Source organism: Kitasatospora sp. NPDC057965, assembly GCF_042887135.1.
Lineage (GTDB): Bacteria > Actinomycetota > Actinomycetes > Streptomycetales > Streptomycetaceae > Kitasatospora.
In genome coordinates this window covers 1-57,671 of sequence record NZ_JBHVPZ010000021.1, presented here as the reverse complement: position 1 = coordinate 57,671, position 57,671 = coordinate 1, and the positions used below count along the sequence as shown (strand labels likewise).

Annotated in this window: 48 protein-coding genes, 1 rRNA gene, 1 pseudogene and 2 riboswitches; of the genes and pseudogenes, 19 read left to right on the top strand and 31 right to left on the bottom strand. The window is 74.0% G+C overall.

Annotated elements, in window-relative coordinates:
- Positions 1-176: 176 nt before the first annotated feature.
- From ACFVVU_RS25980 to ACFVVU_RS25970, 3 genes are all read right to left on the bottom strand, one after another.
- Entirely contained in the window at positions 177-860 is a 684-nt protein-coding gene (locus tag ACFVVU_RS25980) for a response regulator (RefSeq protein WP_387792483.1), read from the bottom strand.
- A 64-nt stretch (positions 861-924) separates the two neighbouring features.
- Positions 925-1,278 carry a hypothetical protein gene (locus ACFVVU_RS25975; RefSeq protein ID WP_380681237.1) on the bottom strand — a complete coding sequence of 118 codons (354 nt, stop codon included), beginning with the start codon at positions 1,276-1,278 and terminating at the stop codon, positions 925-927.
- Between the two features lie 338 nt (positions 1,279-1,616).
- Entirely contained in the window at positions 1,617-2,894 is a 1,278-nt protein-coding gene (locus tag ACFVVU_RS25970) for a sensor histidine kinase (RefSeq protein ID WP_387792481.1), read from the bottom strand.
- A 63-nt stretch (positions 2,895-2,957) separates the two neighbouring features.
- On the opposite strand from ACFVVU_RS25970, the gene ACFVVU_RS25965 reads away from it, so the two are divergent.
- Both ACFVVU_RS25965 and ACFVVU_RS25960 read left to right on the top strand, forming a co-directional pair.
- Complete coding sequence (locus tag ACFVVU_RS25965; protein ID WP_387792479.1) at positions 2,958-3,344, top strand: barstar family protein; 387 nt, start codon at positions 2,958-2,960, stop codon at positions 3,342-3,344.
- Between the two features lie 182 nt (positions 3,345-3,526).
- A complete protein-coding gene (locus ACFVVU_RS25960) occupies positions 3,527-4,294 on the top strand; it encodes a (2Fe-2S)-binding protein (RefSeq protein ID WP_387792477.1) in 768 nt (255 codons plus the stop codon).
- Between the two features lie 15 nt (positions 4,295-4,309).
- On the opposite strand, the gene ACFVVU_RS25955 is transcribed toward ACFVVU_RS25960, so the two are convergent.
- From ACFVVU_RS25955 to ACFVVU_RS25930, 6 genes are all read right to left on the bottom strand, one after another.
- Positions 4,310-5,290: an SMP-30/gluconolactonase/LRE family protein gene (locus tag ACFVVU_RS25955; protein WP_387792475.1), complete on the bottom strand. Its 981-nt coding sequence runs from the start codon at positions 5,288-5,290 to the stop codon at positions 4,310-4,312.
- A gap of 285 nt (positions 5,291-5,575) precedes the next feature.
- Complete coding sequence (locus tag ACFVVU_RS25950) at positions 5,576-6,706, bottom strand: hypothetical protein (protein ID WP_387792473.1); 1,131 nt, start codon at positions 6,704-6,706, stop codon at positions 5,576-5,578.
- Positions 6,707-6,877: 171 nt separating this feature from the next.
- On the bottom strand, positions 6,878-8,476 hold the full coding sequence (locus tag ACFVVU_RS25945) for an alpha-amylase family glycosyl hydrolase (RefSeq protein WP_387792472.1): 1,599 nt from the start codon (positions 8,474-8,476) through the stop codon (positions 6,878-6,880).
- 230 nt (positions 8,477-8,706) lie between these two features.
- On the bottom strand, positions 8,707-9,330 hold the full coding sequence (locus ACFVVU_RS25940; RefSeq protein ID WP_387792470.1) for a bifunctional 4-hydroxy-2-oxoglutarate aldolase/2-dehydro-3-deoxy-phosphogluconate aldolase: 624 nt from the start codon (positions 9,328-9,330) through the stop codon (positions 8,707-8,709).
- 178 nt (positions 9,331-9,508) lie between these two features.
- Positions 9,509-11,194, bottom strand: coding sequence for an amidohydrolase family protein (locus ACFVVU_RS25935; RefSeq protein WP_387792469.1), 1,686 nt, complete (start codon positions 11,192-11,194; stop codon positions 9,509-9,511).
- The gene (locus ACFVVU_RS25930; RefSeq protein WP_387792468.1) at positions 11,194-12,501 is read right to left on the bottom strand and encodes an amino acid deaminase; all 1,308 of its coding nucleotides are present in this window, start codon (positions 12,499-12,501) and stop codon (positions 11,194-11,196) included. The genes ACFVVU_RS25935 and ACFVVU_RS25930 overlap by 1 nt, the downstream gene beginning before the upstream one ends.
- A 180-nt stretch (positions 12,502-12,681) precedes the next feature.
- Between ACFVVU_RS25930 and ACFVVU_RS25925 the strand changes: the two genes are divergently transcribed.
- From ACFVVU_RS25925 to ACFVVU_RS25910, 4 genes are all read left to right on the top strand, one after another.
- The gene (locus ACFVVU_RS25925; protein WP_387792466.1) at positions 12,682-13,899 is read left to right on the top strand and encodes a sugar kinase; all 1,218 of its coding nucleotides are present in this window, start codon (positions 12,682-12,684) and stop codon (positions 13,897-13,899) included.
- Positions 13,896-14,648 (top strand): IclR family transcriptional regulator, encoded by a 753-nt coding sequence (locus tag ACFVVU_RS25920; RefSeq protein ID WP_380682310.1) that lies wholly within the window; start codon positions 13,896-13,898, stop codon positions 14,646-14,648. The genes ACFVVU_RS25925 and ACFVVU_RS25920 overlap by 4 nt, the downstream gene beginning before the upstream one ends.
- A gap of 96 nt (positions 14,649-14,744) precedes the next feature.
- Positions 14,745-15,152 (top strand): RidA family protein, encoded by a 408-nt coding sequence (locus tag ACFVVU_RS25915; RefSeq protein WP_380682309.1) that lies wholly within the window; start codon positions 14,745-14,747, stop codon positions 15,150-15,152.
- 148 nt (positions 15,153-15,300) lie between these two features.
- Complete coding sequence (locus ACFVVU_RS25910; RefSeq protein WP_387792463.1) at positions 15,301-16,071, top strand: DUF2470 domain-containing protein; 771 nt, start codon at positions 15,301-15,303, stop codon at positions 16,069-16,071.
- 37 nt (positions 16,072-16,108) lie between these two features.
- On the opposite strand, the gene ACFVVU_RS25905 is transcribed toward ACFVVU_RS25910, so the two are convergent.
- Both ACFVVU_RS25905 and ACFVVU_RS25900 read right to left on the bottom strand, forming a co-directional pair.
- A complete protein-coding gene (locus ACFVVU_RS25905) occupies positions 16,109-17,671 on the bottom strand; it encodes an APC family permease (protein WP_387792461.1) in 1,563 nt (520 codons plus the stop codon).
- 420 nt (positions 17,672-18,091) lie between these two features.
- Positions 18,092-19,075 carry a peptidoglycan DD-metalloendopeptidase family protein gene (locus ACFVVU_RS25900; RefSeq protein ID WP_387792459.1) on the bottom strand — a complete coding sequence of 328 codons (984 nt, stop codon included), beginning with the start codon at positions 19,073-19,075 and terminating at the stop codon, positions 18,092-18,094.
- A 3-nt stretch (positions 19,076-19,078) separates the two neighbouring features.
- A riboswitch (cyclic di-AMP (ydaO/yuaA leader) is annotated at positions 19,079-19,245 on the bottom strand.
- Between the two features lie 228 nt (positions 19,246-19,473).
- On the opposite strand from ACFVVU_RS25900, the gene ACFVVU_RS25895 reads away from it, so the two are divergent.
- Positions 19,474-21,102, top strand: coding sequence for an MFS transporter (locus ACFVVU_RS25895; protein ID WP_380682305.1), 1,629 nt, complete (start codon positions 19,474-19,476; stop codon positions 21,100-21,102).
- 19 nt (positions 21,103-21,121) lie between these two features.
- On the opposite strand, the gene purB is transcribed toward ACFVVU_RS25895, so the two are convergent.
- Positions 21,122-22,552 carry an adenylosuccinate lyase gene (gene purB / locus ACFVVU_RS25890; protein WP_380682304.1) on the bottom strand — a complete coding sequence of 477 codons (1,431 nt, stop codon included), beginning with the start codon at positions 22,550-22,552 and terminating at the stop codon, positions 21,122-21,124.
- 118 nt (positions 22,553-22,670) lie between these two features.
- Between purB and ACFVVU_RS25885 the strand changes: the two genes are divergently transcribed.
- Positions 22,671-24,896, top strand: coding sequence for a HelD family protein (locus tag ACFVVU_RS25885; protein ID WP_387792457.1), 2,226 nt, complete (start codon positions 22,671-22,673; stop codon positions 24,894-24,896).
- Here the strand turns inward: ACFVVU_RS25885 and ACFVVU_RS25880 are convergent.
- The 3 genes from ACFVVU_RS25880 to ACFVVU_RS25870 form a co-directional block, all read right to left on the bottom strand.
- Positions 24,880-25,323, bottom strand: coding sequence for a MarR family transcriptional regulator (locus ACFVVU_RS25880; RefSeq protein WP_355368972.1), 444 nt, complete (start codon positions 25,321-25,323; stop codon positions 24,880-24,882). The genes ACFVVU_RS25885 and ACFVVU_RS25880 overlap by 17 nt on opposite strands.
- A 94-nt stretch (positions 25,324-25,417) precedes the next feature.
- Positions 25,418-25,894, bottom strand: coding sequence for a DUF3037 domain-containing protein (locus ACFVVU_RS25875; protein ID WP_355368974.1), 477 nt, complete (start codon positions 25,892-25,894; stop codon positions 25,418-25,420).
- A complete protein-coding gene (locus ACFVVU_RS25870) occupies positions 25,891-26,646 on the bottom strand; it encodes a HipA family kinase (protein ID WP_387792455.1) in 756 nt (251 codons plus the stop codon). The genes ACFVVU_RS25875 and ACFVVU_RS25870 overlap by 4 nt, the downstream gene beginning before the upstream one ends.
- A gap of 190 nt (positions 26,647-26,836) precedes the next feature.
- Between ACFVVU_RS25870 and ACFVVU_RS25865 the strand changes: the two genes are divergently transcribed.
- On the top strand, positions 26,837-28,195 hold the full coding sequence (locus ACFVVU_RS25865; RefSeq protein WP_380682300.1) for an NAD(P)/FAD-dependent oxidoreductase: 1,359 nt from the start codon (positions 26,837-26,839) through the stop codon (positions 28,193-28,195).
- A 67-nt stretch (positions 28,196-28,262) separates the two neighbouring features.
- Here the strand turns inward: ACFVVU_RS25865 and ACFVVU_RS25860 are convergent, their stop codons facing one another.
- The gene (locus ACFVVU_RS25860; protein ID WP_387792453.1) at positions 28,263-29,627 is read right to left on the bottom strand and encodes an aminotransferase class I/II-fold pyridoxal phosphate-dependent enzyme; all 1,365 of its coding nucleotides are present in this window, start codon (positions 29,625-29,627) and stop codon (positions 28,263-28,265) included.
- 34 nt (positions 29,628-29,661) lie between these two features.
- Between ACFVVU_RS25860 and ACFVVU_RS25855 the strand changes: the two genes are divergently transcribed.
- From ACFVVU_RS25855 to ACFVVU_RS25830, 6 genes are all read left to right on the top strand, one after another.
- A complete protein-coding gene (locus tag ACFVVU_RS25855; RefSeq protein ID WP_387792452.1) occupies positions 29,662-30,345 on the top strand; it encodes a pyridoxamine 5'-phosphate oxidase family protein in 684 nt (227 codons plus the stop codon).
- A gap of 12 nt (positions 30,346-30,357) precedes the next feature.
- Positions 30,358-31,020 (top strand): FMN-binding negative transcriptional regulator, encoded by a 663-nt coding sequence (locus ACFVVU_RS25850; RefSeq protein WP_380687786.1) that lies wholly within the window; start codon positions 30,358-30,360, stop codon positions 31,018-31,020.
- A gap of 119 nt (positions 31,021-31,139) precedes the next feature.
- Entirely contained in the window at positions 31,140-32,552 is a 1,413-nt protein-coding gene (locus ACFVVU_RS25845) for a sugar porter family MFS transporter (protein ID WP_380687788.1), read from the top strand.
- A 156-nt stretch (positions 32,553-32,708) separates the two neighbouring features.
- Positions 32,709-33,410 (top strand): dienelactone hydrolase family protein, encoded by a 702-nt coding sequence (locus ACFVVU_RS25840; protein WP_387792451.1) that lies wholly within the window; start codon positions 32,709-32,711, stop codon positions 33,408-33,410.
- 72 nt (positions 33,411-33,482) lie between these two features.
- Complete coding sequence (locus ACFVVU_RS25835) at positions 33,483-34,772, top strand: MFS transporter (RefSeq protein ID WP_380687792.1); 1,290 nt, start codon at positions 33,483-33,485, stop codon at positions 34,770-34,772.
- A 111-nt stretch (positions 34,773-34,883) separates the two neighbouring features.
- Entirely contained in the window at positions 34,884-35,414 is a 531-nt protein-coding gene (locus ACFVVU_RS25830) for an HAD domain-containing protein (protein WP_387792450.1), read from the top strand.
- Here the strand turns inward: ACFVVU_RS25830 and ACFVVU_RS25825 are convergent.
- Positions 35,392-36,181, bottom strand: a pseudogene (locus ACFVVU_RS25825) (CPBP family intramembrane glutamic endopeptidase). The gene ACFVVU_RS25830 and the pseudogene ACFVVU_RS25825 overlap by 23 nt on opposite strands.
- 121 nt (positions 36,182-36,302) lie before the next feature.
- A complete protein-coding gene (locus ACFVVU_RS25820; RefSeq protein WP_380688837.1) occupies positions 36,303-37,808 on the bottom strand; it encodes a glutamate--cysteine ligase in 1,506 nt (501 codons plus the stop codon).
- A gap of 363 nt (positions 37,809-38,171) precedes the next feature.
- On the opposite strand from ACFVVU_RS25820, the gene ACFVVU_RS25815 reads away from it, so the two are divergent.
- Positions 38,172-38,792, top strand: coding sequence for a hypothetical protein (locus ACFVVU_RS25815; protein WP_380688839.1), 621 nt, complete (start codon positions 38,172-38,174; stop codon positions 38,790-38,792).
- 390 nt (positions 38,793-39,182) lie between these two features.
- On the top strand, positions 39,183-39,374 hold the full coding sequence (locus ACFVVU_RS25810) for a DUF5999 family protein (protein WP_266273201.1): 192 nt from the start codon (positions 39,183-39,185) through the stop codon (positions 39,372-39,374).
- Positions 39,375-39,498: 124 nt separating this feature from the next.
- Here the strand turns inward: ACFVVU_RS25810 and gcvP are convergent, their stop codons facing one another.
- The gene (gene gcvP, locus ACFVVU_RS25805; RefSeq protein WP_380687760.1) at positions 39,499-42,399 is read right to left on the bottom strand and encodes an aminomethyl-transferring glycine dehydrogenase; all 2,901 of its coding nucleotides are present in this window, start codon (positions 42,397-42,399) and stop codon (positions 39,499-39,501) included.
- 240 nt (positions 42,400-42,639) lie between these two features.
- Positions 42,640-42,743, bottom strand: a riboswitch (glycine riboswitch).
- Between the two features lie 215 nt (positions 42,744-42,958).
- Between gcvP and ACFVVU_RS25800 the strand changes: the two genes are divergently transcribed.
- Together ACFVVU_RS25800 and ACFVVU_RS25795 are read left to right on the top strand one after the other, a co-directional pair.
- Positions 42,959-44,110: a DUF2382 domain-containing protein gene (locus ACFVVU_RS25800; protein ID WP_387792448.1), complete on the top strand. Its 1,152-nt coding sequence runs from the start codon at positions 42,959-42,961 to the stop codon at positions 44,108-44,110.
- A gap of 156 nt (positions 44,111-44,266) precedes the next feature.
- Entirely contained in the window at positions 44,267-45,757 is a 1,491-nt protein-coding gene (locus tag ACFVVU_RS25795) for an MFS transporter (RefSeq protein ID WP_387792446.1), read from the top strand.
- Between the two features lie 147 nt (positions 45,758-45,904).
- Here the strand turns inward: ACFVVU_RS25795 and ACFVVU_RS25790 are convergent, their stop codons facing one another.
- From ACFVVU_RS25790 to rrf, 12 genes are all read right to left on the bottom strand, one after another.
- The gene (locus ACFVVU_RS25790) at positions 45,905-47,302 is read right to left on the bottom strand and encodes a DNA polymerase IV (RefSeq protein WP_387792445.1); all 1,398 of its coding nucleotides are present in this window, start codon (positions 47,300-47,302) and stop codon (positions 45,905-45,907) included.
- 52 nt (positions 47,303-47,354) lie between these two features.
- Entirely contained in the window at positions 47,355-48,059 is a 705-nt protein-coding gene (locus ACFVVU_RS25785) for a vancomycin high temperature exclusion protein (RefSeq protein ID WP_380690053.1), read from the bottom strand.
- 134 nt (positions 48,060-48,193) lie between these two features.
- A complete protein-coding gene (locus tag ACFVVU_RS25780; protein ID WP_380685773.1) occupies positions 48,194-48,856 on the bottom strand; it encodes a MerR family transcriptional regulator in 663 nt (220 codons plus the stop codon).
- A 260-nt stretch (positions 48,857-49,116) separates the two neighbouring features.
- Positions 49,117-49,593 (bottom strand): bifunctional nuclease family protein, encoded by a 477-nt coding sequence (locus ACFVVU_RS25775; RefSeq protein ID WP_030062493.1) that lies wholly within the window; start codon positions 49,591-49,593, stop codon positions 49,117-49,119.
- An 86-nt stretch (positions 49,594-49,679) separates the two neighbouring features.
- Positions 49,680-50,375: a MerR family transcriptional regulator gene (locus ACFVVU_RS25770; protein ID WP_380685775.1), complete on the bottom strand. Its 696-nt coding sequence runs from the start codon at positions 50,373-50,375 to the stop codon at positions 49,680-49,682.
- A 179-nt stretch (positions 50,376-50,554) separates the two neighbouring features.
- Positions 50,555-51,427: an FHA domain-containing protein gene (locus tag ACFVVU_RS25765; protein WP_355369013.1), complete on the bottom strand. Its 873-nt coding sequence runs from the start codon at positions 51,425-51,427 to the stop codon at positions 50,555-50,557.
- Between the two features lie 115 nt (positions 51,428-51,542).
- A complete protein-coding gene (locus ACFVVU_RS25760; RefSeq protein ID WP_387792443.1) occupies positions 51,543-52,583 on the bottom strand; it encodes a DUF881 domain-containing protein in 1,041 nt (346 codons plus the stop codon).
- 55 nt (positions 52,584-52,638) lie between these two features.
- Positions 52,639-52,971: a small basic family protein gene (locus ACFVVU_RS25755; protein WP_344340336.1), complete on the bottom strand. Its 333-nt coding sequence runs from the start codon at positions 52,969-52,971 to the stop codon at positions 52,639-52,641.
- On the bottom strand, positions 52,968-54,101 hold the full coding sequence (locus ACFVVU_RS25750) for a DUF881 domain-containing protein (RefSeq protein ID WP_387792442.1): 1,134 nt from the start codon (positions 54,099-54,101) through the stop codon (positions 52,968-52,970). The genes ACFVVU_RS25755 and ACFVVU_RS25750 overlap by 4 nt, the downstream gene beginning before the upstream one ends.
- A 141-nt stretch (positions 54,102-54,242) precedes the next feature.
- On the bottom strand, positions 54,243-56,738 hold the full coding sequence (locus ACFVVU_RS25745) for a sugar phosphate nucleotidyltransferase (RefSeq protein WP_380685784.1): 2,496 nt from the start codon (positions 56,736-56,738) through the stop codon (positions 54,243-54,245).
- 124 nt (positions 56,739-56,862) lie between these two features.
- Entirely contained in the window at positions 56,863-57,483 is a 621-nt protein-coding gene (locus ACFVVU_RS25740) for a CDP-alcohol phosphatidyltransferase family protein (RefSeq protein WP_380685786.1), read from the bottom strand.
- A 97-nt stretch (positions 57,484-57,580) separates the two neighbouring features.
- Positions 57,581-57,671 (bottom strand): 5S ribosomal RNA (rrf, locus tag ACFVVU_RS25735); the annotation flags it as partial.

Here is a 57,671-nt window from a genome sequence, read left to right as displayed (position 1 = left end):
TTCGACCGCAGGAGGCAGTGGCGACAGATCGAGACGGATCAGGGTCTGCCGCTGGTACCTCGGTCGACGATCGAACCATATGGCCGGAGGACATCACGTCCGGAGGACAGCCTCCACCTCGCAGGTTCCGCGCGTCCCGCCGCCGACCACTGACCGCCGACCGGCCGTCGGCCGCTTCACTGCGCGGGCGGCACCGCGTAGCCCATCTCCCAGGCGTGCACGGCGATGCCGACCCGGTTCTGCACCCCGAGCTTACGCTGGATGCTGGCCACATGCGTCTTCACCGTCCCCGGGGAGATGAACAGCTCGGCGGCGATGTCCGCGTTGGTCCGCCCGGCCGCGACCTGGCCGGCGATCTCCACCTCGCGTTCGGTCAGCGGCGCCGCCGGGGCGGATCGCCGGTCCACCCGCCGGGGCGCGGACATGTGCCGCAGCAGCCGCACGGTGACCGACGGGCTGATCAGGCTCTCGCCGCCCGCCGCCGCGCGGACCGCCTCGGCCAGCAGCGCCGGACCGGAGCGCTTCAGCAGGAACCCGGAGGCCCCGTGCCGCAGCGCCGGGTAGACGTACTCGTCGAGGTCGAAGGTGGTCAGCACCACCACCCGCACCGGTGTTGCCGCCCCCGGAGCGGCCAACCGCCTGGTCAACTCCAGCCCGTCCATCCGGGGCATCCGGATGTCCACCAGCGCGACGTCCGGGCGCAGTTCCGCCGCGAGTTCGAGCGCGGCGACCCCGTCGGCCGCCTCGCCGACCACCGTGATGTCGGGCTGGGCGTCCAGGATCCGCCGTACGCTCCGGCGCACGGCCTCCTGGTCGTCGGCGATCAGCGTGCGGATGGGTTCCGGGTTCGGACTCGTCACGCACGGCAGTCTCGCACGGCGGTGACACACCGCGGTGACGCGTACCACCCCGGGAGGCCGGGACTCAGGCGGACCCGGCCCCCTTGAGGTCGGTCTTCCTGCCGTCGCGCAGCACGGCCGTGTTCAACGGCACCTCGACGCGAAACCTTGCGTCGCAGTTGGCGAAACCCGAACAACTCGCCTCCAGGGTCAGCGTGTTCTCCTCCAGCGTCCAGCTGGTCCGCTCCTTGCCGATCCCGTCCGCCTTGAACCAGCGGGTCACCTTGACGCCCTGACGGTCCGCCGCCACCAGGTCGGTCGGGACGTGGTGCAGCGAGACGACGTTCAGAGTGCTGCCGCTGAACGTGAAGACCGTCGACTCGGGATCGGCGTCCCCCGCCTTGGCGCAGCCGGCGACGGCGGTCAGCAGGACGGTCACCGCCAAGGCCGCACCGGCGGCGGGTATCCGGCCCGCACCCGGCCCCGGCCGCCGACCGGGCCCGAGGCGCCGACGACGGCCCGGGACGGAAGGCGGCGCGGCGACGGGCACGCCGAGCCGGTTCGGATCGGCGGGCACAACAGGTACTGCGGGTACTGCGGGTACTGCGCGAACGGCGGGCACAACAGGCACCGCGGGCAGCACGACGATCATGGCGGCTTCTCCTTCGACGGGCGCGTCGGTCACGGCTACGAGCATCCCCTCCCGCCGCGCCGCCGCCATCTGCCGATCGGCAGATCTTCGGCCGCCGACTTGCCCCGCCACCCCTGCCGATCGGCCTACCTGACGGGCAGTTCGCAGCCGGTCCGCCACCCCGCCGGCCGCAGCGGCCCCGCCTCCAGCGTGCCGCCGTGCGCGGCGAGCCGTTCGGCGAGCCCCACCAGCCCGGTACCGCCGCTGCCCGGACGCCGCCGGAGCAGGCCCCTGATCCCGGAGCAGCCCCCGCCGTCGTCGCTCACCGACACCACGACCGCGGCCGCCGCGCCCCCTCCGGCCCCCGGATTCCCGCCGCCCGGCCGCACCTCCACCCGCACCACCGCCTCCCCGGCCCCGGGTGCGTGCCGCCGCACATTGGTCAGCGCCTCCAGCACCGCCGCGTACGCGGTGGCCTCGGCCTCTCCGGCGAGCAGGCCCACGGCCTCCGGCGCCGCCTCCAGCCGGGCCCGGGTCGGCCCGGTCGTGCCGAAACGTTCCACCAGCTCCGGCAGGTCCGCCAGCCCGTACACCCGGGTCGCCCCCGCCCCACCCGCCGCGGCGTGTACGCCGCCCCCGTCCTCGCGCGGCTCCCGCAGCGCGCCCACCATCGCGTCCATCGAGTCCAGTGCCCGCAGCCCGGCCTCCTCCAGGCGGCGCAGCAGGGCGGCCGTCTCCTCCGGTTCCTGGCCCGGCAGTTGCCCGGCCTGCGCCTCCAGCACGATGCCGGTGATCTCGTGCGCCACGAAGTCGTGCAGTCCGCGCGCCACCTCCAGCCGCTGCTCGCGCCGGGCCCGGGAGACCGCCCGCTCACGCCGCGCGTCCAGCACCCGCAGGTAGAGGCAGACCCCGACCACCACGGTCAGCGGAAGCAGCGAGAGCAGCGCGGCAGCCAGCGAACCGGACCAGGCCGCGCCCGGCGTCCGCAGGGTCCAGCGCAGCGGAACGGCCACCGCCGCCACGACCGTCAGCGCGCCGACCGCACCCGCCCACCGGCCGCGGGATCGCCGGGCCACCCGCCCGGCCAGCACCACCAGCGCCGTCCACTCGAACGGCAGCCAGAACGCGGACAGCCGGTACGGGCCCGAGTAGGCGAGGTCGAGCAGCAGCGAGAGTGCCGCCACACCGCCCGCCGCCCCCGCGAGCGTCACCCGCCGCCACGGCCAGGGCAGCACGGCCGTCAGAACCACCAGGGCGGCCAGGGACGCCAGGAGCAGCGCGGCCGCGCGCTGCCCCGGGTGCGCCAGGACGACGGGCAGCAGGACGGCGCACGCCGCCACCACCCCCACCGGCCTGCGTGACCGCGCACCGACAGCGGACGACACACCGGGTGTGGACGGCACCGGGCCGGAATCGACAGGCATGGCCCCGAGCCTACGGTCCGGCCGGCCACCGCCCTCCGGGCCCGGCCCGTATCCTCCGGAGCCATGACGAAGGTGTACGTGCTGGACGGCACGCGGATCGGTACGACGGACGACTTCTGGCGCGTGATCGGCGAGGCCGTCAACGGTCCCGGAGGCTACTTCGGCCGGAACCTCGACGCCCTCGCCGACTGCCTCGGCGGCGGGTTCGGCACGCCGGACGACGACGCCTTCGTGGTGGAGTGGCGCGACCACCGGGCCTCCCGGGAGCACCTGGGCCACGCCGAGACGGCCCGTCAGCTGGAGCTCCGGCTGACGCGCTGCCACCCCGCCAACCGCCCGGCCGTCGCCGCCGAGCTCGCCGAGGCGCGGGCGGGACGCGGGCCGACGGTGTTCGACCGGCTGGTCACGGTCTTCGAGGAGCGTGCCCCGGGCGTCCTGCGGCTCCTGTGACGCCCCCGAAGCCACCCGCGCGGTACCGTTCGTGCGGACGGGCACCGGAGCCCGCAACCCGGCCGAGAGCACGGAACACCGAGCACGGAACACCGAGCACGGAACACCGAGCACGGAACACCGAGCGCCGACCACCGAGCACCGAACACCGAGCACGGAGACCGAACCGGAGGACCACCCCGATGAGCGAAGTGCCGCCCGACTACGGCCGGCTCGCCGCCGTCGGCCCGTACTTCGCCCTGGACGCCGCCACCGGACCCGCCCAGGCCCCGCCACCGGGCTTCCGGCCGCTGCGGGAGTTCTACGCCCCGGGCCCGGACGGGCCGTTGGCGCGGCGGGTCCGGGAGGTGGCCCGGCGGCTGGGCACCGCCGAGCCACGGGTCGCGGCCTCCGTCCTGCACCTCGGCCTGGCCGCCCGGTTCTGCTCGGTGGGCCTCGGCGCGGCCGTCCTGCTCGGCGAGGTACCCGACCTGGGACCGGAGCGGGCATGGGTCCGGGTCCCCGAGCAGGGGCCGATCGACCTGTGGCTGCCGTACCGGCCCACGGCGGAACCGACCGCCCCGGCCGACCGGGCCCCGCTCGCCGACCGCTTCCGGCGGACCGTCGTCGAGGGGCAGTTGGCGGACCTGGCGGCGGCCGTCCGGTCGGTGGTCCCGCTCTCCGAGGGGCTGCTGCGCGGCAACACGGCCTCCGCCCTGGCCGGCGCGCTGCGCGTGCTGGACGCCCAGGCCCCGCACGTCCCCCCGGCCCGCGCGCTCGTCGCCGAGCTGCTGGCCCGTCCGCCGCTGGCCGGAACCGGCACGCTCACCGGGACGCCCGCCGGCGCCGCGTTCCGGCGCACCAGCTGCTGCCTGTACTACCGGGTCGGCCCGCGGGCGGGCGTCTGCGGCGACTGCTGCTTCACCCGTCCCCCGGGCCCCCGCCGCACCGGGCCCGCCGGTCTGTCCTGACCGGGCCCACCCGGGTCAGCGCTCCAGCGTCGCCGCCAGCAGGTTCGGGTCGGCCATCGTGAAGTAGGCGGCGCTCGGCACGTACACCGTGTCCCCGCCGATGCCGACCGCGGTGGGGTTGGAGAGGCCGTCCGCCGCGTCGAGGACGGTGTGCCGGGAGCCGTCCGGGCCGAGGCGCACGACCTCACTGGCGGGGTTGAGCGCCGCGAGCAGGTCGTCACCGGGGCCGACGAAGGCGAAGTCGTCGAGCCCGGCGAGGCCGTCAGCGCGGACCTCCGCCGGACCGGCCGTGCCGTCCGGGCGGACCGGGATGCGCAGCAGGGAGCCGGTGTCGGTGTTGCCGACCCACACGGCGCCGCGGTGCACCTTGAGGCCGTTGGCGCCGAAGGCGCTGACCGGCTTGAGAAGGGCGTCGTCCGACCAGACCGCCGGGGCGCCGCCGTCCAGCGGGACGGTCCAGACCAGGCCGAGCGCCGAGTCGGAGGAGTACAGCACGCCCGCGGGCGCGTCCAGCGCGAGGCCGTTGGGCAGGCTGTTCGCGGGGAGTGCGGCGATCCGCTCGGGCGCGCCGCCGGGGCAGAGCCGCCAGATGCCGGTGAGGTCCGCGGTGCCGGTGGCGTAGCCGAAGTACAGCGTGCCGTCGTGGGCGCGGACCAGTCCGGAGACGGCGGCGTGGCCGAGCACGGGGGTCGCCGGGTGCGCGGGCTCGGGCAGGGTGGCCAGGACGGTGAGGCGGCCGTCCGGGTCGACGCGGCCGACCTGGCGGGCGAAGGAGAAGGTGAGGTCCACCGAGCCGTCGGGTTCCACCGCGATGTTCTCGGGCTGGAGGTGTTCGGAGATGTCGAAGTGGGCGACGATCCGGGGGTCGGAGAGTGGCGGCGCCACGGCCACGGCCGGTGTGGCGGCGAGCAGCGCCAGCGCCAGGACGGCGGCCGGGGCACCGGACAGCAGGGCGGCCGGGGCCGGGCCGGCGAAGCGGCGGAACGGTCGGGGCACGGCGGGACTCCTCAGCGGGACGGCGGACGGCGGCCCTCGTCAGCACAGCACGGACGCCCGGCGGCCCCGACGCCGCCGGGCTGTGCCGTCGCGAGGATCGCCCGGTCGGCCGCGCCTCGACGCCCGGTGCCCTGACGGGCGGCGACGGCGGGGCCCGCGACCGGCTTGTCCAGAGCCGGTCGCGGGCCCCTGATCCCCACCGGGCGCCGATGCCCTTGGCGCCCGGTGAAGCAGTGCCGCGTCCCACGCTCCCACGGTCCCACGACCGCGGGTGCGCCCGAACGGTCAGACCGCGACCGCCGACTCCTCCATCTCGTCCTCGGCCGCGGCGGCCTCGGCCTCGGCTCCGGCTCCGGCACCGGCACCGGCACCGGCACCGGCACCGGCACCGAGGACGCCGGAGCCCCCCGGCTCGCCCGCCGCCCGGCCGCGCTTCTCGTACAGCGCCGCACCGGTCACCAGCACACCCGCCGCCACCAGCCAGAGCACCAGCACCAGCACGTTCCCGCCGAACCCGGCGCCGCCGTCGAAGTACAGCAGGCTGCGCGCGCCCTCCAGGAAGCCGGCGCCCGTCCAGAAGGAGTGCAGCCCGCCGAAGAACCCGTTCTGCAGGTCCGGCCGGTAGACACCGCCCGAGCTGGTGAAGTTCAGCATCACGAACAGCACCATCATGGCCAGCGTGGTCCACCGCTTGAGGAAGCCGTGCAGCCCGATGCCGATGCCGATCACGCCGGCCGAGTACAGCCAGCCGAGCGCCCAGACCCCGGCCAGGTCGTGGTCCACGACGTGGAAGACCGGCCCGGCGGTGACGATCCCGACGAGGCTCACCGCGAGCGAGACGCCGAGGCCGACCAGGACCCGGATCCGCATGCTCAGCGCCGCGCCGGCCGCGCCGATCACGGCGACGCTGCCGTAGGAGCCGATGCTCAGCGCGACCAGCAGGAAGAAGAGGCCCTGGCCGGTCGGGTCGCCCTGGCTCGGGGTGGTGAGGTCGGTGACGGTGAGAGGCGTGCCCTGCTCCCCGGCGACGCGCTGGAACACCTTCTCGGCCGCCATCGCCGAGGTGTCCGAGTTGGCCTTGGCGACCAGCAGCTCGGGGTGGCCTGCGTCCGGCACGAACGCGCCGACCAGGTCGCGGCCGAGCAGTCGCTGCTCGGCGGTCGCGCGGTCCGGGAGCGTGGAGACGTCCAGCGCGTCGCCCGCCGCCGCCTGCACGGCTCCGGCCAGCTCGCGGGCCTGCGGCGCGGTGCCGACGACGGCGACCTTCAGGTGGTGCGGCTCCGGCTGGTGGAAGGCGCTCTGATAGGCGAGCGCCATCCCGAGACACATCAGCAGCGGGGTGAGCAGGTGGAGTGCCAGGTGCTTGAGCGAGTGCCCCAGAGCGGGCGCTGCGGCGGTGGTCCGGGGTGTGCTCATGGGGGTTCGGTCCATCCTCCGACGATCCGGCAACGGCAATGATGAATGGTAAATGCAACTATCTAGATGCAGTCTACAACCACCACGGGGGCGGACCGAAGTCCGCCCCCGGTGATCGAGGCCTCACCCCCGCCGAGCGCCCCCTACGGCGCCACCCCGTTCCCCACGGCGCTACCCCAGCTCGAACACGCCGTACGAGAACCCGTCCGCCTGCAACTCGCCCCCCGCGCCGACGCGCACGCCCTGGACGTCCAGCGGCCGAGCCCGGCCGTGCCCGCCGAACGCCACGTCCGCCGGCACCACCGCCGGCTCCCGGCGCGGGTTGACCGCCACCAGGTACCGCCCGGCGCGGGTGTAGACCAGCGGGTACCCGGCGTGCCGCACCTCCACCGCGCCCCTCGCCCCCAGCCCCGGGTGCGCCCGGCGCAGCGCGATCAGCCGCCGCACGGTGTGCAGCAGCGAGGTCGGATCGGCCCGCTGGGTGGCGACGTCCGGCCGGTGCGGATCCGGGTCGACCGGCAGGTAGAGCCGCTCGACGGGCGCGCTGGAGAAGCCCGCGTTCGGGCCGGGCGCCCATTGCATGGGGGTGCGCGAGCCGGCCCGGTTGTACGTCGGAGTGAGCTCGCTGCCCTCGGTGTCCGGCAGGTCCGGCACGAACCGCATGCCGATCTCGTCGCCGTAGTAGACCGCCGGCAGGGTCGGCCAGGTGAGCAGCAGGGCGAAGGCCGGGGCCAGTTGGTCGGCGGAACGCGGACCGGTCGCCAGCCGGGAGAAGTCGTGGTTGGCGGTGGGGAGGGCGATGTGCCCGGTGCCCTCGGTGAGTTCGGCCGCCGAGCGCCAGGCGTCCAGGAAGACCTGCGGCGTGCCGCGCCCGTCGGCCTCGAAGTAGCACGGGCCCTGCTTCCAGTACTCCTTCACCGTCCCCGCGTTGTTGTTCCACAGCGAGCGCAGCGGCAGGCCGTCGTCGGTGCCGCCGAACTGGAGCAGGAAGTCGGCGTGGAAGCCGGCGGTGACGGCGGCGGCCGGGTCGCCCCACTCGGCGAACAGGGCGGCCTGCGGGTGGTCGCGGTCGAGCCAGTCGCGCAGTTCGGTCCAGAGCTTGCCGGTCTCGACGAAGCCGGGGTCGTCCTTGACCAGCGAGGACGCCATGTCGACCCGGAAGCCCGACACCCCGAGGCCGAGCCAGTGGGCCATGATCGCGCGCAGCGCGGCGCGGTTGGCGCGCGGGCCCTCGGCGTCCACCGACTGGCGCCAGGGCTCGTCCGGATTGCCGCGCGCGTAACCGAAGTTGAGCGCCGGCTGGCAGTCGAAGAAGTTCGGCCGGTACCAGCCGGTCCGCTCACCCGGGGAGGCGACGAAGCCGTCCACCGGCCGCTCCGACCAGATGTAGCGGTGGTCGGACGGGTCCTGCGCCGACGCGCGGAACCAGGGGTGCTGATCGGAGGTGTGGCCGGCGACGAGGTCCAGCAGCACCCGGATGCCCCTGCGGCGCGCCGCCTCGACGAGGGTGGCGAGGTCCTCGGTGGTGCCGTAGCGCGGGGCGGGGGTGAGGTAGTCGGCGACGTCGTACCCCGCGTCGCGGAACGGCGAGGCGAAGCACGGGTTCAGCCAGACCGTGTCCACGCCCAGCCAGGCGAGGTGGTCGAGGTGTTCGGTGATGCCCGCGAAGTCGCCGGTGCCGTCGCCGTCGGAGTCGGCGAAGGTCTGGGGGTATATCTGGTAGAGCACGGCGTCGGTCAGCCAGTCGGGGCCGGGGCGGGTCGAGGTCATGGGTGGATCCTCCTGCCGGGTGCCGGGGGGCTACCGATTCTCGTCGAATCCCGGCCGCCCCAACAGTCCGGCCCGGCCACTCCTGGACCGTCGCACGGTTCCCGGAAGCAGCGCCCGGCCCGACCGTGCGCCCTTCCGAGCCCCTTCCACTCCCCCGCGCCCCCGCCGCCCCCGTTCCCGCCCGGTGGCCCGGCCCGCCACAAACCGGGTCCGACCACCGGGTGGGTCCGTCATCGGGACGCACAGGCCTGCGTGAACGCCCGCGCCCGCCGGGTGATCTCGGCCCAGTCCCCGGCCGCGACCACCTCCGGCGCCACCACGTCCGTCCCGGCGCAGACCGCCAGCGCGCCGTGCGCCAGGAACTCCGCCGCGTTGCCCGTGTTGACGCCGCCGGAGGCGACCAGCGGGACGTCCGGGTACGGCCCGCGCAGGTCCTTGAAGTAGCCGGGGCCGAAGGCCCGGGCCGGGAAGATCTTCACGGCGGCGGCGCCGAGGTCGACCGCCTGGGCCACCTCGGTCGCGGTGAGCGCGCCGAGCACCACGGGGACCCCGGCCGCGTGCGCGGCGTGCGCCACGTCGGCGCGCAGACCGGGGGTGACCAGGAACGTCGCGCCGGCGGCGAGGCCGCTCCTGGCCTGCTCGGCGGTGAGCACCGTGCCGACGCCGACCCGGTGACCGGCCTGCGCCGCCTTCTCCAGATGGATCGTCACATCCGGTGTGGTGAAGGTGAATTCGGTCCAGGTGATGCCGCCATCCGCCAGTGCGGCGCAGAGCGCGGCGGCGTCCGGTATCCGGGGAGCGCGGACGACCGCGATCACCGGTTCGGCGGCGAGCGCGGTCCGCGTCCGCGCCACGACGGCCGCGTCGGGAGCCGTCCGGTGGCCCGGCCCCGGGCCGGCGGGGCTCGGGCTCACCGGACTCGCAGGGCTGACAGGGCTGACAGGGCTGGCAGGGCTCGGGTTCGCGGGATTCACAGGGCTTCCATCCATTCACTCGGATTCACGGACCACTCGACGTCATGACGGCCGGGCCTCATACGGCCTCCGCCCCCCGACCGGTCCGGCGCAGCGCCCGGCCGGGGCGCGCACCGGTGGTGCGGCCCTGCTCCACGACGGCGGTGCCGTTGACGTAGACGTGCTCGATGCCGACGGCGGGCCGCCGGGGCTGCTCGAAGGTGGCGGCGTCCTGGACCCGGTCGGGATCGAACAGGACCAGGTCGGCGTGGTACCCGGCGGCGATCCGCCCGCGCCGGTGCAGGCGCAGCCGGGCGGCCGGGCGGCCGGTCATCCGGGCGACCGCCTCCTCCAGCGTCAGGACGCCCAACTCCCGGACGTAGCGGGACAGGTAGCGCGGGAAGGTGCCCCAGGCACGCGGGTGCGGCCGGGCGCCGACGAGCAGCCCGTCGCTGCCGACGGTGTGCGCGCGGTGGCGCATGATCGCCCGGACGTTCTCCTCGTGGCCGACGTGCTGGAGGATGGTGGTGGCCAACCGGTCGCGGAGCAGCAGGTCGAGGAAGACCTCGGTGCCGCTGCGTCCCTGCTCGTCGGCGAGTTGGGCGACGGTCCGGCCGACGGCGTCGGCGAGTTCGGGGGTGCCGACGCCGGAGAGCTGGATGGTGGCCCAGTCGGTGACCACGCCGTGGCAACCGTCGCTGCCCTTCTCCTCCACCTCGTACCGGATCCGCTCGCGCGCGGCCGGGTCGACGAGCCGGGCCAGGGTGGCCTGCGGGCCGCCCTCGGTGGCCCAACCGGGCAGCAGGGCCGCCAGGGTGGTGGAACCGGGCAGGTAGGGGTAGCTGTCCAGGGTGAGGTCCACGCCGTCGCCGAGCGCGCGGTCGACCAGGTCCAGCAGTTCCCCGGCCCGGCCCTCGTTGACGCCGAAGTTCATCGTGGCGTGGGTGAGGTGCAGCGGGCAGCCGGACCGTCGGGCGATCTCGACCATCTCCGCGTACCCCTCCAACGCACCCGCGCCGTAAGAGCGTTGGTGCGGGGCGTGGAAACCGTCGTAGCCGGCGACGACCCGGCAGAGCTCGACCAGTTCCTCGGTCCCGGCGTACATGCCGGGCGTGTAGGTCAGGCCGCTGGACATGCCGACCGCGCCCTCGGCGAGGCCCTGCGCCAACAGCTCGCGCATCCGGTCGAGTTCGGCCTCGCTCGGGGCGCGGTTCTCCCAGCCCATGGCGAGCATCCGCAGCGAGCCGTGCGGCACCAGGTAGCAGGCGTTGACGGCGGGGCCGGTCCGGTCCAGCCGGTCCAGGTAGCCGCCGACGGTCCGCCAGTCCCAGTCGAAGCCGTCCGGGTCGCCGTTCCAGCCGGCGATCTGGCGGCGCAGCGCGGGCAGCGTGCGGTCGTCGACCGGTGCGTAGGACAGGCCGTCCTGGCCGAGGACCTCGCAGGTCACGCCCTGGGTGACCTTGGCCGGGTGCTCGGGTTCGCGCAGCAGGGCGAGGTCGGAGTGGGCGTGCATGTCGATGAAACCGGGGGCCAGTACCAGCCCGTCCGCGTCGACCACCCGGACCGCGCCGCCCGCCGCTGTTCCGGCGCCGGCGCCGGCGCCTGCCTCGGTGACCTCGACGATCGTCCCGTCGGCGATCCGCACGTCCGCCCGGTACCGCCCGGCGCCCGTGCCGTCGACGACCGTGGCACCCCGGAAGACCGTCGCGCCGGGAGCCCCCGCCCCGAGAGCCGTCACCCGGGCGTCAGCCGGTTCGCCGCCCATCAGAAGAACGTCCTGACCAGGCCGGTGACCTTCGGCTCGGCCGCCGAGGCGTCGTCCAGCACCGGAATCAGCGCCCACTTGTCGAAGGCGGTGCACGGGTGCGAGATCCCCAGCCGCAGCACGGCGCCGACCGGGGCGAGGTCGCCCGCGTCGCGCAGGAAGGCGTGCTGGTCGTTGAGCGCGGTGATCCGCGCCGCCGTGCCGGTCAGCTCGGCGCCGCCGCGCACCCGCTGCGGCTCCGGCAGGCCCTCGTCGAACGGCAGGTCGCGCTTGCCCGCGTCCAGCAGCGCCAGCTGCGGCTCCGGCCTGGACACCACCCGGGCCCAGCCGTGCAGGGCCGAGCGCAGCGCCCCGCCGTCGCGGCCGGCGCCGCGGGCGAGCGGCGAGATGCCCCGGTAGAAGCCGTCGTCGTGGGCCACGTACGCGCCCGAGCGCAGCACCACGAAGGCCTCCGGCAGCGCACCCAGCTCCTCGGCCACCAGGTCGAAGTAGGCGCTGCCGCCGGCCGTCACGATCGGCGCGGCGCCGTCCGCGTACCGGCCGGCGAGCCGCCCGTGCAGTTCGGCCAGCGACCGCAGGTAGCCGCGGACGGCGGCGAGGCCGCCCTCGCTCGCGTCGTGCGCCAGCGCGCCCTCGTAGCCGCCGATGCCGGCCAGCCGCAGGGTCGGCGCGTTGCGGACGGCCTCGGCGATCTCCACCGCCGCGTCGACGGTGCGCGCGCCGGTGCGCCCGCCCGGGCCGCCGAGTTCGACCAGCACCTCGACGGGGCGCCCGGTGTCGGCCGCGCGCAGCGCCCCGTCCATCAGCCGGACGCTGTCGACCGAGTCCACCCAGGAGGCGAAGGCGAAGTCCGGGTCGGCGGCCAGCTCACCGGCCAGCCAGCGCAGGCCCGCCGGGTCGAGCAGCGAGTTGGCGAGAAGCACCCGCCGCACACCGAAGGCGCGGGCGACCCGCAGCTGCGGCAGGTTGGCGAGGGTGATGCCGTGGCTGCCGGCGGCCAGCTGGTCCTGCCAGAGCGCGGGCGCCATGGTGGTCTTGCCGTGCGGGGCGAGTGCCACACCGGCGTCGGCGCACCAGCGGGCCATGGTGCGCAGATTGTGGTCGAGCGCGCCCGCGTCGAGGGTGAGCAGCGGGGTACCGAGGTCGGCGAGGGTGGGGCCGGTGGCCAGGTACTGGCGGACGGTCAGGCCCGCGGCGGCCGGTGGCAGCGCTTTGAACCGCCAGTCGAGCACTTCCTCGGCCAGCGCCGCCACCGCTCGGGTGTCGAGGCCGGGGCCGGTACCGCTGCTTGCGAAGGTCTGGTCCACCGTCTTCCTCCATCTGCCATGTTGCAACATGCGCAATGAGGGTTGCACATGCTGGCAGCACGGTTCTAGCATCGGCGCCGGACGAAGGTCAACGACAGCCGCCCGCCACCGGCGGGTCAGGCAGGCTCGCCACAGCACCCCCCACCCGGCCGGGCCGCAGCACTCCGAGGAGCCCAGCAGATGCCACGCCAGGACGCCGCCGTGAGCCCGGGCACCCCACAGCCCGACCGTCCGACGGTCGCCCAGTCCGCCCCGTCCGCCCCCGGCTCCGCCGCGCCCACCCCGCCGGCCGTCTGCGTGGGCGAGTCGATGGCCGTCCTCCTCCCGGACCGGCCCGGCCCCCTGGAGTCGGTGGAGACCTTCAGCCTCTCGGTCGGCGGCGCCGAGTCCAACGTGGCCGGCGCCCTGACCGCCCTGGGGGTGCCGAGCGCCTGGATCAGCCGGGTCGGCGACGACGGTTTCGGCCGCCGTCTGCTCGGCGAGCTGACCGCCCGCGGCGTGGACGTCTCCGCGGTCGCCGTCGACCCGCACCGCCCGACCGGCCTGTACCTCAAGGAGGTCGGCGGCAGCACCGGCCAGCGCCACGATCTCGGTCCTGGCCGCAGCCGGCTGCACTACCACCGGCGCGGCTCGGCCGCCGCCGCCCTCTCCCCCGCCCTGCTGGCCGACCCGGCCGCCACCCGGCTGCTGGACGGCGCCCGGCTGCTGCACCTGTCCGGCATCACCGCCGCCCTCTCCGACGACTGCCTCGCCCTGATCCGCGCTCTGCTCGCCGACCGCCGCCCCGGCCGGCTGGTCAGCTTCGACCTCAACTGGCGCCCCGCGCTCTGGCGCGAGCGCGACCCCTCGGTGCTGCCGCCCCTGCTGGACGCCGCCGACCTGCTGCTGCTGGGCGCCGACGAGGCCGAGACCGCCTTCGGCACCGGCGACCCGCAGGAGCTGCGCCGGCGCTTCCCCTCCCCCGCCACCGTGGTGGTCAAGGACGCCGCCCGGCTGGTCACCGCGATCGGGCGCGACGGCAGCGCGGTCGGCGAACCGGCGCTGGCGGTCGAGGTGGTCGAGGCGACCGGCGCCGGGGACGCCTTCGCCGCCGGCTACCTGGCCGGCACCGTCCGCGGCCTCGACCAGCGCCGCCGGCTGCGGCTGGGCCACCTGAGCGCCGCCTGCGCGCTGACCGCCCACGGCGACCAGGCCGAACTGCCGCCCGCCGCGGTGGTCGCCGCCCTGCTCGACGCCGCACCCGAGGACTGGGCGGCCACCCGGGTGTCGGCGGATGGCATCGTGTCTCCTGTCCTGTCCGCACCGACCACCCCCGCGCGCACCACGGAGACCACCGCCCCCGGGGGCGGTGCCGCCGACCCTCGACCGGCCGCCGCCCCGGCCCTTGGAGCACCATGAGCCAGACCGTCACCCGCGCCCTGCGCATCCTCGCCGAGCTCGGCGAGGGCGAGCGCTCCCTGGACCAGCTGGCCGAGGTGCTCGGCGTGCACAAGACGACCGTGCTGCGACTGCTCCAGTCCCTCGAAGAGGAACGATTCGTCTACCGGGACGCCGGCTACCGCTACCACCTGGGCGCCGGCCTCTTCGCCCTCTCCGGCCTCGCCCTGGAGCAGCGCGGGGTGCGCCGGATCGCCGCCCCGCACCTGGCGGAGCTGAACGCCGCCACCGGCCAGACCGTGCACCTGGCGGCATACGAAGGCGGCGAGGTGGTCTACATCGACAAGTACGACTCCCGCCACCCGGTGCGGATGTACTCGCGGATCGGCCTGCGCGCCGCCCTGCACAGCGCCGCGGTCTCCAAGGTCCTGCTCGCCGACCTGCCCGCGCCGGAGCGGCGCCGGGTGGTGGCCGGGATCGACTTCGTCCCGCACACCCCCCGCACCCTGGCCACCCCCGAAGCGCTGCTCGCGGAGCTGGAGAAGGTCGCCGCCCAGGGCTGGGCGCAGGACCATGCCGAGCACGAGGCGTTCATCAACTGCGTGGCCGCGCCGATCCGCGACGCCAGCGGCCGGGTGGTGGCCGCCGCCTCGATCTCCGTGCCGGACGTCGTCCTCCCGTACGAGCAGGTGCTGGAACTGCTGCCGCAGCTGCTCAGCACCACCCGGGCGATCTCCGCCGACTGCGGCCAGGCCCCGAACCACCCCTGAACCCGCCGACCCGCCGCACCCGCCGACCCGCTGACCCGCCGCACCCGCGACTCCCCCCGAACCCCCGCCCGCACCCCACCGAGGAAGCGAACCCGCATGAGCGACAAGACCGAGATCCGCACCGACGGCGCCCCCGCCCCGGCCTGGATGTTCTCCCAGGGCGTCCGCAAGGGCCCGATCCTCCAGGTCTCCGGCCAGGGCCCGCAGGACCCGGCCACCGGCGAGTACCTGTACCACGGCGACGTGAAGGCGCAGACGCGCCGCACGCTGGAGAACGTCAAGGCCATCGTCGAGGCGGGCGGCGCCACCATCGAGGACGTGGTGATGTTCCGGGTGTACCTCACCAAGCGCGCCGACTTCCCGCTGATGAACGAGGTCTACGCCGCGTTCATCGAGGAGAACGTCAAGCCGGGCGGCGTGAAGCCGTGCCGCACCACGATCTTCGTCGAGCTGCCGCAGGAGCCGATGCTGGTGGAGATCGACGCCCAGGCGGTCGTCGGCTGACCCCGCCGTCACCGCCGAAGGGCCCGGACCTCGCGTCCGGGCCCTTCGCGTTTCCCGCCCGCCCGGTGCCTTGCCCTGCCATCTCCCACGTCATTAGGTTAGGCTCACCTAACCAAAAGCCAGGCAGTCAGCCGGAGGTCCCGAACCCATGAGCCCGCACCCCCTCGACGCCGCGACCACCCCGGCCGACGGGACCACCCCGTCCGACGGGACCGCCGAAGCGACCGCCACCGAGCCGAGCGCCGCCGACCGGATCGGCAGCCTGCTCACCGCCGCCTCCTCGGTCGCCCTCCGGGCCGACGGCGAGCACCACGAACTCACCACCCCCGTCTCGGTGCACGGCTCCCGGCTGCGGCTGCGCGCCCCGCTCGACGCCCCGCTCACCGTCGCCGCCGCCCGCGACCAGGACGGCCTCGCCGTCGTGCTCGACCTCACCGACATCGCCCCGGTGGCCGTCCGCGACCGGGTCCGCGGCCGTCTCACGCTGGCCGGCCGGCTCCACCTCGCCCACCTCGCCGACGACGGCCTCAGCGTCCACCTCCGCCTGGACGTCGCCCACGCGGTGCTCTCCACCCCGTACGGCACCTCCGCGATCACCGGCGCCGACCTCGCGGCCGCCACCCCCGACCCGCTCGCCCGCTTCGAGGCCGGCCTGCTCACCCACCTGGCCGACGGCCACCGGGACGCCCTCGACCTGCTCACCCGGCTGGTCGACCCGGCACTGCTCGCCGCGGGGCCCGCCGTCCGCCCGCTCGCCCTCGACCGGTACGGCCTGGTGCTGCGCCTGGACCACCCGCACGGTCACCGCGACGTCCGCCTGGCCTTCCCCGAACCCGCCCGCGACGCCGACGAGTTCGGCCACCGGGTGCACCAACTGGTGACCGCCGCCGAACAGGCGCTCCCCACCCGCCGCCACTGAGGCACCGACGTCCGAGCCGGCTTCCACTGACGAATCGTCACATCACCACCGGCGCCGCTTCGTCGGAGCGCTCCGCCGCGTCCGCCAGGACGATCCGCCCCATCCGGGCGTACCGGTCGGGACGGCGGGCGCGCATCCACAGCGCCAGCCCGATCCCGCCCAGGAAGGTGCCGATCACCAGGAACGGGATCAGCCGGAACAGCAGCGTGCCGGCGGCCGCACCGGCGGCGGCGTCCCGGTTGACCACCAGCAGGACCACCACCCCCGCCATCGCCACCCCGCCGACCAGCGGCGCCACCAGCGTCCGGAACCAGTGCCCGGTCCCCGGATGACGGCCCAGCACGTGGAAGTAGCCGACCACCGCGAACGAGCAGAGCGTCTGCACGATCAGGATCGCCATCGTCCCGAGCAGCGCCAGCAGGGTGTACAGATGCGCGTACGGGTCCATCCCGGCCACCAGGAACCCGGCCACCAACGCCGCCGCGATCACCGACTGGACCAGCGAGGCGACGTGCGGCGAGCCGTGCCGGGGGTGGGTGCGCCCGAGCGCCCGGTGGATGAACCCCTCGCGCCCGATCGCGTACAGGTACCGGGCCGCGCACTGGTGGAAGGCCATCGCGCAGGCGAAGGAGCCGCTCACCACCAGCCACCGGAAGACCGTGACCGCCCAGCCGCCGAGGTGCGCGCCGAGCGGGTCGAAGAACAGGCTGTTGCCGTCCTTGCCGGGGACCAGGCCGCCCGCGACGTCCACCGCGTGCCGCACGCCGTTGCCGGAGACGATCGTCCAGGACACCAGGACGTAGAGGAGACCGACCCCGACCACCGAGATCAGCGTCGCCCTGGGCACCACCCGCCCGGGGTCACGGGACTCCTCCCCGTACATCGCGGTGGACTCGAAGCCGACCCACGAGCAGAACGCGAAGAACAGGCCCAGCCCGGCACCCCCGGTCCCCGTGCCGTGCACACCGCGGAAGGCGTTCAGCGGATCGAGCGCCTCCCCGACGATCCCGTCCGGTCCGCCGCCGGTGAACAGCACCGCCAGCGCGACGGCGCCCAGCACGGCGATCTCCAGCACCAGCGCCACCCCGAGCACCCGGGCGGTCAGGTGCAGGTCGAACCAGGCCATCACCGCGATCACCAGCAGCCCCAGCGCCGCGTACCAGCCCCAGGGCAGTTCCACCCCCAGTTGCGCGGCGACCAGCCCGCGCAGCGCGTACGCGAAGAAGCCGATCACCGCCGCCTCGAAGACGATGTACGCGAGCACCGCCAGCAGCCCCGAGGCCATCCCGACGACCCGGCCGAGTCCGTGCGAGATGTAGCCGTAGAACGCCCCGGCGGCGGTGATGTGACGGGCCATCGCCACGTAGCCGACCGAGAAGACGGTGAGCACCAGGGTCGCGAGGACGTACGCGGCGGGCGCGCCGGCGCCGTTGCCCTGGCCGACGACGATCGGGAGGTTGCCGGTCATCGCGGTGATCGGCGCGGCCGTGGCGACCGCCATGAACACCACGCCCGTCAGGCCGACCGAGTCGGCCTTCAGCCGCTCCACCCCCGGGTCCCCGACCGCGTTCCCGACCGCGTTCCCGCGCTGGATGGCCATCCGGCCCCCTTCACCCGCCGTGCCCGTGCCGCCCGCCGGACCGGTCGGGCGATGCCAACCCGACAGCATCGGGGCGCGGCGCACCAGCCCGCAACACAGGGTGACCCGGCGTCACCAGCACCGGGTTGACGCCCTGTTCGACCACCGCCCGCCCCGTTCGACCGAACCCGGGCCGAACCCGGGCCGAACCCGGGCCGGACGCCGAACCACGACCGACGAGGCCCGCCGGTCCACAACGGCGGCCGGCCCGGCCCGCGAGAGAGGTCTCGCGAGCCGGGCCGGCCGGACGGGCGTGTCCCGCGCCCGTCGGTCCGCTTGAGGTGCGGCGATCACCCGGTCGAGCGGTCACCCGACATGACCATTCCGGGAGAGTCGTTTCGCCCCGCACCCAGCGGTGGCGGGTGTGATCCGACCCGGGGGTCAGATCGAGACGCCGTGCGCCCGCAGGTAGGCGATCGGGTCGATGTCCGAGCCGTACTCCGAGCCGGTGCGGATCTCGAAGTGCAGGTGCGGGCCGGTCACGTTGCCGGTGGCACCGGAGAGGCCGATCTGCTGGCCGACGGTGACGGTCTGGCCGATCTTGACGCCGATCGAGGACAGGTGCGCGTACTGGGCGTACTTGCCGTCGGCGAGCTTGATCTCGACCTCGTTGCCGTAGGCGCCGCCGTTGCCGGCCTTCACCACGGTGCCGTTGGCGACGGCGCGCAGCGGGGTGCCGGTGGAGGCGACGAAGTCGGCGCCGGTGTGGTGACCGGAGGACCACATCGAGCCGGCCACGCCGTAGGCGGTGCCGAGCTTCGGGTTGGCCACCGGGGAGGTGTAGCCGGAAGTGGCGGCGACGACCGGGGTCGCGACCACCGGGGCGGTGAGCGGCTGGACGGCGGGCTTGCCGACCGGGACGGCCGGGGTGGTGGCCGGGGCGGCCGGCTTGGTGGCCGGAGCAGCCGGCTTGGTGGCCGGGGCGGCGTGCTTCGCGGCCGGAGCGGCCGACTTGGCGGCCGGGGCGGTGTGCTTCACGGCCGGCTTGGTGGCCGGAGCCACCTTGGTGCCGAGCGCGAGCTTCTGGCCCGGGAAGATGAGGTTCGGGTTGGCGCCGACGACCGAGCGGTTGTGCTCGTACAGCGCCTGCCAGCCACCGTCGACGTGCTTCGCGGCGGCGATCTTCGACAGGGTGTCCCCGCCGACGACCTTGTAGCTCTCCTCGACCGGGGCGGCCGGGGTGCTCTCAGCAGCCGGGGCGGCAGCCTGGGCGGCCGGAGCGGCGGGCTTCGCGGCCGGGACCTCGTGGGCCTGGGCGGTGACGGTGGTCACCAGCGGGAGGGCGAAGGCGGCACCGGTGACGGCGGTGGCGATGCCGATGCGAGCGGCGCGGGGCAGGGCGATACGACGAGCCTGTGCGGGCATGCGAAAGGTCCTCTCCGACGCCTGCGAGGTGAGCTGTCGGGTTCGGGCTGGAGTTGCCCGGCCGCCGATAAAGGCGGCTTCACCCCAAGCCGGACCGCGGGAAATACCGGTCCGGCGACTTACCTGTGGGTCCCCCGCTCCTGCCGTACAGAGTTCGTTGCGTACCACCGGGCAGCGGCAGGACTAGGCGTTCCACCCGGTGGCCACCCGGGCTGACGCCGGGCGGTCGCTGAACTAAAACTCATCCGTTCGGGTGAAGCAATGTCGATCTACGCGACCCGGGACCAAAGTCCGCATTGCCGTGACGCTCCGCTCGGAATGCATGCACAGTACGCACACAATCCATTGACGGTGCGCATGTGATCCGCAACCCTGCGCCCATATGAAAACCAGTACGTATGCGATCACTCACGGAGCGGCCACCACCCGACACACCCCCGGTGACCCTTGTCACGTGGGCCCCACGGGACGCACCATGGGCCGTGGCCACCTCCGAGGCCGGCACCCTGCGGTTGGGCACCGCGCAGGGTCGCTGGGTAGTTCTGGCAACGGTGCTCGGCTCCAGCATGGCGATGCTCGACGGGACCGTCGTGAACGTCGCACTGCCCCGGATCGGCGCCGATCTCGGCGCCCAACTCGACGCCCTGCAATGGACGCTCAACGCCTATCTGCTCACCCTGGCGGGCCTGATCCTGCTCGGCGGCGCACTGGGCGACCGCTACGGACGGCGCCGGATCTTCCTGCTCGGCGTGGTCTGGTTCGCCGCCGCCTCCGCGGCCTGCGCCGCCGCACCGAACATCCAGGTGCTGATCATCGCGCGCGCCGTGCAGGGAATCGGCGGCGCACTGCTCACCCCCGGCTCGCTGGCGATGCTCCAGGCGGTCTTCCACCCGGACGACCGTTCGGCGGCCGTCGGCCTCTGGTCGGGGTTCGGCGGGGTGTCGGCGGCGGTCGGCCCGCTGCTCGGCGGCTGGCTGGTGGACGGCCCCGGCTGGCGGTGGATCTTCCTGCTGAACCTGCCGCTGGCGGCACTGGTGGTGGCGGTGTCCGCCCGGCACGTACCGGAGAGCCGGGACGAGTCCGCGACCGGCCGATTCGACGTGCTCGGCGCGGTGCTGGCCGCCCTGGCGCTGGGCGCCGTCACCTACGCGCTGACCGCCGCCGGGAAGGGGCTGTCCCCCGTGGTCTGGGTCACCGGGGCGGCGGGCCTGCTGCTCGGATACGCCTTCATCGCCGTCGAGCGCCGCACCCCGGAGCCGATGCTACCGCTCGGCCTGTTCTCCTCGCGGTTGTTCACCGCCGTGAACCTGGTCACCCTCGCCGTCTACGCGGCGTTCAGCGGCGTCTTCTTCCTGCTCGTGGTGCAGCTGCAGATCGTCTCCGGCTTCTCCCCGCTGGTCTCCGGGCTGGCCCTGGTGCCGATCACCGTCATCATGCTGGTGCTGTCCGCCCGGGCCGGCCGGCTGGGCAAGCGGATCGGCCCCCGGCTGCCGCTCACCGTCGGCCCGATGCTCTGCGCGGTGGGCGTGCTGCTGATGCTGCGGATCGGTCCCGGCGCCTCGTACTGGACGGACGTGCTGCCCGCCGTCTCGGTGATGGGCTTCGGCATGGTGCTGCTGGTCGCACCGCTGACCGCCACCGTGCTGGCGGCGGTGGACGTGCGGCACGCGGGCATCGCCAGCGGGGTCAACAACGCCGCCGCCCGGGCGGCCGGCCTGCTGGCGGTCGCCGCGCTGCCCGCGCTGGCCGGCCTCAGCGGGGACGCCTACCGGGTGCCGCACGCCGTCGACTCAGCCTTCCGCACCGCGATGCTGATCTGTGCCGGGCTGCTGGTGGCCGGCGGGCTGACCGCGCTGCTCGCCGTCCACGGCAATGTGCTGGCCCCGGCGGACGAGCGCCCGGTGGCCGAACCGGACTGCCGCTACACCTGCCCCACCAACGGCCCGCCGCTCGACCCGGGGCACCCGGCCGCCGTCCCGGCCGAGCGCGGCGAGGGCCCCGCCGCCTCCTCGGCGACGGGACCCTGAGAAGAGCGCAGACGATCCGTCAGAGGATGTCGCCCGGCGCGTACTTGGCGGCCTCCGGGTACGCGGCCGCGACGGCCTCGATCCGGCGGACGACCTCGGCGACCTGCGCGCCGGCCGCACCGGTGAAGGACAGCCGGTCGGCCAGCAGCGCGTCCAGCGCGGCCCGGTCCAGCGGGATCCGCTCGTCGTTCGCCAGCCGGTCCAGCAGCTCGTTCTCCCGGGCGCCGGCCCGCATCGCGAGCGCCGAGGCGACGGCGTGCTCCTTGATGACCTCGTGCCCGGTCTCCCGGCCGACGCCCGCGCGCACCGCGCCCATCAGCACCTTGGTGGTGGCCAGGAACGGCAGGTAGCGGTCCAGCTCGGCCTCGATCACGGCCGGGAAGGCGCCGAACTCGTCGAGGACGGTCAGGAAGGTCTCCAGCAGGCCGTCGAAGGCGAAGAAGGCGTCCGGCAGCGCGACCCGGCGGACCACCGAGCAGGAGACGTCACCCTCGTTCCACTGGTCGCCGGCCAGCTCGCCGGTCATCGACGCGTAGCCGCGCAGGATCACGGCCAGGCCGTTGACGCGCTCGCAGGAGCGGGTGTTCATCTTGTGCGGCATCGCCGAGGAGCCGACCTGGCCCTCCTTGAAGCCCTCGGTCACCAGCTCGTGGCCGGCCATCAGGCGGATGGTCTTGGCCAGGCTGGACGGCGCGGCGGCCAGCTGGACGAGGGCGGTCAGCACCTCGAAGTCCAGCGAGCGCGGGTAGACCTGGCCCACGCTGGTGAGCACGTTGTCGAAGCCGAGGTGCGCGGCGACCCGGCGCTCCAGCTCGGCGAGCTTGTCGGTGTCGCCGCCGAGCAGGTCGAGCATGTCCTGGGCGGTGCCCACCGGGCCCTTGATCCCGCGCAGCGGGTAGCGGGCGATCAGCTCCTCCAGACGGCGGAAGGCGACCAGCAGCTCGTCCGCGATCGACGCGAAGCGCTTGCCCAGGGTGGTGGCCTGCGCGGCCACGTTGTGCGAGCGGCCGGCCATGACCAGCTCGGCGTGCTCGGCGGAGATCCGGCCCAGCCGGACCAGCACGGCGACGGTGCGGTCGCGCACGTGCTCCAGCGACTGCCGGATCTGCAGCTGCTCGACGTTCTCGGTCAGGTCCCGGGAGGTCATCCCCTTGTGGATCTGCTCGTGGCCGGCGAGGTCGCTGAACTCCTCGATCCGGGCCTTGACGTCGTGCCGGGTGACCCGCTCGCGGGCGGCGATGGAGGCGAGGTCGACCTGGTCGATCACCCGCTCGTAGTCGGCGACGGCGGTGGCGGGCACCTCGACACCGAGGTCCTGCTGGGCCTTCAGGACGGCGAGCCAGAGGTGGCGCTCAAGCACCACCTTGTGCTCGGGGGACCACAGCTGGGCCAGGGTCGCCGAGGCGTACCGGGAGGCCAGGACATTGGGGATCTGGGGCTTCGCGCTCACGCTTCGCAAGCCTAACAGCCGAGGTCAGCCGGAACGGCCCGGGCTCGGGTAGGCTGGGGCACTTGAGCCACCGTCAAATAGAGCCTCATGAACTCCTCACCGCAAGGATACCACACCCATGAACGGATCTCCAGCGGTTCCCCCTCGTCCGGCCGGAACGGACGCCCTCCTCGCCGAGGCGCTGCGCACCGAACAGGCCCGGCTGACCGGCCTCTACGCCCATCTGGACGCCGCCCGCGAGCGCGCCCGCCGGGCCCTCGCGGCGGCCGGCCGCGACGCCGGCCCGGGCGGCACCCACCAGGCCCGGCTGGAGCGCGAGCTGCGTGCCGCCGGGGCCGCCGGCCGGGCCGCCCGGCTGGAGGCCGTCGAGCGCGGCCTGTGCTTCGGCCGCCTGGACCACCGCGACGGCACCGTCCGCCACATCGGCCGGATCGGCCTCACCGACGAGCTGGACGAGACCTACGAGCCCGTGCTGGTCGACTGGCGCGCCCCCGCCGCCCGCCCGTTCTACACCGCCACCCCGGCCGACCCGGGCGATCTGGTCCGCCGCCGCCACCTGTACACCAGCGGCCGCACCCTGACCGGACTGGACGACGAGGCGCTCGACCTGGCCGGCCTGGACGAGGACGGCCGGCGCGGCCTGGTCGGCGAGGCGGCGCTGCTGGCCGCCCTCGACCGCGAGCGCACCGGCCGGATGGCCACCGTGGTCGCCACCATCCAGGCCGAGCAGGACCGGGTGATCCGCGCCCCGCTGCCCGGTGCCCTGGTCGTCCAGGGCGGCCCCGGCACCGGGAAGACGGTCACCGCCCTGCACCGCGCCGCCTATCTGCTCTACACCCACCGCGCGGTACTGGAGCGGCGCGGCGTCCTGGTGCTCGGCCCCAACCCGGCGTTCCTGCGCTACATCGACCAGGTGCTGCCCGCGCTCGGCGAGACCGAGGTGGTGCTGTGCACCGTCGGCGAGCTGTTCCCCGGTGTCCGGGCCACCGTCGAGGACGGGCCGGCCGCCGCGGTGGTCAAGGGCGGGCCGTGGATGGCGGACGTGGTGCGGCGCGCCGTCGAGGCCCACCAGCGGCTGCCCGCGGGCGACCTGCTGCTCGGCGAGCACCTGCGGCTGCCCCACCGGGTCTGCGCCGAGGCCAGGACGGCCGCGCGCGGACTGCGGGTGCCGCACAACCGGGCCCGCGGGTTCTTCCTGCGCACCCTGCTGGACGCCCTCGCGGTGGCGCAGGCGCTCTCCCTCGGCCGCCCGTACGACGACGAGGAGGCCCGCCACGCCCCGCGCGAGCTCTGGGAGCAGCCCGGGATCCGCGCCGAACTCGACTCCCTGTGGCCTGTTCTGACACCGCATCGGCTCGTCGACCGGCTGTTCTCCGACCCCGCCCTGCTGGCCGCCGCGGCCCCCGGTCTCTCCCCCGCACAGCGCGCCGCGGTGCAACGCCCGGCCGGCGCGCCGTGGACCACCGGGGACGTCCCGCTGCTCGACGAGGCGGCCGAACTCCTCGGCCAGGACGGCGCCGCGACCCGGGCCCGCTCCCGCGCCGCCGCACGGGCACTGGACGAGGAGCTGGCCTACGCCGAGGGCGTGCTCACCGTCACCGGCCAGCGGGAGGACGCCACCCTGGACGCCGGGCTGCTCGCCGAGCGCTTCCGCGACACCGGCCCGGACCTCACCACCGCCGAGCGCGCCGCCGCCGACCGCGAGTGGGCGTACGGGCACGTGGTGGTCGACGAGGCGCAGGAACTGTCCGCGATGGCCTGGCGCGCCGTGCTGCGCCGGGTGCCGACCCGCTCGCTGACCATCGTCGGCGACCTCGCCCAGACCGGTTCGCCGGCCGGGGCCCGCTCGTCCTGGGCCGAGATGCTGGACCGCGAACTGCCGGGCCGCTGGCGCGAGGAGCGGCTCACCGTCAACTACCGGACACCGGCCGCGATCATGGCACCGGCGGCGGCGGTGCTGCGCGCCCACTCCCCCGGCCAGGAACCGCCCGAGGCCGTCCGGCGGACCCCCGAGCGCCCGCGCCCGGTCCCCGTCCCGGACGGCGACTACGCCGCGGCCCTGGCCGCACTGCCCGCCGGCCCCGGCACCCTCGGGGTGATCGCCCCGGACGCCGTCGCCACCGCCCTGGGGGCGCTGACCGTCCGGGAGGCCAAGGGGCTGGAGTACGACGCGGTCGTCCTGGTCGACCCGGCCGGCCTGCTCGCCCAGGGCGCGGCGGACCTCTACGTCGCCCTCACCCGCGCGACCCGGCGCCTCACCCTGCTCCACCACACCCCGCTGCCGGCCGCCCTCGCGGGAACGGACGGTGCCCCGGGTCGCGCCGGGCCTACTGACGCCCGCTGAGCACCGGGAGGACGTGCAGGCAGATCGAGTGCAGCGCCGCACGCTGCTCGCCGCTGAGGCTCTCGAAGGCCTGGTGGGTGCGGCCCATCTCGCCGCGGATCCGCGCCAGGATCTCCCGGCCCTGCTCGCTGATGACCACGATCTTGACCCGTCGGTCGCCCGCCGAGGCCTCGCGGCGGGCCAGGCCCAGCGCCTCCAGCCGGTCGACGATGCCGGTCACGTTGGAGGCGTCACAGCCGAGCCGCCCGGCCAGCGCGCGCATCGGCACCGGCTCCTGGACGGCGCCGAGCGCCTTGGCCTGCGAGGAGGAGAGACCGTGCCGGGCCGCGGCGGCCGCGAAGTCCTGGAAGTACGCACCGCCGACGGCGGCCAGCGCCTCCATCAGCTCGGCGTTGGTCGGTACGGTCGTGGTCGTCGTCGAACCCATGAGGTCAGCCTACGACCGACTGCTTCAGTAACTCAAGATTTGAGCACGGCAAAGGTCCGGCGGCCAAACCGCCGGACCCGGGAGGCCGCCGCGCTCAGAGCACCAGCTGGTCGAACAGCCGCCGCAGCTCCGTCTCCGGATCGGCGGTCAGTCCGGTGTGCACCGGCCCCGGCTGCACCACCGCGCTGCGCGGGGCGGTGAGCCAGCGGAACCGCTGCCCCGGGCTGTCCGCCGCGGCCGGGCCGGCCTGCGGCCCGCCCGCGCAGACGGCCTCGATCCCCTGCAGCGCCCGCCGCACCGCGGACACGTCGGCGACCGGGTCCAGCGCCAGCAGCCGCGCCTGGTCGAGGTGGGTCCGCGCGGCCAGGTGGGAGCTCTGCCGGCAGTACAGCAGCACGCCCACGTTGACGCACTCGCCGCGCTCCACCCGGGGCACCGCCCGGATCACCGCGTACTCGTAGTCGTGCAGCTCGGCCCGGACCGGCGGCGCCGGATCGGCCGCCGCCGGGTCGGCGAGCCGCGACTCGGACAGACCGTGGCCGAACGGGTCGGACAGACGGAAGTCGGTCATGCGGACACCTCCGGAAGCCAGTCGCGCGGACCGGCCAGTCGCGCGGTCAGCTGGGCCCGGTACGCCGCGCGCACCGCCTCGGGCGAGTCGAACCCGGGCTCCTCCGCCAGCCAGACGTCCGGGATCTGCGCCACCGCCTCCTCGATCGCCGCCTCGGCCAGCGGGGCGAGCGCCTTGTCGGCCGCGAGCAGGTCCGGCTCCGCGCCCAGCAGCGCGTGGTCGGAGGCGTCGTACGGGCGGCGGATCCAGCCCGCGGCGCCCGCCCAGTGGTGGTGGAAGATCAGGCTCGCGCCGTGGTCGATCAGCCGCAGGCCGCCGGTGGCGACCAGCAGGTTGGGGTTGCGCCAGGAGCGGTCGACGTTGCCGATCAGCGCGTCGAACCAGAGCACCTGCCCGGCCAGCCCGGCGTCCACGTCGAAGCAGAGCGGGTCGAAGTTGAGCGCGCCGCTGACGAAGGCCATGCCCAGGTTGGTCCCGCCGCTGGCCCGCATCTGGTCCTGGATCTGCGGGTCCGGCTCGCTGCGGGCCAGCACCGGGTCCAGGTCGACGGTCACCAGCTCGGGCACCGGCAGGCCGAGCCGACGGCCGAGTTCACCGGCCAGCACCTCGGCGACCAGCGCCTTGCGGCCCTGGGCGGCACCGACCCACTTCAGGGCGTAGAGCCGCCGGTCATCGGCCTCGACCAGGCCCGGCATCGAGCCGCCTTCTCGCAGTGGCGTCACATAACGGACCGCCGTCACCTCGGGGAGCACGGCGGACAGCCTAGCGGGCATATGCACGGGGCGGGTGTCCCCCGGCGTGCTCGCCCGCCCGGGTCCTCCCGGTGGCAGCCCCGGCTGCTCCGTGCGAGTGTGGCGGACAGTAATCGGGGCACCCGACCACCACGGCCGGCAGCACTGTGCCGCGCCGTGCGGTACCGACCTGCACTGTGAGGGACGCACGATGGAACGAGCCCGGATCCTGATCGTGGGCGGCGGCTTCGCCGGACTGGAGTGCGCGCGCCGGCTGGAACGCAAGCTCTCCCCCGCGGAGGCGGAGATCTCCCTGGTCACCCCGTTCAGCTACCAGCTCTATCTGCCGCTGCTGCCGCACGTGGCGGCCGGTGTGCTCACCCCCCAGTCGGTGGCCGTCTCGCTGCGCCGCTCGCTGCGGCGCACCCACATCGTCCCCGGCGGCGCGATCGGCGTGGACCCGGCCTCCAAGGTCTGCGTGGTCCGCAAGATCACCGACGAGGTGGTGGCGCAGCGGTACGACTACCTGGTGCTGGCCCCCGGCAGCGTCACCCGCACCTTCGACATCCCCGGCCTGACCGACTACGCGCGCGGCATGAAGACGCTCGCCGAGGCGGCCTACGTCCGTGACCACGTGATCGCCCAGCTGGACCTCGCCTCGGCCACCCCGGACCAGAAGGAGCGCGAGTCCCGGCTGCAGTTCGTGGTGGTCGGCGGCGGCTACGCCGGCACCGAGACGGCCGCCTGCCTGCAGCGGCTCACCACGGCGGCCACCCACCGCTACCCGCGGCTGGACGCCCGGCAGGTCAAGTGGCACCTGATCGACATCGCGCCGAAGCTGATGCCCGAACTGGGCGACACCCTCGGCACCGCCGCCCTGGAGGTGCTGCGCGAGCGCGGCATCGAGGTGTCGCTGGGCGTCTCGGTGGCCGAGGTCGGCGCCGAGTCGGTCAAGTTCACCGACGGCCGGGTGCTGCCCTGCCGGACGCTGATCTGGACGGCCGGCGTCGCGGCCAGCCCGCTGATCGCCACCCTGGACGCCGAGACGGTGCGCGGGCGGATCGCGGTGACGGCGGAGATGCGGGTGCCGCAGTACGAGGGCGTCTTCGCGCTCGGCGACGCGGCCGCCGTGCCGGACCTCGCCAAGGGCGACGGCGCGGTCTGCCCGCCGACCGCCCAGCACTCGGCCCGCCAGGGCCGGGCGGTGGCCAACAACGTGATCGCGGCGCTGCGCAACCAGCCGCTGGAGCCGTACTACCACAAGGACCTGGGCCTGGTCGTGGACCTCGGTGGCAAGGACGCCGTCTCCAAGCCGGTCGGGGTGGAGCTGCGCGGCGTGCCGGCCCAGCTGGTGGCGCGCGGCTACCACCTGATGGCGATGCGCACCAATGTGGCGAAGTTCCGGGTCGGCGCCGGCTGGATGCTCAACGCGACCGCCGGGGACGACTTCGTGCGGACCGGCTTCCTCGCCCGCCAGCCCGCCCGGCTGCGCGACTTCGAGTACACCGATGCCTACCTGTCGAAGGACCAGGTCAGGGAGCACGCCCAGGCGCTGCTCGCCAAGGGCTGACCCGCCCCGGCCGGCCGCCCTCCCGACGTGACCACGCCGGGAGGGCGGCCGGCCGTCGGCGCCCCGGTCAGACCGGCCGCGACACCGTGCCGTCCGCGCCGGGCCCGGCGGTCCCGGCCGCCCCGCCCAGCACCGCCGCCAGGTCGTCGGCCAGCCGCCGGGCGTCCACCGGGTCGAGCCGCGCGACGGTGATCCGCAGCCCGGGCGGCGACTGCAGCCGGAAGCGCGCGCCGGGCGCCGCGACCCAGCCGCGCTGGACCAGCGCGGCGAGCGCGACGGCCTCGTCCGGCACCGGCACCCAGACGTTCAGCCCGCTCGCCCCGTGCGCCGCGATCCCCCGCTCGGCGAGCGCGCCGATCAGCGCCTCCCGGCGCGCCCGGTAGGCGGCGGCCACCCGGGCGACCGGCGCCGCGTCGGCGCGCCACAGCTCGGCCACCGTGTGCTGGAGCAGATGGCTGACCCATCCGGTCCCCAGCCGCTGGCGTCCGAGCACCCGTCCGACGGTGTCCGCGTCCCCGACCGCGACCGAGAGCCGCAGGTCCGGCCCGTACGCCTTGGCCGCCGAGCGCACCACGGCCCAGTGCGCCGACCCCGCGCCGGCCAGCGGGTGGTAGGGCTGGTCGACGATGCCCTGGCCGTGGTCGTCCTCGATCAGCAGCACGTCCGGACGGCCGGCCAGCACCGCGCGCAGTTCGGCGGCCCGCCCGGCGGTGAGGGCGGCGCCGGTCGGGTTCTGCGCCCGGCTGGTGACGACCACCGCCCGCGCGCCGGCCTCCAGCGCCTCGGTGAGCGGGCCGGGCAGCGGGCCCGCGTCGTCGAGCCTCACCGGCAGGGTGCGCAGGCCGAGCGCCGCCAGCAGGTCGAGCAGGCTGCCCCAGCCCGGGTCCTCGACGGCGACGGCGTCACCGGGGCGCAGCCGGGTGGCGAGGATCCGCTCGATGGTGTCCAGCGCGCCGGAGGCGACGGCGAGCGGCCCGGACGGCAGGCCGTCGGCGGCGAAGGCCGCGCCGGCCAGGGCGAGCAGCTCCGGCTCGGCGGCCGGGTCGCCGTAGCGGACCGGGGCGCGGCGGGCGGCCTCGGCGGCGGACGCGAGGGCGGCGGTGAGGTCGGGCAGCAGCGCCGGGTCGGGGTTGCCGTCGGAGAGGTCGCGGGCGTGCGCCGGGACGGGCAGGCGGAGCTGGTCGCGCGGGGTGTGGGCGGGGCGCGGGCGGATCCGGCTGCCCTTGCGGCCGGCGGTCTCGATCACACCGCGGTCGCGCAGCAGCCGGTAGGCGGCGGCCACCGTGTTGGGGTTGACGCCGAGCTCGGCGGCGAGGTCGCGCAGCGGCGGCAGTGGTGTCCCGGGGGCGAGGTGGCCGGTGCTGACGCCCCGCTCGACCTCGGCCGCGATATCGCTGGCACGCCGTCCGGTGATCCGATACTCTCCTAGCACAAAATGAATTATGCACTAGTACATAGAGGTTGTCATGTCGACCACGCCGAACGGTGACACGTCCTACCCGCGAACCCCGCGCACCACGCCCACCCGCTACAAGGACCGCGCCAGCTGGGAGCGTGAGGCGATCCACGCGGTCCTGGACGCCACCTACCTCTGCCACCTCGGCTTCGTGGCCGACGGGGCGCCGGTGGTGCTGCCCACCATCCACGCCCGGGTCGGCGACCGCCTCTACCTGCACGGCTCCACCGGCAGCCGGCCGCTGCGCGGGGCCAAGGGCGCGCAGGGCCTGCCGGTCTGCGTCACCGTCACCCTGGTCGACGCCCTGGTGCTGACCAAGTCGGCGTTCAACCACTCGGTCAACTTCCGCTCGGTGGTGGCCCACGGCACCGCGCACCAGGTCACCGACCCCGAGGAGCTGACGGTCGCGCTGGACGCCCTGGTCGACCAGGTGGTCCCGGGCCGCTCCGCCGAGGTGCGCCCGGCCAACGCCAAGGAACTGGCCGCCACCGCGGTGATCCGCCTGGACCTCGACGAGGTCTCCGCCAAGAGCAGGGCGGACCTCGCCCAGGACGACCCCGAGGACCTCGCCCTGCCGCACTGGGCCGGCGTCGTCCCGGTCACCACCGGCTACGGCGCGCCCGTGCCGGACGCCTCCACCGCCGTCCCGCTGCCCGCCAACCTCGCCGCGCTCACCGGCGCGCCCGACGCCTGACCGGAGGCCCCGATGCTGATCCGCCCCTGGGACCGCGGCGACGACGACGAGTGGCGCGCCTGGCTCGCCGAGGGCCGCGACTTCGGCCTGCTCGCCGCCAACGGCGGGCCGGGCCGCGGCCCCGTGCTCGTCCCCACCCACTTCCTGCTGGACGCCGACCGCGGCGAGATCCTGGTCCACCTGGCCGCCCCCAACCCGCTGCTGTCCGCCGTCCGGGCGGACCCGGAGGTCACCCTCGCGGTCACCGACGACTACGCCTACGCCCCCGGCCACTGGCGCGCCGCTCCCGGCACCCCGACCAGCCTCTACGCCTCCGTGCAGTTCCACGCCACCGCCGCGCTCGTCGAGGACGCGGCCGGCAAGGCCGAGATCCTCAACCGCCAGCTGGCCCACTTCCAGCCGGAGAGCCCCGGGTTCCGGGTGGCCCCGGGCGAGGGCGAGCTCGGCCGGCTGCTCCCGGGCCTGACCGGGCTGCGGCTGACGGTCCACGAGGTGCGCGCCAAGTTCAAGTACGACGACAAGAAGCCGGCCGCCGAGCAGTACGCCCTGGCCGAGCGGCTCGCCGAGCGCGCCCGCCCGCTGGACGCCGGCGCCCGCGCCCAGCTGCTGCGCCGCAACGCGCGCCGTACGGCGCGCACCGCACCCCCCGCGCCGGGGAACCGCTCCTCCAGCTGACGCCCCGTCACCCGTTCGGCTCAGCCACCGCGACGCGCACCCCCCGGCGCTGATCGAATGTGAGACGAACCCTGCCCGCTCGGCCGTGCGGACGGGACCGTCGACCCCGGGGAGCGCGCGTGTCCAGGACCCACACCCATCCGGCTTCCGGCGAGGCGCATCTCGGGCACGTCGTGTTCATCTCCGCCGCCGCCGCGATGGGCGGCTTCCTGTTCGGCTACGACAGCGCGGTGATCAACGGCGCGGTCACCGGCATCCAGAAGCACTTCCAGGTGGGCCACGGCACGACCGCGTTCGTGGTGGCCGTCGCACTGCTCGGCTCGGCCGCCGGCGCGGTGGCGGCCGGGCGCCTCGCCGACCACCTCGGCCGGGTGCGCACCATGCTGCTGGCCGCGTTCCTCTTCGCGGCCAGCGGCATCGGCTCGATGTTCCCGCCGAACATCGAGGTGCTGGCCACCTGGCGGGTGGTCGGCGGCGTGGCGATCGGCATCGCCTCGGTGATCGCCCCGACCTACATCGCCGAGGTCGCCCCGACCGCCTACCGGGGCCGGCTGGCCTCGTTCCAGCAGATGGCGATCGTGCTCGGCATCACCGTCTCCCAGCTCGCCAACTACGCGCTCAACCAGGCCGCCGGCGGCGAGTCCACCGGCCACCTCGGCGGCATCCAGGCCTGGCAGTGGATGCTCGGGGTGGAGGCGATCCCGGCGCTCGTCTACGGGCTGATGGCGCTGGCGATCCCGGAGTCGCCGCGCTACCTGATCGCCGACCACCGGGAGGAGCAGGCCCGCCGGGTGCTGCTGGAGGTCGAGGGCCAGGACGTCGACCTCGACGCCCGGGTGGCCGAGATCCGCGCGGTGCTGGAGTCCGCCCGCAAGCCGCGGCTCAAGGACCTGCTGGACGGCCGGCTCGGTCTGCTGCCGATCGTCTGGGTCGGCATCGGCGCCTCGGTGTTCCAGCAGTTCGTCGGCATCAACGTGATCTTCTACTACTCCTCCTTCCTGTGGCAGTCGGTCGGCATCAACGAGTCCAACTCGCTGCTGATCAGCCTCTCCACCTCGATCATCAACGTGATCGGCACGGTGGTCGCGATGGCCCTGGTCGACCGGATCGGCCGCAAGCCGCTCGCACTGGCCGGCTCGATCGGCATGGCCGCCGCGCTGGGCACCGCCGCCTGGGCGTTCTCCTACCGGGAGGGCACCGGCGACACCGCGACCCTGGACAACACCCACGCGGTGGTCGCGCTGGTCGCCGCGCACGTCTTCGTGTTCTGCTTCGCCTTCTCCTGGGGCGTGGTGGTCTGGGTTCTGCTCGGCGAGATGTTCCCCAACCGGATCCGCGCGCTCGCCCTGTCCGTCGCCGCCTCCGCCCAGTGGATCGCCAACTGGGCGATCACCGTCAGCTTCCCCGACCTCGCCGACTGGAACCTGTCGGCGACGTACGTCATCTACGCGGTCTTCGCACTGCTCTCCATCCCCTTCGTGGCCTTCTGCATCAAGGAGACCAAGGGCCGGGCCCTGGAGGAGATGGGCTGAGCCCGCCCCGGCCGCGCACCACCGGACCTCCCCGCACCACCGGACCTCCCCGTACCACCGGCCTCCGCACCACCGGCCCCCCGCACCACCGGCCCCCCGCACCACCGGCCCCCGACCCGCCGCCGCGCCCGGCGGCCCGTCCCCCGAGAGGAAGCCATGCCTGACCAGGGCGGCTCCCGGCAGAACGTGACCTTCCCGAGCAACGGCCGCGAGGCCCACGGCTACCTGGCCCGCCCGCCGCAGGGCGTCGGTCCCGGCCTGGTGGTGGTCCAGGAGTGGTGGGGCCTCACCCCGTACCTGGCCGGCGTGGCCGACCGGTTCGCCGCCGAGGGCTTCACCGTCCTCGCGCCGGACCTCTTCGGCGGCGCGACCACCCACGACAGCGCCGAGGCGGCCCGGCTCAAGCGCGCGCTGCCGGTCGAGGGGGCGGTGCGTGACCTGCGCGGCGCGGTCGACCTGCTGCTCGGCCTGGAGGGCGTGGTCGGCGACGCCGTCGGCGTGGTCGGCTTCTGCATGGGCGGCGGCTTCGCCCTGCTGCTGGCCGCCGCCGAGGGTGACCGGGTGGCCGCGGCGGTCCCCTTCTACGGCCTGCCGCCCGACCCGGACTTCGAGTACCGGGGCCTGACCGCCCATGTGCTCGGCCACTTCGGCGAGCACGACCGCTCGATCCCGATGGCCGCCGTGGACGAGGCCGCGATCCGGATCGGCGAGGCCACCGACGTCCGTCCGGAGATCCACTTCTACCCGGCCGGTCACGCCTTCATGAACGAGGAGAACCTGCTCGGCAGCTACGACCCGCTGCAGGCGGAGATCGCCTGGCGGCGCACCCTGACCTTCCTCTGGGGCCACCTCGGCTGACGCCCGCGGCCGTGCCCCGGCGGCCCGGAATATCGGATGGACACGGACGGTCCGCCCCGGCATAGTCACGAGGTGCAGAGCCAACCACCCCCTCCGCCCACCACCCGCCTCGCCTGGGCGAGCCGCAACTTCCGGATCCAGACGGCCGCCACCGTGGTCAGCGGCCTCGGCAACGCCGGCGCCCCGATCGCCATCGCCTTCGCCATCCTGGACAGCGGGGGCTCCACCGGCGATGTCGGCTACGTCACCGCCGCGCGGTTGCTGCCGACCGTCCTGCTGCTGGTGGTCGGCGGCGCCCTCGCCGACCGCCTGCCGCGCCACCACGTCATGGTCGCCGCCAACGTGTTCAGCGCCGTCTTCCAGGGTGCCCTCGCCCTCCTGGTACTGACCGGCGACCCCGCCCTCTGGCAGCTGATGCTGCTCTCCGCGGGTGCCGGCGCCGGCTACGCGTTCTACTCCCCCGCCGCCGGCGGCATGATCCTGGAGAGCGTCGCCCCCGAACACGCCGCCCGAGCCTTCTCGGTGTACCGGATGGGCTTCAACGGCTCGCAGATCGGCGGCGCCGCACTCGGCGGCGCGCTGACCGCCGCCGTCGGCGCCGGCTGGGTGCTCGCCCTGGATGCGGTCTGCTTCCTGGCCGCCGCCGCGCTGCGCTTCCTGCTGGAGCCGCAGGCCCCCACCGCCCCGGCCGGGGGCGGCGGCATGCTCCGCGACCTGCGCGAGGGCTGGCAGGAGTTCTCCTCCCGCCGCTGGCTCTGGGTGATCGTCCTGCAGTTCGCCGTGCTGGTCACCTGCGTCGGCGCGGTCGAGGCGGTGTACGGCCCGGCCGTCGCCAAGGAGCGGCTCGGCGGCGCCCGGGACTGGGGCCTGGCGATGGCGGCCTACGGCGTCGGCCTGGTCGTCTCGGGCGTACTGATGGCCCGCTGGCAGCCGCGCCGGATCCTGCTGGTCGGCAACTGGGGCGTCTTCCTGTTCGGCATGCCCGCGGTCGCCCTCGCGGCGTCCGCCCCGCTGCCGGTGCTCTGGGCGGCGATGTTCCTCTCAGGCGTCGGCGTCACCGTCTTCAGCGTCAACTGGATGATCGCGCTGCAGCAGGAGATCCCGCCGGAGGCGTTCTCCCGCGTCACCGCCTACGACGAACTGGGCTCGCTCTCGCTGGCACCGCTCGGCACCGCGCTCGCCGGCCCGGTCGCCGACCGGCTCGGTCTGTCCGGCGCGCTCTGGTCCTGCGCGGCGATCTCGCTGGTGCTCAGCGCCGCCGTGCTGCTGGAACCGGAGGTCCGCCGGCTCTCCCGGCGCCGGCCCGCCCCCGACCCGGAGCCCTCCGCCGACGCGCTCCCCACCCCGACCGTCACCGGCTGACACCGCCCGCACGCACCCCGTGCGCCCCTGTGTGCGCCCTCCGGCGGGAAACCGCCGGAGGGCGCGGCACGTCCGAGCAGGTGACGACGGATGAGACCAGGGGGACACCCGATGCCCAAGCCACTGCTGTTCCTGGACGTGGACGGCGTGCTCAACCCGGTCTGCCCCGGCCCCGAGGCCGACTTCGACGCCCACACCCTGTTCGGCTACACCGTGCTGCTCTCCGCCCGGCACGGCGCCTGGCTGCGCGAGCTCGCCCACACCTACGAACTCGTGTGGGCATCGACGTGGGAGGAGCATGCCAACACCCACATCGCCCCGGCGATCGGCCTGCCCGAGCTGCCCTTCGTCCGCTTCACCGGCTACCTCCCGCAGCCCGGCGACCCGCGCGTGCCGCTGATGGAACTGCTCTCCGCCCGCAAGTGGGCACCCCTGCTGCGGTACGCGGCCGGCCGCCCGTTCGCCTGGGTCGACGACGTCATCCCACCCCGGCTGGTCCGCAACTCGTTCTGGCGCCGCGACCGCGTGCTGCTGACGATCGACCCCGGCCAGGGCCTCGAACGCCACCACGTCGACCGGCTGCTGTCCGGCCCGCCGCGCCCCGGGCCGCTGCCCCGGGTCAGCCCGTGGGCAGCCAGCTGACGTGCCCGGCGAGCAGCGCGTACCCGACGAACGCCACCGTGTCGATCAGCGCGTGCGCCACCACCAGCGGCATCACCCGCCCCCACCGCCGGTAGAGCAGGCAGAACACCGCGCCCATCACCATGTTGCCGACCAGCCCCCCCGACCCCCTGGTACAGGTGGTACGAGCCGCGCAGCAGCGAGCTCGCCACCAGCTGCGCCGGCCACGACCAACCCAGCTGCCCCAGCCGGCGCAGCAGGTAGCCGAGGACGACGACCTCCTCCAGGATCGCGTTCTGCCAGGCCGACAGCAGCAGCACCGGGATCCGCCACCAGACGTCCGGCAACCCGGACGGGGCGACCGTCAGGTTGTAGCCGGCCGCCTGCGAGACCAGGTAGAGCGCCAGCCCCGAGCCGCCGATCGCCGCCGCGACGGCCGCGCCGCGGCCGAGGTCGGACAGCTTCCGCCGGAGGTCGAAGCCGAGCACCCGCAGCGCCGCGCCCTCGCGCACCAGCAGATAGCCGACGAGCGCGACCGGCATCAGCCCGCGCCCGATGTAGTAGAGCTGCCAGACCAGGTCCAGCCAGGGCCGGCCGGGGGCGCGCGAGCCGTTCAGGGTGGCCACCTGCTGGCCCAGCTTCACCGTCTCGGTGAGCGAGCCGGTGAAGCTGATCAGGGCGCTGATGCCGCTCGCCCCGAGCGAGAGGCCGAGGACGATCAGCAGCTCCGCCCCGAGCAGGCGGCGGGTCGGCTTCGCGGTCTCCGGTACGGTCGGGACGGTCGTCACGGGGGTGCTCCAGCACGGGCGGCGGACGGGCGGCGGACGGACGGCGCTCCGGCGCCGGCGGGCGGCCGTCGGCGGACCGGAGCGATCATCCTTCCACAGCGCGCCCGGCGGGCCCGGGGCCCTACCCCACCGGCCAGGTGTGCACCGGCTCGCCGCCGCGCATGTGCTCCATGTACCGCCGGGTCATCGCCGCCAGCGCGGCCGGCCGGTCCATCCCGTACTGCTCGCGCAGCCGGTGGAAGGTCGCGACCTGCCAGGACGCCCCGTTGACCCGGCGCAGGCAGCGCTGCTCGATGATGCCGAGGTAGCGGTCCCGGTCGGCCGGCTCCACGCCCCACGCGTCCAGGCCCTGGTAGGCCATCGGGAGCAGCTCGTTGAGCACCAGGTCGACGGCGGAAACGGTGGTCAGCCCGCCGCCGCGCCCGGCCCGGCCCTGCCGCGGCCACTGGAACACCGCGTCGACGCCGTACCGGGCCGCCTGCTGGAAGTTCTCGTCGGCCCGCTCGAACGGCAGCCTGGTCCAGATCGGCCGGGGCTGCTCGGCCAGCACCCGCACCACGCCGTAGTAGAACGCCGCGTTGGCGAGCGTGTCGGCCACGGTCGGCCCGGCGGGCAGCGACCGGTTCTCCACCCGCAGGTGCGGCACCCCGCCGCTGACGTCGTACACCGGCCGGTTCCAGCGGTAGATGGTGCCGTTGTGCAGCCGCATCTCGGCCAGCCGGGGCACGCCGCCGGAGGCCAGCACCTTGGCCGGGTCCTCGTCGTCGCAGATCGGCAGCAGCGCCGGGAAGTACCGCAGGTTCTCCTCGAACAGGTCGTACGCCGAGTCCACCCAGCGCTCGCCGAACCAGGTGATCGGGCGCACGCCCTGCGCCTTGAGCTCCGCCGAACGGGTGTCACAGGCCTGCTGGAAGAGCACCGGCCGGGTCTCCCGCCACAGCTCCCGCCCGAACAGGAAGGGCGAGTTGGCCCCGAGCGCGAGCTGTGGCCCGCAGATCGCCTGGGCGGCGTTCCACACCGAGGAGAACCGCTGCGGCGTCACCTGGAGGTGCAGCTGGAGCGAGGTCGCGGCGGCCTCGGCCACCATGGTGATCGACTCCAGCTGGAGGTGCTCGACGCCCTCGATGTCCAGCGTGATGTCCTCGCCGCGGGCGGCCAGGATCTGGTCGCTGAGCAGGCTGTAGCGCTGGTTGTGGGACATCGCGTCGAGCCCGGTGTGGTCGAGTTCCAGGGTCGGCAGGATGCCCACCATCACGATCCGCGCACCGGCCTCGGCGGCCCGCCGGTCGGCGTACTTCAGCCCGGTGTCGAGCTCCTCGCGCAGTTCCTCGAAGACGTGCCCGAAGAGCCGGTGCGGCGCGATGTTGACCTCGATGTTGAAGCGGCCGAGCTCGGTCTGGAAGTCGGCGGAGCCGATCGAGGTGAGCACCTGGGCGTTGTTCAGCAACGGCAGGCCCTGCTCGTCGGCGAGGTTGAGCTCGATCTCCACGCCCAGGACGCCCTTCGGGCGGTCGAAGCGGTCCTCGCGCAGCATCCGGCCGAGCGCGTCCAGGCAGGACTGGAGCTTGCGCCGGTACATCTGCCGGTCCGAAAGGTCCGCCCGGGTCGCCACGACCTTCTCGCCCATGGTCTCCTCCTCAAGAGCCGGCCGGCCCCCGACCGTGCAAGCATCATGCCCACCCCGAAGATCGATACCCGAAAGCTTCGATTGGCTTGCATTGCAAGGAAACTGATGCTGTTTCAGCTCATCTGCCGACTTGCCCGGGGCCACCGCCTGTGATAAACAGGTCACCCTGTGCACCTGTTCGAGTAGAATTCGCACTGCGCCACGGCCCGGCCGCCCATCGCCGCGAGATCCGGCGACGACGGCCGCGCCGGCACCGCGATCCTGCCCAACCGGACAAGGCCCAGGTCCCGTCACCGCCGACGCACCAGCCATGCCGGTATGCCGCACTCGCACGCCGATCTCGCACGGAGAGGCGACCTTGCCATGACTCTGCAGACCCCCCAGCCCCCGCCCAGTGCCCTGCGCGCGGTTCTCGCCGCGCTCGACTCGGAGACCGCGCTGCGCCAACCCGCCGCCGCCGCGCTGCGTCATCCGACCGGGCCGCTCCTCCCCGCGCACCCGCTCGCCGTCCACGTCCTGGAGGGGCCGCGGGCCGAACTCGCCGCCGCCCGGCGGACGGGGTGGCGCTTCCTCATCAAGGACGGCACCGAGGTGGCCGCCGCCGCCGAGGTGGTGCAGGGGGCGGAGGGCCACACCTTCTCCCACTTCACCGCCGGTCCGTACCTGGACTCCACGCTCCGGGCGCTGCGCGAGGCCTGGCAGCTCGCCCAGTCCGCGCGGTTCCGCTGCCAGCCGCGGCTGCTGACCTTCCCCGGTCAGTACGCGACGGCCCTGTGGCTGCACAGCCCGGACGGCGCCGCCGGCACCGACCTGCTGATCCCGCTGGCCCCGGCACCGATGGGCGTCACCGCGCACCGCGCCCACCCGGCCGTCGAGCTGCTGCCGCTGCTGGCCCGGACGCCGGTCGCCCGGACCGCGATCGACCCCCGTCCGCTGCTGCTCGGCGCGACGGACTCCGCCCGGCTCGCCTCCGGGGCGCACTGAGGGCCGGCCCGCGGAACCCCCGCCCGCCCCGTCCCGCGACCCGTCGCCCGACCCACCGTCACTCGGACGGGCGATCCGGACGGGTCATCCGGCATGGCCCTTCCGGGCCGTCCGCCGGATGGCCCGTCCGGTGCCGCCGACAGCCCCCGACCACCTGAACGGGTGATCTCTGCCCGGGGGTTGTGGCGCATGTCACGAAATCGCTGCGCGCGCGCCTCCGGATGCCGACACTGGGAACCAGCGTGGAAGGACCTCCTGTCCTACCCACATGAGCGCCGGTCCACACCTGGCCCGGCGCCCGGACAGAATCCGACCACCGCGGCGGCGCCCGCCGGCCACCGGCGACACCTCGTCACGGGGAGGATCGCAGAGCGAAGCGAGGGTACGCGTATGTGCCAGCACCGTCCTGAGTGCCCGTCGGCCGAGTCCGAGGACCGCGAGGCCGCCGTCCCGGTGGCCTGTCACCCGGAGCAGGGGTGGAGCCTGCTGTGCAACGGCGTCCTGCTGTTCGAGGACACCGGTGAGCTGCTGCCCGACGGCCGGGTGATCGCCCCGCGCCGCCCGGCCGCGAGCGCGGTCTGAGCCGCCCGCCGGGACGCCACGGGGAAACGGGCCGGACGGGCAGGGCCCCGGCGGACGGATCCGCCGGGGCCCTGCCGTGTGCCGTGTGTGCGCCCTGCCCGCGGGACGCCGTACGGCCTGCGCGTCAGACGCCGTACTCGTCCAGCGGCGGGCAGGAGCAGACCAGGTTGCGGTCGCCGTACGCGCCGTCGATGCGGCTGACCGGGGGCCAGTACTTGTCCGCCGGGTTCACGCCGGCCGGGAAGACCGCCTCCTGACGGGTGTAGCCGTGCGCCCAGTCGCCGGCCAGCTCGGCGGCGGTGTGCGGGGCGTTGTGCAGCGGGTTGTCCTCGGCCGCCCACTCGCCCGAACCGACCTTGTCGATCTCGGCCCGGATCTCGATCATCGCGTCGCAGAAGCGGTCGATCTCGTAGAGGTCCTCGGACTCGGTCGGCTCGATCATCAGCGTGCCGGCCACCGGGAAGGACATGGTCGGCGCGTGGAAACCGTAGTCGATCAGGCGCTTGGCGATGTCGTCCACCGTCACGCCGGTGTCCTTGGTGAGCGGGCGCAGGTCGATGATGCACTCGTGCGCCACCAGGCCGCCGGGGCCGGTGTAGAGCACCGGGAAGTGCGGCGCCAGCCGCTTGGCGATGTAGTTGGCGTTCAGCACCGCGACCTGGGTGGCGCGCTTGAGGCCCTCGCCGCCCATCAGCCGGACGTACGACCAGGAGATCGGCAGGATGCCCGCCGAACCCCACGGGGCGGCCGAGATCGGGCCGACACCGGTGGCCGGACCGGCCTCCGCCTGGAGCGGGTGGTTGGGCAGGTACGGCGCGAGGTGCTCGCGCACCGCCACCGGGCCGACGCCCGGGCCGCCACCGCCGTGCGGGATGCAGAAGGTCTTGTGCAGGTTCAGGTGCGAGACGTCCGCGCCGAACTTGCCCGGCTTGGCCAGGCCGACCAGCGCGTTCAGGTTGGCGCCGTCGACGTACACCTGGCCGCCGGCCTCGTGCACCAGGCCGCAGATCTCGGTGATCTGGGTCTCGTACACGCCGTGGGTGGACGGGTAGGTGACCATCAGCACGGCGAGGCTGTCGCGGTGCTGCTCGATCTTGGCCTTCAGGTCCTCGACGTCGACGTCGCCGTCGACCAGGGTCTTGACCACGACCACGCGCATGCCGGCCATCACCGCGGAGGCGGCGTTGGTGCCGTGCGCGGAGGACGGGATGAGGCAGACGTCGCGCTGGGTGTCGCCGTTGGCGTGGTGGTAGGCGCGCACGGCCAGCAGGCCGGCCAGCTCGCCCTGGGAGCCGGCGTTCGGCTGGATGGAGACGGCGTCGTAGCCGGTCACCTCGACCAGCTGCCGCTCCAGACCGCGGATCAGGGTGAGGAAGCCCTCGGCCTGGTCGACCGGGGCGAAGGGGTGCAGCTGGCCGAACTCCGGCCAGGTCACCGACTCCATCTCGGTGGTCGCGTTGAGCTTCATGGTGCAGGAGCCCAGCGGGATCATGCCGCGGTCCAGCGCGTAGTCCCGGTCCGACAGGCGGCGCAGGTAGCGCAGCATGGCGGTCTCCGAGCGGTGGCTGTGGAAGACCGGGTGGGTGAGGTACTCGTCCTCGCGCAGCAGCGCGGCGGGCAGCGCGTCGGCGCCCTCCGCGACCTCGACGCCCTCGACGCCGAACGCGGCCCAGACGCCCGCCAGGTGCTCACGGGTGGTGGTCTCGTCGGTGGAGACCGAGATCCGGTCCGCGCCGTCCTGGAAGACGTTGATGCCGTTGGCGCGGGCGGCGGCGGCGATCTCCGCGGCGCGGCCGGGGACCACCGCGGTGACGGTGTCGAAGAACTCGCCGTGCAGCAGCTCGACGCCGCCGGCCCGCAGGCCCTCGGCGAGCGCGGCCGCGTAGCGGTGGGTGCGGCGGGCGATGTCGGCCAGGCCGTCCGGGCCGTGGTAGACGGCGTACATCGAGGCCATCACGGCGAGCAGCACCTGGGCGGTGCAGATGTTGCTGGTGGCCTTCTCGCGGCGGATGTGCTGCTCGCGGGTCTGCAGGGCCAGCCGGTAGGCGCGGTTGCCGTCGGCGTCGACCGAGACGCCGACCAGGCGGCCGGGCAGCGAGCGGGCGTACTCGGCGCGCACCGCGAGGTAGCCGGCGTGCGGGCCGCCGAAGCCCATCGGCACGCCGAAGCGCTGGGAGGTGCCGCAGGCGATGTCGGCGCCGAGCTCGGCCGGCGACTTCAGCAGGGTGAGCGCGAGCAGGTCGGCGGCGACGGCGACGATCGCGCCCAGGCCGTGGGCCTGCTCGATCACCGGGGCGAGGTCGCGGACCACGCCGGTGGCGCCGGGGTACTGGAGCAGCACGCCGAAGACACCGCGCTCGGCGATCTCGGCCGGGATGCCCTCGGACAGGTCGGCGACGACCACCTCGACGCCGGTCGGCACGGCGCGGGTGTTGATCACCGCGACGGTCTGCGGCAGGGTCTCGGCGTCGACCAGGAAGACGCCGCCCTTGACCTTGGTGACGCGGCGGGCCAGCGCCATCGCCTCGGCGGCCGCGGTGCCCTCGTCCAGCAGGGAGGAGCCGGAGGTGGGCAGACCGGTCAGGTCGGAGACCAGGGTCTGGAAGTTGAGCAGCGCCTCCAGGCGGCCCTGCGAGATCTCCGGCTGGTACGGCGTGTACGCGGTGTACCAGGCCGGGTTCTCCATGACGTTGCGCAGGATCACCGGCGGGGTGAAGGTGCCGTAGTAGCCCAGGCCGATCATCGACGTGAGCACGGTGTTGCGGCCGGCCAGGTCGCGCAGCTCGGCGAGGACCTGGGCCTCGCTGCGCCCGGCGGGCAGGTCGAGCGCGGTGATCGAGCGGATGGCCTCGGGGACGGCGGCGGTGGCCAGCTCGTCCAGCGAGGCGTACCCGACCTGGGCCAGCATCTTCTCCTGCGCGGCGGCGTCGGGGCCGATGTGGCGGTTCTCGAAGGGGCTGGCCTGTTCGAGCTCGGTGAGGGTCGCGGGGGTGGTGGGGCGTCCCGAGTTCGGCTGGGCGTTCATGGTGGTCGAGGCCTCCTGGTCACGGACCGGCGGGGGTGCGCACGCCGGGCGCCTCGCCGCTGCGGACAACAGCGGAGCGGACCGGTCGGACGAACCCGACAGGCCTCCCCCTCTGTCATCGGGACCTGAGAGCTTCGCCCGCACGGAGCGCCGTGGGACGCCCCGCCGGCTTGCACCGTCGGTGAGGGTGGGGTCCGCCGGCTCCCTCGCCCGCGATCCTGCCCTGCTTTCCAGAGTGACCTATCCCGCACGGTACGGATGCCTGAGAGATTCCGGGGAGGAGTTGCTCCTTCGGCGCCACGACCAGCGGGTTCCGCTGTCGAGGACTCTCCCGAGCGGGCTCGGCGGTCGCGCCCAGGGTACCAGCGGGAGGCACCGCGATCACGGGTGCGTCAGGTCCTTCGACGACTTCACCGCTGTCAGCGGCCGTGCCCCGGTCGGCGCAGCCCCGGGCCCGTCCGGCCGCATCCCGCTCGCGTGCGCCCGTTTCATGGCTTTTGGTGTGAAGTGGCACTGTCCTGCGGGCGTTTCCGCGAGCCCACCGCACTGGAGGAAAAGAGTGCAGACCGACATCGACCCCCGGGACCTCATCGGCCACAAGGCGGTGGACCGCAACGGGGACAAGATCGGCACCATCGACGAGGTGTACCTGGACGACTCCACCGGCCGCCCCGAGTGGGCCGCCGTCCGGACCGGCATCTTCGGCCGGGACGCCTTCGTCCCGCTGACCACGAGCGAGTTCTCCGGCGACGAGCTGCGGGTGCCGTACGACAAGTCCCTGGTGAAGGAGTCGCCGGACTTCGGCGTGGGCCAGCACCTGTCGCCCGCCCAGGAGCTCCAGCTCTACCGCTACTACGGGCTGGACACCCCGGCGGAGGGGCGGCCGTCGGCGCCGGGCCAGGGCCCCTCGGAGAAGCCGGCCGACCTCGACTTCGGCACCACCGCGGACACCGGCACCACCGTCGCACCCACGAACCCGCCCGCCCCGAACGCGACGGGAGCCCCGGCCGGGACGGGCGCCCCGAACGCGACGGCCGCCACCAACGGAACGGGAGCGGTCAGCGGAACCGGCGCCTCACGCCCGGCCAAGCAGCTCACCTTCCACCGGGCGGCCGACCTCGACAAGCCGGCCGACGCCGCGCCGGAGACCCGCGCACGGACCTTCGCCGCTCCCCCGGCCGCGCCCACCGCGCCCCACCCCGCCACCGAGCCGCGGCCGCACCCCGCGCGGCGGCCCGAGACCGGCCCGGCCGCCTCCTCCCCCACCGGCCCGGTGGAGATCACCTGCCGCGAGGAGCGCCTGGACGTCACCACCGAGTGGCATGTGATCGGCACCGCGAAGCTGCGCAAGTACGTGACCAGCGAGCAGGTGGAGCGCCGGATCCCGGTGGTCCGCGAGCGGGTCCGGGTCGAACGGGTGCCGGTCGGCGAGGCCGAGCGGGCCACGCTCGACGAGAAGGAGATCGCCGAGGCGGTGGAGGAGGTCACCCTGCGCGAGGAGCGTCCGGTGGTCCGCAAGTACCTGGCGCCGGTCGAACGGGTCCGGCTGGTGGTCGAGCGGTACACCACTGAGGAGGTGATCCGCGAGGAGCTGCGGCGCGAGCAGGTCGAGGTCCACGACAACGCCGCGGCCACGGCGGCCTTCCCGAGTTCGCCGCCGCCCGCCGCCCCGGCCCCGGCCCGCCCCGTTCCGGACCGCCCGCTCGTCTGACGGCGGGCTCCCGCTCCCCCTTGCCGCAGGACCCCGGCCGCTCCCGGCCGGGGTCCTTCCTTTTTACCAAGGCTTAACCAATGAATATTTGACACACTGAAGTATCCCCCTGCATGGTTACTTCAGTTCATTCACTATGTACGGGAGGAAGCAACCGTGAGTGAGGCACCACAGCCCACCACCGCGGCCGAGAAGCAGAGCAGCGCCCGGGTCCTGCCGGCCCTCATCCTGGCGATGCTGTCGTTCAGCGTGGTGCAGACCGCGGTCGTCCCGATCCTGCCCTCGCTCGCCAAGGAACTGAGCGTCTCCGGCTCCAGCATCACCTGGCTGATGACGGCCAACCTGCTGTCGGCCGCCGTGCTGACCCCCCTGCTGGGCCGCTTCGGCGACCTCCGCGGCCGCAAGCCGATGCTGCTGATCTCGCTCGGCGGCCTGGTCGCGGGCTCCGCACTCGCGGTCTCCACCCACTCCTTCACCTGGCTGGTCGTCGCCCGCGTGCTGCAGGGCGCCGGCGGTGGCGTGCTGCCGCTCGCCATCAGCATCGTCCGCGACGAACTGCCCAAGCAGAAGGTCACCGGCGGCGTCGCCGCCATCAGCGCCTCGATGGGCGTCGGCAGCGGCCTCGGCCTGGTCGCCACCGGCCTGCTGCTGGAGCACTGGAGCTACAAGTCGATCTTCTGGATGGGCCTGGTCTTCGGCCTGATCGCGGTCGCCCTGGTCGCCCTGCGGGTGCCCACCGACCCGGTCACCGACAAGGACGGCGGCGCCGACCCGCTCGGCGCGATCGCCCTCGCCGGCTGGCTCTCCGCCCTGCTGGTCGCCGTCAGCCAGGGCAACCACTGGGGCTGGACCTCCACCAAGACCCTCGGCCTGTTCGCCGTCGCCGCCGTGGTCGCCCTGATCTGGGGAGTCATCGAGGTCAAGGTCGCGCACCCGCTGGTCGACATGAAGATGATGTCGCGCCCCGCCGTCGCCTTCACCAACCTGGCCGGCCTGCTGATCGGCTTCGGCATGTACGGCTCCTTCATGGTCATCAGCAACTTCGCCCAGACCCCGGAGAAGCTCGCCCACTACGGCTTCACCGCCACCGTGCTGCACGCCGGCGTGATGCTGCTGCCCTCCGCCCTCGGCTCGATGGTCGCCGCCCCGCTCGGCGCGCTGCTGATCGCCCGCCGCGGCCCGCGCCTGCCGCTGGTCCTCGGCGGCGTCCTCGGCGCCGTCTCGATGGCCTACCTGGCCCTGCGGCACAGCCACGAGGGCGACATCTACCTCTCCTCGGCGATCTTCGGCCTCGGCATCGGCCTCGCCTTCTCGGCGATGCCCGCCTACATCAACGGCGCCGTCCCGGCCGAGCAGAGCGGCATCGCCAACGGCATGAACGCCGTGCTGCGCACCGTCGGCGGCGCGATCGGCACCGCCGTCATGGCCGCCGTCCTCACCGGCGACACCATGAAGCTGCCGATCCCGGTCTCGCTGCCCACCCTGGACGCCTACCGGCACGCCTTCTGGACCGCCGCCGTGGTCTGCGTCGTGGCCGGCGCCGTCCCGTTCCTCATCCGCTCCGTCAAGCCGGTCGCCAGCGTGACCACCGGCGGCCCGGCGGCGGACCTGACCTCCGGCCGGGAGCCGGTGAAGACCGACGCCTGACGAGGCGTCCGGCCCCGCGCCCAGGGACAGGGCGCGGGGACCGGACCCGGACGGTCACCGAGGGCATCGCGACCGTCCGAGGCCCGGAACGCACGCGGCCCCACCCGGCCCCCTGCCGGGTGGGGCCGCTTCGCGTCCGGGCCGTCCCTAGGCGTCGTCCTCCCGCTCCTCCGTCGTGCCCGGCCATCCCTCGCGCAGCGGCAGCGGCCGGGCCGGCTCCAGCGCGGGATCCTCGACCACGAAGGTCCGCACCCGCCCCGGCCCGCTCCACGGCGTCTCGAAGCGCACCGTCACCCGCCCCACCCCGCTGCCCTGCACCCACCCCGGCCCGAGCTCCGCATGACGCACGTCCTGCCCCGGCAGCCAGCGCCGCACCGCCACGGCCTCCTCCTCGACCGCCTCCGGCTCCTCCTCCGCCCCGCCCCCGGCGGCCTCGGCCTCCTCCCGGACGGCCTGCGCGAACAGGTCCTCCTGGGTGTAGTCGGCCAACTGCGCCACGCCGACGCCCAGCAGCCGCACCCCGCCCGTGATGTCCACCTGCGAGGCCAGCCGCCGGGCGGTCTCGACGATCACCGCCTCCTCGTCCGTCGGGCCGCGCAGCGTCTCCGAGCGGGTCAGCGTGGAGAAGTCGAAACGCCGGACCTTCAGCACCACCGTCCGACCCGAGCGCCCCGCCCCGCGCAGCCGCCGCACACAGCGCAGCGCCAGCGTCTCCACCTCGCGCAGCACCCGGTCCCGGTCCGCCAGGTCCACCTCGAAGGTGTCCTCCACCGAGACCGACTTGGCGTCCTGGTCCGCCACCACCGGCCGGTCGTCCAGGCCTATCGACATCTGGTGGACACCGGCCCCGTGCGCCCTGCCCAGCAGCTGCACCAGCTCCGGCTCCCCCGCCTCGGCGAGCTCGGCCACCGTGTTCAGCCCCGCCCGGCGCAGCACCTGCTCGGTGGCCGGGCCGATCCCCGGCAGCGCCCGCACCGGCATCGGCCCCAGCACCGCCCGCTCCCGCCCCGGCTCGATCAGCACCAGCCCGTCCGGCTTGGCCTGCTCGGAGGCGATCTTGGCCATCAGCTTCGAGCCCGCCGCCCCGACCGAGGCGGTCAGCCCGGTGCGCCGCTCGATGTCCGCCCGCAGGTCCTCCGCCAGCGCCAGCACCAGCCGCTCCCCCGTCCCGTGCTCCGCCTCGGCCAGCACCGGGCCGTACGGACCGGCCTCCAGGTCGACGAAGGCCTCGTCCAGGCTCAGCGGCTGCACCAGCGGCGACAGCTCCCGCAGCAGCGCCATCACCAGCTCGCTCACCTGCCGGTACGCCTCGAAACGGCCGGCCAGGAAGGCCGCGTTCGGGCAGAGCCGGCGCGCCTGCGCCATCGGCATCGCCGAGTGCACCCCGAACCGCCGCGCCTCGTAGGAGGCGGTCGACACCACCCCGCGCCCGCCCAGCCCGCCGACGATCACCGGCTTGCCGCGCAGGCTCGGCTTGGCCGCCTGCTCCACCGACGCGAAGAAGGCGTCCATGTCGAGGTGGATGATGCTCGGCAGTGACCGCACCCGCCGATCATGCCCCACGGGTCCGACAACGCCGCCGAACCCGGCCGCCCGCTCAGCGCGCCGACCGCTCCGGGCCCGCGTCCGCCAGCGCCTGCGGTATGCCCGGCTCGCGCGGGCCGAGGAACAGCGGGTCCGGCCGCAGCCAGGCGTTCAGCGCCGCCTTCCCGGCCCCCGGGATCTCCCGGAACCCGCCGTACAGCCAGGTCGCGTCCCGCACCTCCGGCACCCCCACCGCGTAGGAGTCGATGCCCGCCGCCTCGCACAGCGCCAGCGCCCGCCGGACGTGGAAGTCCTGGCTGACCAGCACCGCCCGGTCCACCCCGAAGATCCGGTGCGCCCGGGTGCAGGAGTCCCAGGTGTCGAACCCCGCGTAGTCGCCGACCACCCGCACCTCCGGCACCCCGTGCTCGATCAGGTACCCCCGCATCGCGTCGGTCTCGTCGTAGCTCGTCCGGCCGTTGTCGCCGGTCACCAGGATCGCCTGGACCTTCCCCGTGCCGTACAGCTCCACCGCCGCGTCCAGCCGGTGCGCCAGGTACGGCGAGGGCTTGCCGTCGAACAGGCCGGCGCCGAACACCACCGCCACCGGCGCCGGGGGCGCGCTCGCCACCGTGCCGACCCGGTCCCCCGCCGCGAGCCACAGCCAGGCGCTCGGGGCGAGCGCCAGCGAGCAGCCGAACGTCACCAGCTGGAACAGCCTCCGCTGCACCGGCCGCCGGCGCAGCCGCAGACCGAGCCGCACCGCCCTGCGCGCCACCAGACCGGGGATCCCGTCACCGAACCGCCGCACATGCCCTCCCTCGTCCCGGCTCACCGGGCACGACGACGCCGTGGGCCCGGACGGTTCCCCGTCCGGGCCCACGGCGTGGCTCGAAGTCCTTGAGGCGTGTCCTAGACGGCCCGGTTGCGCCGCTGCGCCAGCTCGTCCGCCGGATCCTGGCCGACCACCGTCTCGCCGGTGTCGGTGCGCTCCCCGTGCAGCCGCACCAGGGTCAGCTCCAGCTCCCGCCAGACCGCTCCGACCGCGATCCCGAAGACCCCCTGGCCGCCCTTCATCAGGTCGACCACCTGCTGGGGCGTCGTGCACTCGTACACCGTCGCGCCGTCGCACATCAGCGTCAGCCCGGCCAGGTCGGCGATCTCGGCGGCCTGCAGATGGGCGACCGCCACCCGGATGTTCTGCAGCGAGACGCCGGCGTCCAGCAGCCGCTTGACGATCTTCAGCAGCAGGATGTCGCGGAAGCCGTAGAGCCGCTGGCTGCTCGCCGGGTACACCGAACGGACGCTGGGCTCCAGCAGGCCGGTGCGGGCCCAGTAGTCCAGCTGGCGGTAGGTGATCCCGGCCGCCGCGCAGGCGGTCGGGCCCCGGTAGCCGATCAGCTCGGACGTCGGCGAGAACCGCTCCAGGGCCGGCTGGCCGGGCTGTACCGCCGGGAACCGCCCCACCCGCGGCAGCTCCACCGTCCGGGGCAGTTCGGTCACCGTTCGGGTGGTGCGCGGCAGATGTACGGCGCACAGGCCTCCCGTGGCCACTTCATCGCCAGTGCCGGTCATGCCTACCTCCGTCCACTCGTGCTGCGGGCAACCCAGACCGCGGGCGTCGGGCACCCGGGCAGCTCCTCCTGACGGTAGGCAGTCCCCCATGGCCCGTCAACGATCGCCACGCCGGGCCGAACAGACCACGTCACCCAGGAGAGTGGTTTTTCGTGCCCCTAGTGTGGGTAGGGGGAGGCATTTTGGCAAAACAGCCCCACCGCTTACGGCACTTCGGCCTTCCGGCCGGCTTCCGCAGCGCCCCCAGGCCGCCCCGCGCCCTACTGCGGGCCGCCCCCGCCGAAGTCCTCCGGCGACACCTGGTCGAGGAACTCGCGGAACTTCTCGACCTCGTCCTCCTGCTCGTCCGGGATCGCGATGCCCGCCTCCGCGAGCACCTCCTCGCTCCCGTAGATGGGCGTGCCGGTGCGCAGCGCCAGCGCTATCGCGTCGGACGGCCGGGCGCTCACCTCCACCCCGCCGGCGAAGACCAGCTCGGCGTAGAAGACGCCCTCGCGCAGATCGGTGATCCGGACCTCGGTGAGCTGCTGGCCGAGCGCCTCCAGGACGTCCTTGAACAGGTCGTGCGTCAGCGGGCGCACCGGCGTCATGCCCTGCTGGGCGAAGGCGATCGCGGTCGCCTCGCCGGGGCCGATCCAGATCGGCAGGTAGCGGTCGCCCCCGACCTCCCGGAGCAGCACGATCGGCTGGTTGGAAGGCATCTCCACCCGGACACCCACGACGTCGAGCTCATTCACACAGGCAACCCTATGGCTCCCGACCCGGATATGAAAGCGCAGCGCCGACGCCGCTGGTCAGCGGGGTGGGCACGAAGGGGCGGCCGCTACGAACGGATCCGCAGGCCGGCCTGGACCATCGCGGCGTGCAGCCGGACGGACAGCGTCGCGAGCTCCCGGGCGGTGGCCTCGGCGTGCGCCCGGGTCTGCGGGTTGCGGTGCCGCCGCAGCGGCGCCACCACCTGCTCGACCAGGGTGACCTCCCGGTCCGCGGCGGCCTTCATGGCCCGCAGGTGGCGCGGTTCGAGCCCGTACCGGCCGAGTTCGGCAACCAGCCGGGCGACCTGCAGCGCCTCGCCGTCGTAGCCGCCGTCCGGCCCGGGAGCGACCAGTCCGTAGGACTCCCACTCGGCCAGCTCGGCCTCACCGGCCTCGGCGGCCGCCAGCAGCTCGGCCCGGCCCAGCCGGACCCCGGCGGAGGCCTCGACCGAGGCGGTCAGCTCCCGGTCCGCCTCCTCCAGCGGCCCGGGCCGGGTGTCCGCGGCCCCGGGCAGCGCCGGTGGGCTCTCGCCGCGCTCGATCGCGTCGAGGTGCTCGCGGATCACCCGCAGCGGCAGGTAGTGGTCGCGCTGCATCCGCAGCACGTAGGCCAGCCGCTCGACGTCGGCCGGGCTGAACTTGCGGTACCCCGAGGGCGTGCGCTGCGGCTCGACCAGCCCCTCCGCCTCCAGGAAGCGGATCTTGGAGATGGTGACCTCGGGGAAGTCGTCGCGCAGGAAGGCCAGCACGGCGCCGATGCTCAACAGCTCGTCACCGCCGCGCCGCCGCCCGGCGGGCCGGTCCGGCCGGACCGGCTGCCTGGGGGCCGCGACCACCCCCCGCGCGCCCTGGTCCGGCCGGGGGCCGGACGACGCGGGGGTGGCCGCCCCGAGAGGAGAGGACGTGCTGTTCGGACTCACTCGGGCTCCTGCCGACGTTGGTTTCAGTACCCCCGGTTGTGGCTGGCGAAGAAGACCAGCCGGTACTTCCCGATCTGCACCTCGTCGCCGTTGTTCAGGGCGACCTCGTCGATCCGCTCCCGGTTGACGTAGGTGCCGTTGAGGCTGCCGACGTCGGCGACGGTGAAGCCGCCGCCCGGCGTCCGGCGGAACTCCACGTGCTTGCGGGAGACCGTGACGTCGTCCAGGAAGATGTCGCCCTGCGGGTGACGGCCGGCCGTCGTCTTGTCGGAGTCCAGCAGGAACCGGCTGCCCGAGTTCGGGCCGCGCTGGACGATCAGCAGGGCCGAGCCCGGGGGCAGGGCGTCGATCGCGGCCAGCACCTCGGCCGAGAGCGCCGGCGTGCCGGTCCCGGTCGTGGTGTTGGGGTCGTAGGACTCCAGGCCGGAGATCGAGATGGTCGAGGTGGTCTCGGCCGCCCCCTCGGGCAGCAGCCCGCCGCGCAGCGCCGTGCCGCAGTTGGAACAGAACCGGGCCGAGGCCGGGTTCTGGTTGCCGCACCTGGGGCACGGAGTGGGGCCAGCCATGTTCACAGCCTCCTGGCGCGGCACACCCGACGGGTTGTGCCCGGCGTACGGGTCCGGGGCAAACCCTCCACCAGAGGTTGAGGGTCCTGTCGGGAAACCTATGCGCGGGGCGCCGGAGGGGTCAACCGACGCGCCGTAGCCCGCCTGATTCCCCGCGTACTGGGCACCGTCCCGGAACAGCGGACGCTCGGCGTACTCCGCGCCCTCGGGGGCGGAGCGCATGCCCGGCACGGCGGGCTCGTCGTCCCGGCGGTGCAGCGCGGTGGGCGCCTCCGCCGCGGCCGCGTTGCGGCCCTTGTTACGACCGAACAACTTCGAGAAGAAACTCACGGGCGAATCCCCTTGCGTGTGACAGACCCGCCCGTGGGGCAGGGTGAGAACCTCGGACAGGATGCGGGCCCGGTCGTGAATCGGGCCGGCTGGAGCGGCGCTCCGAACGTGACAGTCACTTCGGAGCCGGTTTGGCGTACTGCGGCGTCTTCGGATCGACGATGGCGTCGACGACCACCTTCTGCTGCGGGGAGATCGTCGCGCGAGCCTGGTGGCTCTCCAGGGTACGGACCACGCCCCCCGGAATGTTCAACGCGGGCGTGAGGTCCTGCGGGTTCCCCACGACGGTGAAGCGGTAGGGCGCCGAGACCTTCTTGCCGTCGATCTGCACACCGCCGCCGGACACGTCCGTGAAGTAGGTGTTGACCACCACGCGCACATCGTTGATCTGAATCGCCTCCGCCCCCGCCGCTCGGAGTTCCTGCAGGGTGTCCAGCAGCATATCCGCCTTCACCTGCCCTTGGGGATCATCGACCGTCAGTACGATGCCCGGACCGGTGGCCCGGACGGTCCCGGCGAGGACGCCGAGCTCCGTCGCCTTCTTCCTGGTCTGCTCCTGGGCCTCCTTGGCCTGGTTGGAGCTGTTCTCCAACTTGGCCAGGGACTGCTCCAACTCCGCCTTCTCCTGCTGGAGACGCTGCTGACGGCTGTCCAGTTCGTCGAGGATGCGGACCAGGTCCTCCTGGCGCGCGCCACGCAACTGGCTGTGGTGGTCGTTGGTCGAGCGGACCTGGATCGCCAGGCCCAGGCCGAGCGAGAACAGCAGCAGGGCCACCACCAGCTGACCGCGCGACAGCCGCGGCGGCCACAGCGCGGCCATCAGCCGGCGCCGCCCGGCGTGCCGGTCGACGGTGTGGGCGGACACCGACATCGGAGCGTGCTCGGGCTCCTCCAGGTCCTCCTCGGGCTCCGGCTCCTCCTCGGGTTCCGGCGCCACGGCGTCCGACCCGGCGACCAGGACGGGCGTCCGTGCCGTCACCTCCGGCGCACGCGCGGGCGCGGGCGTCACCCCGGGGGCGCGCCCGGAACCGGACGGAACGACCACGGCCTCGGGCTCGACCGCGGCCACGGGCTCGACCTCGGGCTCGACCACCGGCTCGGTGGGCGCGCCCACCGCCTCGACCTCGGACCTTTCCCCTCGCTTCTCGTCCTGCACGACTTCTCCCGCCGATCCGTCCACTTTCTCCTCCGCCGCGCGCCCGCGGTCCGGCTCAGGCACGGAAGACATGGCGCCGGATCGCCGCGGCGTTGGAGAAGATGCGGATGCCGAGCACGACGACCACGCCCGTGGACAGCTGCGAGCCGACGCCCAACTGGTCCCCGAGGAAGACGATCAGCGCAGCCACCACCACGTTCGAGAGGAACGAGACGAAGAACACCTTGTCGTCGAAGATCCCGTCCAGCATCGCGCGGACGCCGCCGAACACCGCGTCCAGTGCCGCCACCACCGCGATCGGCAGGTAGGGCACCACGGCGTCGGGCACCTCGGGCTGGACGAAGAGTCCGACGACGACCCCGATCACGAGACCCAGTACGGCAATCACGGTGTAGCGGCTCCTGTCGCTGCGGCGGGCGACCCGGTGGTCGCGGTGGGCGGGTGGGAGGTGGTGGTTCTGGTGGGCGGGGCACTCGGCGAGCGCTTGCCGCTCGCCTTCGGCGACGGCGACGCCTCGGCGGACGGGCTGCCCGTCGACGGCGCGCCGGCCGTGGGGCTCCCGCTCGGGGCTCCGGTCCCGCTCGCGCCCGGACTCGCGCTCGGACTCGCGGAACCGCTCGCGCCCGCGCTCGGCGAGGCCTCGGGGGTGGCGGGCTGGACGGACCGCAGCGTGACGCCGACGGCCGCGGGAAGCGTGAGGCTCTTCTGCGGCGAGATGGTCGACTTGATGCCGTACTTCTCCTGCAGCAGCCGGAGGTACTGACCGGCCATGGCGTTCTCGAAGGCGCTCACCATCCGCGGCCCGTCCCCGAGCGCCTGCACCGTGTAGGGCGGCACCAGCGGCCGGTTGTCCACCAGCACGGCCTCACCGGCCGCGCGGATCGCCGAGAGCGCGGTGAGCCGCTGGCCGTTGATCGAGACGGCCTCCGCGCCCGAGGCCCAGAGTCCGTTCACCACCAGCTGCAGATCGCGGTCGCGCAGCCGCCCGCTGTTGGAGAAGCCCTGCCCGGCGCGCGGGTCGACGTTCCCGCCCCCGCCGGTGCCGGCCGCGTCCTCCACCACCAGCTTCACGCCCGGCCCGGTCACCTCACCGAGGCCCACCGCGCCGACCACCGCCGCCGCGTCGGTGTCGCCCGAGGCGAGCGCCTGCTGCTGGGTCGTCTCGACCTTCCGACGCAGGTCCTGGACCTGCTGCTGGAGGCGGTCGGCCGAACCGTTGGCGTCGTTGATCCGGTGGATCAGCGCGTCGCGCTCCTTGGCCAGCGTCGGCTCCGCCTTGTGCGCGTTCACCGCCCCGACCGTGACGACCGCGCCGACGAGCGCCAGTCCCGCCCCCAGCGTCAGCGCCCCGCGCAGGGTCCCTGGTATCCGGTACGGGCCGTCCCCGCCCCGCGCGGCCGCCGCCTCGGCGTAGCCCTCGTCCAGGCTGTGGTCCATCACATTGGTCAGCAGGGACATCGAGGCATCCGGACGGCTGAACCGTCCACTACTGGCACCCTGCCCCGGCGTCGCTGACATGGGGACCATCGTCCCATGTCGCGCGAGGGCCCGGCGCACGCCCCCTGACCTGCATACATGCCAAACCCGGCGGACCATGACCAACCGCCCGAAACGGACAGTGGGGCGGGACGGCCACCGCCGTCCCGCCCCGCCGCGGGCTCACCGCCCGGCGCTGTCGACCACCGCCGCCCACTCGTCGAGCAGGGCCTCGCTCGCCGCGTCGTCCGGGCCCTCGGCCCACAGGTGGGTGACCGCCTCGGCCGGGTCCGGCAGGACCAGCGTCCAGCGCCCGTCCGTCTCCACCACCCGGACGCCGTCGGTGGTGTCGAGCCGCCGGCTGCCGGCCGCCTCCACCACCGAACGCATCACCATGCCCTTCGCCGCCCACGGCGTCGCGATGTCCCGCCGGCGGATGTGTGCCTGCGGGATCCGCGCGTCGATCTGGCTCAGCGTGAGCTGGGTGCGGGCCACCAGGCCGACCAGCCGGACGAACGCCGCCGCCCCGTCCAGCACCCCGCTGAACTCGGGCACCACGAAACCACCGCGCCCGTCGCCGCCGAACACCGTGCCCTCGGCGGAGGCCGCCTTGGCCAGGTCGTCCGGCGTCGTGGTGGTCCAGATGACCTGGGTGCCGTGGTACGCCGCGACCTGCTCGGCGATCCGGGTCGTCGTCACCGGCAGCGCCACCTGCCCGCTCCGCCGCTCGGCCGCGACCAGGTCCAGCAGGACCAGCAGCGCCCGGTCGTCGTCGATCACCCGGCCCAGCTCGTCCACGAAGGCCACCCGCTCGCCCACCGGGTCGAAGCGCACGCCGAAGGCCGCGCGCGAGGAGGCGACCAGCTCCCCGAGCCGGGCCAGCCCGGCCCGCCGCTCCTCGGCGTCCTCGGTGGGCCGCGCCTCGTCGAGCCCGCTGGAGACGGTCAGCGCCTCCACCCCGAGCCGGCCGAGGATGCTCGGCAGGACGAGCCCCGCACTGCCGTGCGCGGTGTCCACGACCACCTTCAGCCCCGCCTCCCGCACGCCCGTGATGTCCACGGTCCGCAGCAGGTTGCCCGCGTAGGAGTCGAAGACGCTGGACGGGAAGGTGAGGTCGCCGATCTCGCCGGGGAAGGCCCGCCGGTACTCCTGCCGCGCGTACACGCGGTCGAGCTTGCGCTGGCCCGCCTGGGACAGGTCGGCCCCCCGCTCGTCGAAGAACAGGATGTCCAGCGAGTCCGGCACCCCGGGGGTGGTCCGCAGGAAGATCCCGCCCGCGCTGCCCCGCGCCGTGTGCTGCCGGGCCACCGGCATCGGCACGTTCTCCAGGTCGCGGACGTCGATCGCGCTGGTCTGCAGGGCGGAGATCATCGCCCGCTTGAGCGCGCGCGCACCACGCGAGTGGTCACGCGCGATGGTGACGGTCGCCCCCTTCTTCAGCGTCGTCGCGTACGCCCCGGCCAGCCGGACGGCCAGCTCCGGGGTGATCTCGACGTTGAGGATGCCGGAGACGCCGCGCACCCCGAACAGGTGCTCCTGTCCCCGGGACTCCCAGATCACCGAGGTGTTGACGACCGCGCCGGCCTCGATCGTCTTGAACGGGTAGACGCGGACGTTGGCCGCGATGATCGACTCCTCGCCGACCAGACACTCGTCCCCGATCACCGCCCCGTCCTCGATCCGCGCGGCCCGCATCACATCGGTGTTCTTGCCGACGACGCAGCCACGCAGATTGCTCTGCGGCCCGACGTAGACGTTGTCGTGGACGACCGCCCTGTGCAGGAAGGCGCCGCGCTTCACCACGACGTTGCTGCCGAGCACGGTGTGTTCGCGGATCTCCACCCCGGCCTCGACCTTGGCGTAGTCGCCGATGTACAGCGGACCGCGCAGCACCGCCTCCGGGTCCACCTCGGCGCCCTCGGCCACCCAGACGCCCGGGGAGATCTCGAATCCGTCGAGCTCGACGTCGACCTTGCCCTCCAGGACGTCCGCCTGGGCCTTGCCGTAGCTCTCGTGGGTGCCCACGTCCTCCCAGTAGCCCTCGGCCACGTAGCCGTAGACCCGCTTGCCCTCCTTGAGCAGCTGCGGGAACACGTCACTCGACCAGTCCACCGACTCGCCGGCCGCGACGTAGTCGAAGACCTCGGGCTCCATCACATAGATGCCGGTGTTCACCGTGTCCGAGAAGACCTGCCCCCAGGTCGGCTTCTCCAGGAAGCGCTCGACCCGGCCCTCGTCGTCGGTGATGGTGATCCCGAACTCCAGAGGGTTCGGCACCCTGGTGAGACAGACGGTGACCAGTGCGTTCTTGCTGCGGTGAAACTCGATCAATTCCGAGAGGTCGAAGTCCGTCAACGCGTCGCCGGAGATCACCAGAAAGGAGTCGTCCTTGAGAGCGTCCTCGGCGTTCTTGACACTCCCCGCAGTGCCTAGTGGGGTCTCCTCGTTCGCATAGGTGAGATGCATGCCCAGCTCTTCGCCGTCACCGAAGTAGTTCTTCACCAGTGAGGCCAGGAACTGGACGGTCACGACGGTGTCGGAGAGACCGTGCCGCTTCAGCAGCCGAAGCACGTGCTCCATGATCGGCCTATTGGCGACCGGAAGCAGCGGCTTCGGCATGCTGGAGGTCATCGGGCGAAGTCGAGTGCCTTCGCCCCCTGCCATAACAACGGCTTTCATTACGGGTGCGTCCTCCTTCGCGGTGGTGGGCCCTGCGGGTCCATCAAACCGTTCCAGAGGTGGTCTACCCGGAAGGTATGGTCCGACGCACCGTGGCGTCGTGGGAATTCTCTCAGATCACGTCTCAGACCGTGGACGCCGAGGAGCCGGCGTCACCGCGGATGATCTGCCGGGCCTGGACGGCGTAGAGAATGGCGGCCCACCAGTAGAGCACCGTGCCCCACCAGATGAACGCCCAGCTCACGACCTCGGCCGGCTGCGCGATCCAGGTGTCCCCGGAACCGAGCAGCAGAAGCGGAAAGGCGTACATCAGATTGAATGTCGCGGCCTTCCCCAGGAAACTCACCTGCAACGGTCCGTAGCCGTGCCGGTTGAGAATCGGCAGAAGCGCCGCGATAAACACCTCACGGGCCAGCAGGATCGCCGTCAGCCACCACGGCAGGATCTCACGCCAGGTCAGACCGACCAGGGTGGAGAACACATAGAGCCGGTCCGCCAACGGGTCGAGCAGCTGCCCCACCCGGCTGATCTGGCCCCACCGCCGGGCGAGTTTCCCGTCCAGGTAATCACTGATGCCACTCAGCATCAGAATCAGCAAGGCCCAACCGTCGTTGTTCGGTCCGTCGAACACCGGCCAGAGGATCAGCCAGAGGAAGAGCGGAACACCGACCAGCCGGCCCATGCTCAGCAGGTTGGGGATGGTGAGGACGCGATCGGTCTGGACCCGCGTCTCCTGGACCTCCACCCGGGGGCCTCCTGTCACGTATAGCAACTACTGCATGTTGACCTTACAACAGAGAAGCCCCCGACCGATGACCGGCGGGGGCTTCTCCAGAATATTTGTTCGGCGGCGTCCTACTCTCCCACAGGGTCCCCCCTGCAGTACCATCGGCGCTGTGAGGCTTAGCTTCCGGGTTCGGAATGTAACCGGGC

Bases quoted from the DNA above. Each gene is read 5' to 3' on its own strand.
- ACFVVU_RS25865 (WP_380682300.1), top strand. From the start codon at position 26,837: ATGGAACGAGCCCGGATCCTGATCGTGGGCGGCGGCTTCGCCGGACTG.
- ACFVVU_RS25880 (WP_355368972.1), bottom strand. From the start codon at position 25,323: ATGGGTTCGACGACGACCACGACCGTACCGACCAACGCCGAGCTGATG.
- ACFVVU_RS25745 (WP_380685784.1), bottom strand. From the start codon at position 56,738: ATGAAAGCCGTTGTTATGGCAGGGGGCGAAGGCACTCGACTTCGCCCG.
- ACFVVU_RS25840 (WP_387792451.1), top strand. From the start codon at position 32,709: ATGCCTGACCAGGGCGGCTCCCGGCAGAACGTGACCTTCCCGAGCAAC.
- ACFVVU_RS25815 (WP_380688839.1), top strand. From the start codon at position 38,172: ATGACTCTGCAGACCCCCCAGCCCCCGCCCAGTGCCCTGCGCGCGGTT.
- ACFVVU_RS25875 (WP_355368974.1), bottom strand. From the start codon at position 25,894: ATGACCGACTTCCGTCTGTCCGACCCGTTCGGCCACGGTCTGTCCGAG.
- ACFVVU_RS25820 (WP_380688837.1), bottom strand. From the start codon at position 37,808: ATGGGCGAGAAGGTCGTGGCGACCCGGGCGGACCTTTCGGACCGGCAG.
- ACFVVU_RS25750 (WP_387792442.1), bottom strand. From the start codon at position 54,101: ATGTCAGCGACGCCGGGGCAGGGTGCCAGTAGTGGACGGTTCAGCCGT.
- ACFVVU_RS25895 (WP_380682305.1), top strand. From the start codon at position 19,474: ATGCGATCACTCACGGAGCGGCCACCACCCGACACACCCCCGGTGACC.
- ACFVVU_RS25810 (WP_266273201.1), top strand. From the start codon at position 39,183: ATGTGCCAGCACCGTCCTGAGTGCCCGTCGGCCGAGTCCGAGGACCGC.
- ACFVVU_RS25910 (WP_387792463.1), top strand. From the start codon at position 15,301: ATGAGCCCGCACCCCCTCGACGCCGCGACCACCCCGGCCGACGGGACC.
- ACFVVU_RS25905 (WP_387792461.1), bottom strand. From the start codon at position 17,671: ATGGCCATCCAGCGCGGGAACGCGGTCGGGAACGCGGTCGGGGACCCG.
- ACFVVU_RS25925 (WP_387792466.1), top strand. From the start codon at position 12,682: ATGCCACGCCAGGACGCCGCCGTGAGCCCGGGCACCCCACAGCCCGAC.
- ACFVVU_RS25900 (WP_387792459.1), bottom strand. From the start codon at position 19,075: ATGCCCGCACAGGCTCGTCGTATCGCCCTGCCCCGCGCCGCTCGCATC.
- ACFVVU_RS25855 (WP_387792452.1), top strand. From the start codon at position 29,662: ATGTCGACCACGCCGAACGGTGACACGTCCTACCCGCGAACCCCGCGC.
- ACFVVU_RS25885 (WP_387792457.1), top strand. From the start codon at position 22,671: ATGAACGGATCTCCAGCGGTTCCCCCTCGTCCGGCCGGAACGGACGCC.
- ACFVVU_RS25970 (WP_387792481.1), bottom strand. From the start codon at position 2,894: ATGCCTGTCGATTCCGGCCCGGTGCCGTCCACACCCGGTGTGTCGTCC.
- ACFVVU_RS25945 (WP_387792472.1), bottom strand. From the start codon at position 8,476: ATGACCTCGACCCGCCCCGGCCCCGACTGGCTGACCGACGCCGTGCTC.
- ACFVVU_RS25965 (WP_387792479.1), top strand. From the start codon at position 2,958: ATGACGAAGGTGTACGTGCTGGACGGCACGCGGATCGGTACGACGGAC.
- ACFVVU_RS25780 (WP_380685773.1), bottom strand. From the start codon at position 48,856: ATGACCGGCACTGGCGATGAAGTGGCCACGGGAGGCCTGTGCGCCGTA.
- ACFVVU_RS25915 (WP_380682309.1), top strand. From the start codon at position 14,745: ATGAGCGACAAGACCGAGATCCGCACCGACGGCGCCCCCGCCCCGGCC.
- ACFVVU_RS25920 (WP_380682310.1), top strand. From the start codon at position 13,896: ATGAGCCAGACCGTCACCCGCGCCCTGCGCATCCTCGCCGAGCTCGGC.
- ACFVVU_RS25950 (WP_387792473.1), bottom strand. From the start codon at position 6,706: ATGAGCACACCCCGGACCACCGCCGCAGCGCCCGCTCTGGGGCACTCG.
- ACFVVU_RS25850 (WP_380687786.1), top strand. From the start codon at position 30,358: ATGCTGATCCGCCCCTGGGACCGCGGCGACGACGACGAGTGGCGCGCC.
- gcvP (WP_380687760.1), bottom strand. From the start codon at position 42,399: ATGAACGCCCAGCCGAACTCGGGACGCCCCACCACCCCCGCGACCCTC.
- ACFVVU_RS25935 (WP_387792469.1), bottom strand. From the start codon at position 11,194: ATGGGCGGCGAACCGGCTGACGCCCGGGTGACGGCTCTCGGGGCGGGG.
- ACFVVU_RS25960 (WP_387792477.1), top strand. From the start codon at position 3,527: ATGAGCGAAGTGCCGCCCGACTACGGCCGGCTCGCCGCCGTCGGCCCG.
- ACFVVU_RS25830 (WP_387792450.1), top strand. From the start codon at position 34,884: ATGCCCAAGCCACTGCTGTTCCTGGACGTGGACGGCGTGCTCAACCCG.